The sequence below is a fragment of the Methylocystis sp. MJC1 genome (assembly GCF_026427715.1).
Taxonomy (GTDB): domain Bacteria; phylum Pseudomonadota; class Alphaproteobacteria; order Rhizobiales; family Beijerinckiaceae; genus Methylocystis.
Genome location: NZ_CP107558.1, coordinates 285,001 through 339,979 on the forward strand (window position 1 = coordinate 285,001; position 54,979 = coordinate 339,979).

Annotated in this window: 60 protein-coding genes (2 of these 60 running past the window's edge); 30 read left to right on the forward strand and 30 right to left on the reverse strand. The window is 58.1% G+C overall.

The window, feature by feature from the left end; all coding sequences use genetic code 11:
- Together OGR47_RS01385 and OGR47_RS01390 are read left to right on the forward strand one after the other, a co-directional pair.
- Positions 1-1,449, forward strand: the 3' portion of a protein-coding gene (locus OGR47_RS01385) for a glycosyltransferase family 2 protein (RefSeq protein ID WP_165056079.1). It extends 531 nt beyond the left edge of the window; the window shows 1,449 of its 1,980 coding nt (coding positions 532-1,980); the start codon falls outside the window, past its left edge; it ends in the stop codon at positions 1,447-1,449.
- Positions 1,450-1,617: 168 nt separating this feature from the next.
- Positions 1,618-2,868: a hypothetical protein gene (locus OGR47_RS01390; RefSeq protein WP_253948078.1), complete on the forward strand. Its 1,251-nt coding sequence runs from the start codon at positions 1,618-1,620 to the stop codon at positions 2,866-2,868.
- Positions 2,869-2,893: 25 nt separating this feature from the next.
- Here OGR47_RS01390 and OGR47_RS01395 read toward each other — a convergent pair whose 3' ends face one another.
- Together OGR47_RS01395 and OGR47_RS01400 are read right to left on the reverse strand one after the other, a co-directional pair.
- Positions 2,894-4,180 (reverse strand): hypothetical protein, encoded by a 1,287-nt coding sequence (locus OGR47_RS01395; protein WP_165056077.1) that lies wholly within the window; start codon positions 4,178-4,180, stop codon positions 2,894-2,896.
- Positions 4,173-4,826 (reverse strand): ABC transporter ATP-binding protein, encoded by a 654-nt coding sequence (locus OGR47_RS01400; protein WP_165056075.1) that lies wholly within the window; start codon positions 4,824-4,826, stop codon positions 4,173-4,175. The genes OGR47_RS01395 and OGR47_RS01400 overlap by 8 nt, the downstream gene beginning before the upstream one ends.
- A gap of 132 nt (positions 4,827-4,958) precedes the next feature.
- Here OGR47_RS01400 and OGR47_RS01405 point away from each other — a divergent pair, with 132 nt between their 5' ends.
- Positions 4,959-7,394, forward strand: a complete 2,436-nt coding sequence (locus tag OGR47_RS01405) for a rhamnan synthesis F family protein (RefSeq protein ID WP_165056074.1) — start codon at positions 4,959-4,961, stop codon at positions 7,392-7,394.
- Here the strand turns inward: OGR47_RS01405 and rfbD are convergent, their stop codons facing one another.
- On the reverse strand, positions 7,395-8,285 hold the full coding sequence (gene rfbD / locus OGR47_RS01410) for a dTDP-4-dehydrorhamnose reductase (protein WP_165056072.1): 891 nt from the start codon (positions 8,283-8,285) through the stop codon (positions 7,395-7,397). It lies immediately after the preceding gene.
- A 255-nt stretch (positions 8,286-8,540) separates the two neighbouring features.
- Between rfbD and OGR47_RS01415 the strand changes: the two genes are divergently transcribed.
- The 3 genes from OGR47_RS01415 (at position 8,541) to OGR47_RS01425 (ending at position 11,708) form a co-directional block, all read left to right on the forward strand.
- Complete coding sequence (locus OGR47_RS01415) at positions 8,541-8,735, forward strand: hypothetical protein (protein WP_165056071.1); 195 nt, start codon at positions 8,541-8,543, stop codon at positions 8,733-8,735.
- Between the two features lie 543 nt (positions 8,736-9,278).
- Entirely contained in the window at positions 9,279-9,530 is a 252-nt protein-coding gene (locus OGR47_RS01420; protein ID WP_165056070.1) for a hypothetical protein, read from the forward strand.
- Between the two features lie 171 nt (positions 9,531-9,701).
- Positions 9,702-11,708, forward strand: coding sequence for a methyl-accepting chemotaxis protein (locus OGR47_RS01425; protein WP_246729890.1), 2,007 nt, complete (start codon positions 9,702-9,704; stop codon positions 11,706-11,708).
- A 337-nt stretch (positions 11,709-12,045) separates the two neighbouring features.
- Here OGR47_RS01425 and OGR47_RS01430 read toward each other — a convergent pair whose 3' ends face one another.
- On the reverse strand, positions 12,046-13,704 hold the full coding sequence (locus OGR47_RS01430; RefSeq protein ID WP_416374440.1) for a methyl-accepting chemotaxis protein: 1,659 nt from the start codon (positions 13,702-13,704) through the stop codon (positions 12,046-12,048).
- 235 nt (positions 13,705-13,939) lie between these two features.
- A complete protein-coding gene (locus OGR47_RS01435) occupies positions 13,940-14,335 on the reverse strand; it encodes a hypothetical protein (protein ID WP_165056068.1) in 396 nt (131 codons plus the stop codon).
- A 604-nt stretch (positions 14,336-14,939) separates the two neighbouring features.
- On the opposite strand from OGR47_RS01435, the gene flgK reads away from it, so the two are divergent.
- Together flgK and OGR47_RS01445 are read left to right on the forward strand one after the other, a co-directional pair.
- Complete coding sequence (flgK, locus tag OGR47_RS01440; RefSeq protein ID WP_165056067.1) at positions 14,940-16,424, forward strand: flagellar hook-associated protein FlgK; 1,485 nt, start codon at positions 14,940-14,942, stop codon at positions 16,422-16,424.
- Between the two features lie 10 nt (positions 16,425-16,434).
- The gene (locus tag OGR47_RS01445; protein WP_165056066.1) at positions 16,435-17,481 is read left to right on the forward strand and encodes a flagellar hook-associated family protein; all 1,047 of its coding nucleotides are present in this window, start codon (positions 16,435-16,437) and stop codon (positions 17,479-17,481) included.
- Positions 17,482-17,569: 88 nt separating this feature from the next.
- On the opposite strand, the gene OGR47_RS01450 is transcribed toward OGR47_RS01445, so the two are convergent.
- The gene (locus tag OGR47_RS01450; protein WP_165056065.1) at positions 17,570-18,259 is read right to left on the reverse strand and encodes a response regulator transcription factor; all 690 of its coding nucleotides are present in this window, start codon (positions 18,257-18,259) and stop codon (positions 17,570-17,572) included.
- Between the two features lie 223 nt (positions 18,260-18,482).
- On the opposite strand from OGR47_RS01450, the gene flgF reads away from it, so the two are divergent.
- From flgF to tnpC, 6 genes are all read left to right on the forward strand, one after another.
- On the forward strand, positions 18,483-19,205 hold the full coding sequence (gene flgF / locus OGR47_RS01455; RefSeq protein ID WP_165056081.1) for a flagellar basal-body rod protein FlgF: 723 nt from the start codon (positions 18,483-18,485) through the stop codon (positions 19,203-19,205).
- Positions 19,206-19,214: 9 nt separating this feature from the next.
- Positions 19,215-20,549, forward strand: coding sequence for a FliI/YscN family ATPase (locus tag OGR47_RS01460; protein ID WP_165056064.1), 1,335 nt, complete (start codon positions 19,215-19,217; stop codon positions 20,547-20,549).
- 163 nt (positions 20,550-20,712) lie between these two features.
- Positions 20,713-21,321 (forward strand): hypothetical protein, encoded by a 609-nt coding sequence (locus OGR47_RS01465; protein ID WP_165056062.1) that lies wholly within the window; start codon positions 20,713-20,715, stop codon positions 21,319-21,321.
- Between the two features lie 39 nt (positions 21,322-21,360).
- The gene (tnpA, locus tag OGR47_RS21840) at positions 21,361-21,786 is read left to right on the forward strand and encodes an IS66-like element accessory protein TnpA (protein ID WP_371824408.1); all 426 of its coding nucleotides are present in this window, start codon (positions 21,361-21,363) and stop codon (positions 21,784-21,786) included.
- The gene (gene tnpB, locus OGR47_RS01475; RefSeq protein ID WP_165056354.1) at positions 21,783-22,139 is read left to right on the forward strand and encodes an IS66 family insertion sequence element accessory protein TnpB; all 357 of its coding nucleotides are present in this window, start codon (positions 21,783-21,785) and stop codon (positions 22,137-22,139) included. Before tnpA ends, tnpB begins: the two co-directional genes overlap by 4 nt.
- A 69-nt stretch (positions 22,140-22,208) precedes the next feature.
- A complete protein-coding gene (gene tnpC / locus OGR47_RS01480) occupies positions 22,209-23,744 on the forward strand; it encodes an IS66 family transposase (RefSeq protein ID WP_216697874.1) in 1,536 nt (511 codons plus the stop codon).
- A gap of 380 nt (positions 23,745-24,124) precedes the next feature.
- Here the strand turns inward: tnpC and OGR47_RS01485 are convergent, their stop codons facing one another.
- Positions 24,125-25,075, reverse strand: coding sequence for a flagellin (locus OGR47_RS01485; protein ID WP_165052816.1), 951 nt, complete (start codon positions 25,073-25,075; stop codon positions 24,125-24,127).
- Between OGR47_RS01485 and OGR47_RS01490 the strand changes: the two genes are divergently transcribed.
- The gene (locus OGR47_RS01490; RefSeq protein ID WP_165052813.1) at positions 25,065-25,202 is read left to right on the forward strand and encodes a hypothetical protein; all 138 of its coding nucleotides are present in this window, start codon (positions 25,065-25,067) and stop codon (positions 25,200-25,202) included. The genes OGR47_RS01485 and OGR47_RS01490 overlap by 11 nt on opposite strands.
- A 282-nt stretch (positions 25,203-25,484) precedes the next feature.
- Here OGR47_RS01490 and OGR47_RS01495 read toward each other — a convergent pair whose 3' ends face one another.
- Positions 25,485-26,369 (reverse strand): flagellin, encoded by an 885-nt coding sequence (locus OGR47_RS01495; protein ID WP_253948081.1) that lies wholly within the window; start codon positions 26,367-26,369, stop codon positions 25,485-25,487.
- Between the two features lie 707 nt (positions 26,370-27,076).
- On the opposite strand from OGR47_RS01495, the gene fliF reads away from it, so the two are divergent.
- The 6 genes from fliF (at position 27,077) to OGR47_RS01525 (ending at position 33,833) form a co-directional block, all read left to right on the forward strand.
- Entirely contained in the window at positions 27,077-28,726 is a 1,650-nt protein-coding gene (gene fliF, locus OGR47_RS01500) for a flagellar basal-body MS-ring/collar protein FliF (RefSeq protein WP_165052808.1), read from the forward strand.
- 92 nt (positions 28,727-28,818) lie between these two features.
- Positions 28,819-29,370 (forward strand): hypothetical protein, encoded by a 552-nt coding sequence (locus OGR47_RS01505; protein ID WP_165052805.1) that lies wholly within the window; start codon positions 28,819-28,821, stop codon positions 29,368-29,370.
- A gap of 6 nt (positions 29,371-29,376) precedes the next feature.
- Positions 29,377-30,420 (forward strand): flagellar motor protein MotB, encoded by a 1,044-nt coding sequence (locus tag OGR47_RS01510; RefSeq protein WP_165052802.1) that lies wholly within the window; start codon positions 29,377-29,379, stop codon positions 30,418-30,420.
- Between the two features lie 152 nt (positions 30,421-30,572).
- Entirely contained in the window at positions 30,573-31,559 is a 987-nt protein-coding gene (locus tag OGR47_RS01515) for a hypothetical protein (protein ID WP_165052799.1), read from the forward strand.
- Positions 31,559-33,280 (forward strand): flagellar hook-length control protein FliK, encoded by a 1,722-nt coding sequence (locus OGR47_RS01520; RefSeq protein WP_165052797.1) that lies wholly within the window; start codon positions 31,559-31,561, stop codon positions 33,278-33,280. Before OGR47_RS01515 ends, OGR47_RS01520 begins: the two co-directional genes overlap by 1 nt.
- On the forward strand, positions 33,213-33,833 hold the full coding sequence (locus OGR47_RS01525) for a transglycosylase SLT domain-containing protein (protein ID WP_371824409.1): 621 nt from the start codon (positions 33,213-33,215) through the stop codon (positions 33,831-33,833). Before OGR47_RS01520 ends, OGR47_RS01525 begins: the two co-directional genes overlap by 68 nt.
- A 24-nt stretch (positions 33,834-33,857) precedes the next feature.
- On the opposite strand, the gene OGR47_RS01530 is transcribed toward OGR47_RS01525, so the two are convergent.
- From OGR47_RS01530 to OGR47_RS01615, 18 genes are all read right to left on the reverse strand, one after another.
- Positions 33,858-34,991 (reverse strand): flagellar basal body P-ring protein FlgI, encoded by a 1,134-nt coding sequence (locus OGR47_RS01530; protein WP_165052794.1) that lies wholly within the window; start codon positions 34,989-34,991, stop codon positions 33,858-33,860.
- On the reverse strand, positions 34,988-35,464 hold the full coding sequence (flgA, locus tag OGR47_RS01535) for a flagellar basal body P-ring formation chaperone FlgA (RefSeq protein ID WP_165052792.1): 477 nt from the start codon (positions 35,462-35,464) through the stop codon (positions 34,988-34,990). Before flgA ends, OGR47_RS01530 begins: the two co-directional genes overlap by 4 nt.
- Complete coding sequence (gene flgG, locus OGR47_RS01540; RefSeq protein WP_165052788.1) at positions 35,464-36,252, reverse strand: flagellar basal-body rod protein FlgG; 789 nt, start codon at positions 36,250-36,252, stop codon at positions 35,464-35,466. Before flgG ends, flgA begins: the two co-directional genes overlap by 1 nt.
- Before the next feature lie 12 nt (positions 36,253-36,264).
- The gene (locus tag OGR47_RS01545) at positions 36,265-36,576 is read right to left on the reverse strand and encodes a flagellar hook-basal body complex protein FliE (protein WP_165052785.1); all 312 of its coding nucleotides are present in this window, start codon (positions 36,574-36,576) and stop codon (positions 36,265-36,267) included.
- Between the two features lie 3 nt (positions 36,577-36,579).
- On the reverse strand, positions 36,580-36,993 hold the full coding sequence (flgC, locus tag OGR47_RS01550) for a flagellar basal body rod protein FlgC (RefSeq protein WP_165052782.1): 414 nt from the start codon (positions 36,991-36,993) through the stop codon (positions 36,580-36,582).
- A gap of 5 nt (positions 36,994-36,998) precedes the next feature.
- Entirely contained in the window at positions 36,999-37,379 is a 381-nt protein-coding gene (locus OGR47_RS01555; protein WP_165052779.1) for a flagellar basal body protein, read from the reverse strand.
- A 158-nt stretch (positions 37,380-37,537) separates the two neighbouring features.
- A complete protein-coding gene (locus OGR47_RS01560) occupies positions 37,538-37,807 on the reverse strand; it encodes a hypothetical protein (protein WP_165052775.1) in 270 nt (89 codons plus the stop codon).
- 96 nt (positions 37,808-37,903) lie between these two features.
- A complete protein-coding gene (locus tag OGR47_RS01565; RefSeq protein WP_165052772.1) occupies positions 37,904-38,359 on the reverse strand; it encodes a flagellar basal body-associated protein FliL in 456 nt (151 codons plus the stop codon).
- Complete coding sequence (locus OGR47_RS01570) at positions 38,356-38,781, reverse strand: hypothetical protein (protein WP_165052769.1); 426 nt, start codon at positions 38,779-38,781, stop codon at positions 38,356-38,358. Before OGR47_RS01570 ends, OGR47_RS01565 begins: the two co-directional genes overlap by 4 nt.
- A 37-nt stretch (positions 38,782-38,818) precedes the next feature.
- The gene (locus tag OGR47_RS01575) at positions 38,819-39,319 is read right to left on the reverse strand and encodes a rod-binding protein (RefSeq protein ID WP_165052765.1); all 501 of its coding nucleotides are present in this window, start codon (positions 39,317-39,319) and stop codon (positions 38,819-38,821) included.
- Between the two features lie 45 nt (positions 39,320-39,364).
- Positions 39,365-39,742, reverse strand: a complete 378-nt coding sequence (locus OGR47_RS01580) for a hypothetical protein (RefSeq protein ID WP_165052762.1) — start codon at positions 39,740-39,742, stop codon at positions 39,365-39,367.
- 25 nt (positions 39,743-39,767) lie between these two features.
- Complete coding sequence (locus OGR47_RS01585) at positions 39,768-40,523, reverse strand: flagellar biosynthetic protein FliR (protein WP_165052759.1); 756 nt, start codon at positions 40,521-40,523, stop codon at positions 39,768-39,770.
- Positions 40,520-42,601: a flagellar biosynthesis protein FlhA gene (flhA, locus tag OGR47_RS01590; protein ID WP_371824410.1), complete on the reverse strand. Its 2,082-nt coding sequence runs from the start codon at positions 42,599-42,601 to the stop codon at positions 40,520-40,522. Before flhA ends, OGR47_RS01585 begins: the two co-directional genes overlap by 4 nt.
- Positions 42,602-42,646: 45 nt before the next feature.
- Positions 42,647-42,913: a flagellar biosynthesis protein FliQ gene (fliQ, locus tag OGR47_RS01595; protein WP_165052756.1), complete on the reverse strand. Its 267-nt coding sequence runs from the start codon at positions 42,911-42,913 to the stop codon at positions 42,647-42,649.
- Between the two features lie 5 nt (positions 42,914-42,918).
- A complete protein-coding gene (gene flgD, locus OGR47_RS01600) occupies positions 42,919-43,314 on the reverse strand; it encodes a flagellar hook assembly protein FlgD (protein ID WP_165052753.1) in 396 nt (131 codons plus the stop codon).
- A gap of 18 nt (positions 43,315-43,332) precedes the next feature.
- A complete protein-coding gene (gene flbT / locus OGR47_RS01605; RefSeq protein WP_165052750.1) occupies positions 43,333-43,734 on the reverse strand; it encodes a flagellar biosynthesis repressor FlbT in 402 nt (133 codons plus the stop codon).
- A 7-nt stretch (positions 43,735-43,741) separates the two neighbouring features.
- Positions 43,742-44,089, reverse strand: coding sequence for a flagellar biosynthesis regulator FlaF (gene flaF / locus OGR47_RS01610; protein ID WP_165052747.1), 348 nt, complete (start codon positions 44,087-44,089; stop codon positions 43,742-43,744).
- Positions 44,090-44,130: 41 nt separating this feature from the next.
- A complete protein-coding gene (locus OGR47_RS01615) occupies positions 44,131-45,354 on the reverse strand; it encodes a flagellar hook protein FlgE (protein ID WP_165052744.1) in 1,224 nt (407 codons plus the stop codon).
- Between the two features lie 210 nt (positions 45,355-45,564).
- On the opposite strand from OGR47_RS01615, the gene OGR47_RS01620 reads away from it, so the two are divergent.
- Positions 45,565-45,993 carry a hypothetical protein gene (locus OGR47_RS01620; protein WP_165052741.1) on the forward strand — a complete coding sequence of 143 codons (429 nt, stop codon included), beginning with the start codon at positions 45,565-45,567 and terminating at the stop codon, positions 45,991-45,993.
- Positions 45,994-46,035: 42 nt separating this feature from the next.
- Here the strand turns inward: OGR47_RS01620 and fliP are convergent, their stop codons facing one another.
- The 4 genes from fliP to OGR47_RS01640 form a co-directional block, all read right to left on the reverse strand.
- Positions 46,036-46,776, reverse strand: a complete 741-nt coding sequence (gene fliP, locus OGR47_RS01625) for a flagellar type III secretion system pore protein FliP (RefSeq protein WP_165052738.1) — start codon at positions 46,774-46,776, stop codon at positions 46,036-46,038.
- Positions 46,773-47,306 carry a flagellar basal body-associated FliL family protein gene (locus tag OGR47_RS01630; protein ID WP_165052735.1) on the reverse strand — a complete coding sequence of 178 codons (534 nt, stop codon included), beginning with the start codon at positions 47,304-47,306 and terminating at the stop codon, positions 46,773-46,775. Before OGR47_RS01630 ends, fliP begins: the two co-directional genes overlap by 4 nt.
- Positions 47,307-47,329: 23 nt before the next feature.
- Entirely contained in the window at positions 47,330-47,833 is a 504-nt protein-coding gene (locus OGR47_RS01635; RefSeq protein WP_323809332.1) for a flagellar basal body L-ring protein FlgH, read from the reverse strand.
- 212 nt (positions 47,834-48,045) lie between these two features.
- A complete protein-coding gene (locus OGR47_RS01640) occupies positions 48,046-48,582 on the reverse strand; it encodes a MotE family protein (protein WP_165052729.1) in 537 nt (178 codons plus the stop codon).
- A gap of 535 nt (positions 48,583-49,117) precedes the next feature.
- Between OGR47_RS01640 and OGR47_RS01645 the strand changes: the two genes are divergently transcribed.
- The 8 genes from OGR47_RS01645 to OGR47_RS01680 form a co-directional block, all read left to right on the forward strand.
- On the forward strand, positions 49,118-49,591 hold the full coding sequence (locus tag OGR47_RS01645; RefSeq protein WP_165052726.1) for a chemotaxis protein CheW: 474 nt from the start codon (positions 49,118-49,120) through the stop codon (positions 49,589-49,591).
- 25 nt (positions 49,592-49,616) lie between these two features.
- Complete coding sequence (locus tag OGR47_RS01650; protein ID WP_165052723.1) at positions 49,617-49,913, forward strand: STAS domain-containing protein; 297 nt, start codon at positions 49,617-49,619, stop codon at positions 49,911-49,913.
- Between the two features lie 11 nt (positions 49,914-49,924).
- On the forward strand, positions 49,925-50,290 hold the full coding sequence (locus OGR47_RS01655) for a response regulator (protein WP_165052720.1): 366 nt from the start codon (positions 49,925-49,927) through the stop codon (positions 50,288-50,290).
- 13 nt (positions 50,291-50,303) lie between these two features.
- Positions 50,304-52,460, forward strand: coding sequence for a chemotaxis protein CheA (locus OGR47_RS01660; protein ID WP_165052717.1), 2,157 nt, complete (start codon positions 50,304-50,306; stop codon positions 52,458-52,460).
- Between the two features lie 138 nt (positions 52,461-52,598).
- Positions 52,599-53,390 carry a protein-glutamate O-methyltransferase gene (locus tag OGR47_RS01665; RefSeq protein WP_323809333.1) on the forward strand — a complete coding sequence of 264 codons (792 nt, stop codon included), beginning with the start codon at positions 52,599-52,601 and terminating at the stop codon, positions 53,388-53,390.
- On the forward strand, positions 53,387-54,436 hold the full coding sequence (locus OGR47_RS01670; RefSeq protein ID WP_165052711.1) for a protein-glutamate methylesterase/protein-glutamine glutaminase: 1,050 nt from the start codon (positions 53,387-53,389) through the stop codon (positions 54,434-54,436). The genes OGR47_RS01665 and OGR47_RS01670 overlap by 4 nt, the downstream gene beginning before the upstream one ends.
- The gene (locus OGR47_RS01675; RefSeq protein WP_165052708.1) at positions 54,427-54,813 is read left to right on the forward strand and encodes a response regulator; all 387 of its coding nucleotides are present in this window, start codon (positions 54,427-54,429) and stop codon (positions 54,811-54,813) included. The genes OGR47_RS01670 and OGR47_RS01675 overlap by 10 nt, the downstream gene beginning before the upstream one ends.
- Positions 54,813-54,979, forward strand: the beginning of a protein-coding gene (locus OGR47_RS01680; RefSeq protein ID WP_165052705.1) for a chemotaxis protein CheD. It continues 379 nt past the right edge of the window; the window shows 167 of its 546 coding nt (coding positions 1-167); it begins with the start codon at positions 54,813-54,815; its stop codon lies beyond the right edge, outside the window. The genes OGR47_RS01675 and OGR47_RS01680 overlap by 1 nt, the downstream gene beginning before the upstream one ends.

The window sequence follows — 54,979 nt, forward strand, 5'->3', positions numbered from 1 at the left end:
ACCAGTAACAGGCACGCGCAGCGGCTCGGTGAGCTCACATTCTCGGTATATCTGGACGTTTCAGGGGCAAGCGGCAGTTCTATAGACAAAAGCTGCGAATCAATTGAGCGCCAATCCTACGCCAACTGGCGAGCGATTTTCCACGGCGGCCCCCTTGACCCATTGGCTGAGCGGACGCTCGCGAGCTGGCTCGGTCGATCCAGTTTCACATTGATGCAGGGAGATTGCCCTCCCGATCCCTCTCATTATCTGGCTGCCTTGCATGCGGGAGACACGCTGGCGGACAACGCCCTCGAAACCTACGCTGAGCATCTCGTTAGGCACCCCGACGAATCGATCGTTTACGCGGACGAATTTGGCCCAAAGCCTGTTTTTAAACCGGGATGGAGCCCAACGCTGCAGGCCTTTGCGCCTTACATTGGAAGGTCCGCTTTCTTTGCTGGCTCCATCGCGTCGCGTAGTGACAGCTGCCGGATATCCGAGGGAGTTGAGGCGATCCTGCATTCTGCCTTGGACACAAAATCCCAGAAAATCGGGTCGATCAAGCGCCCGCTCTTCCAACTTTCTGAATCTGCCGGCCAGCGCCTCCCACGTAGAAAAGCGCCGGAGGCAATCTACAGAGGCCAATCCCTTCGTGTTGGCGTGGTTATTCCAACTCGAGACCGAGCCGATCTGCTGCAAGTCTGTCTCGAAAGCCTCTTCGGCACGACGACCTACCCCAATTACAAGGTGCTGATTGTAGACAACGATAGTCGGGATGCTCGCACGCATGATCTGATGGCGCGAATGACGGTTGCGGAGCCTCGCTTGGCGATTCTCAAGCAGCCGGGAGAGTTCAATTTCTCTGCGCTGAGCAACGCAGGCGCGAATGCCGTGGAAAGCGATTTTCTGCTCTTCCTGAATAATGACACGAGAATCGTCACGCCCGACTGGATCGAGCGACTGCTCTATTTTGCCTCCCAGCAGGACATTGGCGCGGTGGGGGCAAAGCTTCTCTATCCGAATCAACGTGTCCAGCACGTGGGCGTGTTGCTCGGCATGGGAGGCGTTGCCGGCCATTATGGCGCCGGGCTACCCGCAGACGCGCCCGGTTGGCTGCGCCGAAATCTCGTTCCGCATGAGGTTTCGGCGGTGACTGGCGCTTGTCTGATAGTAGAGCGACATAAGTTTGAGGCGGTCGGCGGCTTTGATGCTGTTAATCTGCCAGTCGACCTGAACGACATCGATCTCTGCCTTCGTCTCGGCGAGCGCGGATGGCGGACGATTTGCAACGCAGAGACGACGCTCATACACCATCAATCCGCCAGTCGCGGCGGCGGGCTCCGGCTTCAGAAGGTTTACGCCAAGGAAAGGCGCTTTTTCACTGAGCGCTGGCGGTTCGTTATTCGCGACGATCCATATTTTCACCCCGCTCTGTCGCTATATGCTGCCGAAGCGGCTCTAGCGTGACTTGCTTGTGCCGAAGGGGATCGCCCAGTATTTTCCTCGGCCTTTCGGGATGCCGCCGGCATCCTGCTCGTGCTCGAGCTTTGTAGACATCCGCCGCTGCCTAATCTCGGCGGCGATTTCATGGAGATGACAAGGCAGATGCGCCCTAAGACCCCAAGGTTGGGATGGATGAAGGCGGCGCGCGATGTTGTGTCGTGGCGACTCCCGAGTGGCGCCCTCCCTAATCTGAGCGGCGAGATCAAAAACAAGCTCCCCACTCTTTCGCAGGGGGTGGACCTTGTGTCGGAGGCCTTCGCAAATGCGAGGGGTGGCGGCGGCTTATTGCGCCGCAGCTTCCTGGCGGTGGTCGTGCTGCCGACCATAATCTACTGGTTCTATGCGGCCCTATGGCAATCGGACCAGTATGTTTCGGAGGCGCGCTTGGCGGTTCGCGAGGCGCAAAAGAAGGAAACGCGTGGGACCGACGTCGCATCGATTATGGCCAACATTACGGGCGGGGGCGGAGGCTCTTCAAAAGACACCCAAAATTCCTACATGGTGCTGAATTATATAAAGAGCCGCGCGATCTTACTGGATCTCGGCGGGAAACCTTACCTCGAACAGAAGTTTGGCGGCTCCGATGTGGATTTTTTCTCGCGAATTTCCTCCGGCGCGAATCTCGAAGATCTCTGGAAATATTGGCTCAGCCATATGCAGGCGAGTGTTGATGGCGTCTCGGGCATACTCACTCTACGCATCGACGCCTTCCACCCGGAGGATTCTCTGGATCTGACCAAGGACGTCATCCGGCTGAGCGAAAATCTCATCAACAGGATAACTCTAAGAAACCGCAACGACGCGCTCGCGCGCGCCGAAAGCGAAGTGAACCTGTCGCGTGAGAAACTCGCGGAGGCGCGCCAGAAGGTTCTGCAATTTCGCAATCAGAATCTCCTCATAGATCCCAGCGCCAGCGCGTCTAGTCTCGGGGAGATGATCGGTAAGCTGACGCTCGATCGCATCGAGCTTTTGAACGCTCTGTCTACGACCTCGACGTCCTTATCTGCAGATGCGCCGAGCCAACGGCTTCAAAAGACGCGTCTTGCCGCGATTGATAAACAACTTGGCGACCTCAAAAAGAAATTGACGGACGACCAGGCGTCCGATGCGGTCTCGGCGCAAATTGCGGGTTACGAGCGGGTAAAGCTTGAGGAGCAATTTGCCGAGAGAATGTATTCGATCTCCGTGACGGCTTATGAACAAGCGCGGCAAGATCTCCAACGGCAGCAGCTCTATCTCGTCACTGTCGTTGCGCCGAGCCTGCCGGAATCTGCAACCTATCCAAGAGTCGTTGGCAGCACATTGCTGATGTTTGTCTCTCTACTCGTCATCTGGGCAATTGTTTCGCTGATGGTCGCGCTCTTTGATGACCAGATGATTTGATAAGGCGCGCAAGACCGCGTTTGGATTAATGCGCCATGTGGTCTCGGACGAGAAATGCGATGCCGACGAGCATCGCCCATACGAAAGCTGCCGGGAAAACGATGATCGACCACTCTAGCCAGCGCCGCGGGTAGAGGGATTTCTCGGCGAGCGTTGGGCGCAGAAATAGCGCGAGATAGGTTTGCTGCCGATCGACGTCGATGCGCGCGGATTCATAAGCGGTGGCGGCCAAGGCGTATTGCTGTTGCGCGAGAGCGAGATCAACCTGACGTTCGGACAGGATGACCGCGTGCCCCGCCATTGAGTTGCTATTCTCTTTGCTCGCGATCTGAGCCGTGTATTCCGCAATTTGCTTTTTTATGTTTTCAATGCGCGTCGTCAGCAGTTTTACCTGCGGTGAGTCTGTCGCAGACGCGCCGGACTGGAGTGCCAGGCTTCCTTCTGCAGATGCGAGACTGAGTCTGAGTTGCGTCACAATTTTGTTGACCGCCAGGGCTGCGGACGTCGCATCGAGAACGCCTTCTGCATTGCGTGCGTCTCGTAGGCTCACGGTGGCGACTTTAACACGCTCTTCGGCGCGTGTGAGCTCATAACTGGCTTTCGAAAGCGCGTCCTGCCGCAAACGCGTCGATAGCTCGTTCACGAGCTTTTCTGATAATTCCACGATATTTCGGGTGATGAGAAGAGACTCTTCCGGCGTGAAGGCGCGAACGTCGACCGAAATGATGCCGGACATGACGTCGACATTGGCGTCAACCTTCTTTTTCCAATATTTCTCTAGTTTTTCGATAGGCTCCTCAGGATCGAAGCGAGATAGGTAGTCGACCTCGGGTCGCGAGAAGATCTTTCTCAAGCCGATTTTCTTGTCGATAATCTCGATAATCGCGCGGCTCGTAATGTATTTGGCGATCGCCTGAGATTCCTGGACCTGTTTTTCATTACGACTGCTAACACCCAGCGCCGTCCAGGACGCACTATCCGCGGATTGGAGCGAGAACTTCGCTGTCGTCACATATTGCTTGCTCGCGATCAGCCCCCAGTAGAGCGAGGCGCCGACCAAGGGCGCCACCACCAGCATGATGAAGCTGATCAATAGCCCTTTCTGGAAAGCTCTCTCGCCACGGCGAGCGGCAAAGCCGCCGCCGCCTGCGATCATGCTTGTTGGCGAGCGAGACCGATTGGCGGCGCGGCGCAGGGCCCGGGAAATGGACGCTGCGATACGGACGGCGTCGTCGGGGCTTATCGCTTCGCGGGGTCCAGGTAGAGCGACCTGCCGGGCGGCGGCGCTTTTGGTCGTGGCGGGATCAGGCATTGAGCTTCTTATATAGGTCGATGGCGTCGTCGACATTGCGGAAGACATGCATCTGCCCGCCCGCCAGAACGATTCCATGGTCGCAATATTCCGTGATGGTGGACATCGAATGAGACACCATAATGATGTCGGCCTTTTTTCGCCGCCTCGAAAACTCTTCTTTGCATCGCGCGGCGAAGCGCGCGTCGCCGACGGCTGTCACCTCGTCGATCAGATAGCATTCGAAGTCGATGGCGAGCGACAAACCAAACGCGAGACGAGCCATCATACCCGACGAGTAGGTTGATACGGCCACATCCATATAAGCTCCAACCTCGGCAAAGTCTTCGACGAAGCTCATGACCTTTCGAGGGTCCTGGCCATAGACGCGCGCAATGAATTTGACGTTTTCCCTGCCGCTGATCAGCGGATGCATGACGCCCGCGAAGCCGAGGGGCCATGAAATGCGAGCGTTGCGGACGATGCGGCCGCCATTTGGCAGCTCATTTCCAGCCAGGAGTCTGATCAATGTCGATTTGCCTGCTCCGTTGACCCCGAGAACGCCATAGCTGCGCCCCGGCTTGAAATCCAGGCTGACATGGTTGAGCACGATCTTCCGATGTCCGCTCGACCTGTAATATTTAAAAACATTCTCGAGTTTGATCATGTCCGGGGCGACGGTCGAAGGGGCTAGGCCGTTCCAAGTTGGTCAATTTGGACCGCCTTTTCGACTAATCAAAGGCGGTCCGTCCCTTATCTACGCTGGCCATCGCCGCCAAAGCTAGAGTAGACAGGAGGCATGAAACAAGAAACGCCTTTTCAGGCAGTGCGCAGGCACTTACGCAACGGCTATATCATATTGACCAGCCGTGGTCTCGTTGCTCTTTACGGAGCGGCGATGCGGGAGGCGGCGAAGATTGTCGATTCCCCCGTCGGGGTTTTTCTGGCGCCCAAAGATATTCTTCGTGACGGGCCCCATTTCTTGCGCGAGCATGGCCTCAGGAGCACCATCGGCGCGGTTCTTCGGCAGACGGCCGCGACTTATGATCCGCCGCTTGGGCGCCGCCGAAACCCCATCAACGATCCCCTGCGGGAACGGGCGATCACTTATTACCATACCTATGAGCTCACCAAGCCCGATGGCGTCGTGCCCTCCCGCAGGCCCTCGAACGAAATGGATTTTTCCCTCGAGGTCCCCTTCGCCTTCGAGCCGCTTTCCCCGCGGAAAGGCGCGATCGCCGCAATCGTTCACGCCTATTATCCCGAGATTCTGTCGCTCGTTCTGGAGAGGCTGGAAAATATCCCAGGGGCGGTCGACTTGTTCGTCTCGACCAACAGTGAGGAAAAACGTCTCGCGATCGAGGAAATCTGCCGCGGTTGGCGAAAGGGAAAGGTGGACGTTCGCATCACCCCCAACAGGGGGCGAGACATTGCCGCGAAGTTTTTCGGCTTCCGTGACGTCTATGCGAATTACGGTCTATTCATCCATCTCCATACAAAGCGCTCGCCGCACGGCGGCGAGGCTCTGGCGCGCTGGTGCGATTATCTCTTGGACCATCTTCTGGGCTCGCCAGAGATCGTGCGATCGATTCTCGCGATTTTCGACGATCCGAAGATTGGCGTCGTGTTTGCGCAGCATCTTTTCGAGCTGCGCGGCATATTGAACTGGGGCTATGATTACGACCTCGCGCGCGGTCTGATGAAGCGCATGGGCGTCGAGATCGATAAGAACATGGTGCTTGAATTTCCCTCGGGCTCGATGTTCTGGGGTCGCAGCGCCGCCTTCCGCCCTCTCCTCGACCTCGATCTCGATTTCGAGGATTTTCCCGAGGAGGGCGGCCATGTGGACGGCACGCTCGCCCATGCGATAGAGCGCTGCCTGCTGATGATTGCCGAGTCGAAGGGGTTCGAATGGTACAAGGTCGCGCGCCGCGACCTCTATCCCATGCCGCAGACGCTCTTGACCGTGCAAAGCCCGGACGACCTCCCGGCGCACCGGCTGAAAGTCTTCCAGCCCTGCCTCGGCAATGTCGACAATGGGTTGCGGCCGCAGGACCGGGGGATCGTTGAGATAAAGCCGCTACTTTCCTATCCCTCGCGCAACGCTCGGCCACGGCTCAATCTGCTGACGCCCACCGTCAATCCGCAGCAGATTTTCGGGGGCGTTGCGACGGCTATGAAGCTTTTCACAGAGCTCGCCGACGTGCTCGGAGAGGATTACGATCGCCGCATCATTGCGACGGACGCCGACATAGAACCCGAAGCCTATGCGAAGCTCTCAGACTACGAGGCCGTGCCACACGCCGCAAGCCTCGACCTCGGCCGTCATCTCCTTGTCGACGCTTATGAGCGCGATGGCAGCCGGCTGGACGTGCGGGCGAACGATATTTTTGTCGCTACCGCATGGTGGACGGCGTTATTCGCGCTCGATCTCGAACGCGACCGCGCCCGGCTCTTCGGAGGCGAATTGCCGTTCGTCTATCTCATTCAGGATGACGAACCCTATTTCCAAGGGCGCAGCTCTCGCTATGCCTTGGCGGAAGCTACTTACCGGCATGGCGCGCGCACCATCGCCATCATCAATTCCGAGGAGCTTTTCTCGGTCATGCAGGGCAAATATGCCTTCGGGGAGGCCTACTGCGTCCCCTATGAAATGAACCGCGCCATTTCGGCCGCGTTGCGCCCGGCGCCGCGCGAACGTCTTATCCTCATCTACGGCCGGCCGAATGTAACTCGAAATGCGTACGAACTCGTGTGCGACGCGCTATTTCGCTGGCAGCAGCGCGACCCGATTCGGGCGAGCCGCTGGCGACTGCTCTTCCTTGGCGAGGAGTTTCCTGACACGCTCGCTTATCCTGTGCAGAACGCCACAGTCGGAGGCAAGGCGAGCTTGGAGGATTATGCAGGCTATCTGAGCCGCGCGAGCGTCGGCGTGTCGCTTATGCTCTCGCCGCATCCAAGCTATCCGCCGCTCGAGATGGCCGAGGCCGGGCTGCTCACGATCACCAATTCTTTCGAGGGCAAGAACCTGACGAGCCGCTTCGACAACATCATCTCGCTCGACCTGCTCGAACCGGCGTTCCTGGCCGACGCCATAGAGGCCGCGGTCGCTCAAATGGAGCCCCGCATCGGCGAGACGACCGGACGCGTCGCGCCGAGAGCGGTCCCGACGGAGACTGGACGGCGTTTCGATATCCCGGTCTTCGCGGAGCGGCTGCGGGCGCTGCGGATATGACTATTGCGCTGGCTGCAGGAGGCGGACAACGCAGCTTTCGAGCGATTCACGCCACGGCGGGAGGGTTATGCCGTAACGGGCGGCGAGCTTCTCATTGTCGAGCCGCGAATTCGCAGGCCGGCGCGCCGGCGTGGGGTAATCGGCGGTGGTGATTCGCTTGACGCGCACGGGCGTGCGGCCGCATTTCTCGGCGACGGCGAAGGTCGCTTCAGCCATATCGGCCCAGCTTGCCTCGCCCTGGCCGGTCAGATGGAATATCCCGCGCAACGACGCCGAATCGTCGCTGACAAGGCGGCGCGCGATGACGACAAGCGCGTCGGCTATGTCGATGGCGTTCGTCGGATTGCCGCGCTGATCCGCAACCACACTGATTTCGTCGCGCGATTCGCCAAAGCGTAGCATGGTTTTGACGAAATTCGCGCCGAAGGGGCTGTAAACCCAGGCGGTGCGCAAAATGGCATGATCGCCGTGCGTCGCGGCGATCTTCTCTTCGCCGGTAAGCTTGGTGCGCCCATAGGCGCCCGTTGGCCCAGTAGGGTCATCCTCGCGATAGGGCCGGTCGAGCATTCCGTCGAACACATAATCCGTCGAGAGATGCAGCAAGGGGACGCCAAGCTCGGCGGCGGCCTCCGCGACATGGCCCGCCCCCTCGCCATTGATTCGCATCGCGACGTCTGGTTCGCTCTCCGCCTTGTCGACTGCAGTATAAGCAGCGGCGTTGATGATCGCGTCGCAGCGCGCATGGCGCAGACCCGCGAGCACTGCTGTGCGCATCTCGAGATCGAGTTGCGGGCGTCCAAGCGCGATAATCTCGACGTCCTTCGGAGCCCGCTCGATCAAAGCGCTGACGACCTGACCCTTGAGTCCGGTAACAGCGAGACGGAGTGTCATGGTGGCGCCCCCTTAAGCTTTGATGCGCTCATAATTTTGAATTCCGACCGTAGCACCGCGCGGTTGCTCAAGGCAACGAGCGGCCCCTGGCGCGGCGCGTGTCTCCGTAGAACGACTATGAAAATCAAATTGATGGCGACTCGTATCGACTGGGCACCGCTGCCTCCGGGTCTTGCGAATCATGCTGACGAAAGGTCCGCGCAAGCTTGGTTAATTAATCGTTAATGCGCTGGGAAATTGGAAAGGAAGAGACATATGAGAAGCACGCGTAAGACTCAGGCGCTCCGCGCCGCGCGGAATCCGAGCGACGTGATTCGGTCCGCCGAGCCGCTCGACCGCAAGCAAGCCGCGATTCTCGTCCTTTTCGAGGCGATGGATTTGATCGACGATCAAGCCGCGTCGGAACTGGTGCGCTTTGCTGTGGCGCGGCTGGTTTGCGAAAGTGCCTGATCCTTGTCACGCGGATTTGCGAGGGCCCAGACTCCGCGCAATTTGGCCTGCTATGAGATGCGCGCTCACGCGGTCGGGAGCAAGCAATGCTGTCGCTTGCGCCATTTGACGCAAGCCGACTGCGGCCTCCGGCAATCTCGCGTGAAGCGCCGCCATATTCAGTCGGCAGAGCGCCCGAAAATCGTGACGGGCTCTTGCCTCCATTTCCGACCGCGGCCCATCGAACCCGGTCGCTATTTTTCCTAGGGCGCGCACCCACTGAACCTGCTCGAATCGTCCGGATGGGGCGCGTGTCTCGAAAATCTCCAAGCTGGCGTTCCAGAGCCCCGCAAAATATCCGGCGCGCTTGAGGTCCGTCTCACAACGCTGTTTCTCGACATTTTGCCGGATCTGCCCAAAAGACGGCATGCGCCTACTCCTCCAACTCGCGCCGCGAAAAATAACGGTCGAAAATCTATGCGGAGTTAAAGTCTGCTTGGGCGTAAGCCTCGCGCGAGGGCCCCTCGATAGAATCATATGTCAGATTCTCGAAGGGGTCCTTCTATGCAAACGATCGCCCAGTTGAAGCAGATACGCCAGCAGATGTTCGACGAGCTAAGCAAGATGCCCGAGTATCGGGCCGTCCAGGCGATGAAGAAGTTCATCGACGAGATGGCCGAGATCTACGGCTCCGAAGAGCCGATAGTCGAGAATAAGGGCCAGAGCGAAGCAGATCCTGCCTCGAAGGCGATTGAAAAGCGAATTGTCGAGGGCCCTGAAGGCGTGTCTCAGCGCATCCGAGCCTATTCCCCTTAAGCCCTGCGGATTGAGCGAAGACGTTAGGGAAAAATTTGAGTCCCACCGGCCGATCGGTAGGTCTCCGAATGAAGGTAACCGCGCCGTCCGCTGATCATGCCGATTCGGCTGGCGTCTCCCCGAAGCCGTTTTTTTAGTATGGCCGACGCCTTCGTGTCAGGAGGCCTTCCTATGAGAGATATGCCTACGATGGCCTCCAACGCCGCTGGCCTATTTTCGGCCTTGCGCCAATCGCTCTCCGGAACTCTTTCGCGAGCGGCGATCACGTTTTTCGTCGTGATGGCGCTGATCGACCTTTCGGCTTCTTCATATGCTTTTCTGGCGCTTCGGCAGGAAACGACCGCATCCGCCGCCCGGGAGCAAAGGGAGGCGAAAAGCGACAGGTTGTTTGCGCAGCTCGTCGAGATGTTGCAGAGCGCAAAATACGACATCGCCCAGGCGCGGTTGTCCCTCGTCGATTTTATGGCGTCCCGTCACGCTGATGGCCTCGAGAGCGCTTTCCGTGATTTTGGCGCGAACTCCAAGAAATTCTCGCTGCATGTAAAGGCGGCTTTGGAGGCCGCCCGGGCTCTCGACAGCCCCGATCTTGTCCGAGCTCTGACGCAAGCCGAGAAGAGCATCTACGCCTTTGCGGCGAAGGCGGCCGAAAGCGCAAAAACCAGCGATGCGAACGCGCCCGCTGATGGAAAGCTGAAATTCGACCAGCTCGCGCTCTCGGTGCAAATGGCGCTTGATAATACCAAGTCCGAAGTCGATGCGGTTCGCAAACGCATCGACAGCAATAAAGCGAACGCCGGCCTTGCTCTGGACGAGTTGCGTGCGCGGGCGCAGATCGCTGCGCTTATGGCGATCGGAACGATCATATTGACGGCTGCGCTTGCTTGCTTGCTGGCGCGGCGCTGGGTGACGCAGCCCTTGGATTGGATCACATTCACTTTTTCGCGGCTCGTCGAAGGTGATCTCAACTACGATGTCTACGAGGCTGGCCGAACCGACGAAATCGGCCGTCTGGGAATCGTCTATCGAAAATTCCGCCTCATCGCCAAGGAGAGGCTGCAGGCGCAACATCAGGCGCTGGAGCAGCAAGCGATCATGGAAGTGGAACGCTCGCGCAGTGACGCCGAGCGGGCCGCCGTCGCCGCTGAACAAGAATTTCTTATCGAGACGCTGGGAGCAGGGCTTTCGAAAATCGCCGATCACGACCTTTCTTTCCGATTGAGCGGCGAGGTGCCGGGGGCGTATCAACGCTTGCAGCAGGACTTCAATTCCGCGCTGGAAGCGTTGGAATCTGCGCTCATGAAGGTGCGCGACGGCGCTGGCGTCATCTCCTCCTCGACGGCGGAAGTCGCTTCGGCGGCGGACGATCTGTCGAGACGCACGGAGCAGCAAGCGGCGAGCCTGGAGGAAACCGCCGCCGCATTGCAGGAGGTCATGACCGCCGTCAGCCGCAACGCGGACGCTGCGAAACGCACGCAGGATATTGTCGCGCGCGCGAGATCGGAGGCGCAAAATAGCGGCATGATTGTCCAAGGCGCGACCGAAGCGATGGCCCGCATCGAAAAATCATCGACGGATATTGCAAGCATCATCGGGCTCATCGACGAGATTTCCTTCCAGACGAATCTGTTGGCGCTCAACGCCGGCGTCGAGGCTGCGAGAGCCGGCGAGGCCGGCCGGGGATTCGCCGTCGTCGCCTCGGAAGTGCGCGCGCTCGCGCAGCGGTCGGCGGAAGCGGCGAAAGAAATAAAAGGGCTGATCTTATCCTCGAAGGCCGAGGTCGCCGATGGAGTTGGTCTCGTCGTCTCCACTGGCGCGGCTTTGGAGCGCATCGCCTCGGAAGTGGTCTCGATCAGCTCGATGGTGTCCGAGATCGCCGCCGGCGCCGCGGAAGGCGCTGCGGCAATCCGCCAGATCAATGTCGCGGTCGGGCAGATGGATCAGGATACCCAGAAGAATGCCGCCATGGTCGAAGAAACGACGGCGGCGAGCCATAGTCTGCGACACGAGGCAGATAAATTGGCGCGCTCTGTCGGAAGTTTCCAGCTGCGGCAGCTCGAGGAGGCCCCCACGCCCCGGGAAAGAAGCAGGCGGGCGCAGCAATATGCCGTCGCCTCCGGCGCGGCGGCGCGCAAGCTTCACATCCAAGATCCCCAAGAAGCGGATTGGACTGAGTTTTAAGGCAAAAAATTTAGCGCCAAGGCGGTGCAACGCCCCGCCACTCAACGGTACCATTTCCGTTTGAACAGCTCGCACTGGGGCCTTGTCAATTCCCTTCGGGCTGAGAACCCCGAGCGGGGAATTCCAGAGCCCACAAAAAAGCGCTGGTTTTGCTCTGGCTTCCCCATCACGCTTTGCGAGCGTCGCGAATGACAGCGAACCAATCAAGCGGATCTTGTATGACTTGATGCCGCGTCTGAACCTTTTCGAAAGAGACCGAAATGACAAAAGACCAGCGCGCCGATTGTGGCGCGCTGGTCTCTCCTTATGGGCGCGTTGCGCCTTTAGATTTCGTCGGTCAGAACTCTTCCCAGCTCTCTTCCTCGTATCTGGCTTCACGTTCGGCGAGCGCTGCAGAGCCGCGCGTCTTTAACGCCGGCTTGGTGGCGGGTTTGCGCGCCGGGGCCCGGGGAGCGGCGTGCGACGCAATGGGCTTTCCAGTGTTGAATCGCCGCACGGCCGCCGCCAGCCGTTCGGTTTCCTGGCCCATGTTTTTCGTCGCCGCGGTTGTTTCCTCGACCATTGCAGCGTTATGCTGCGTCATCTGGTCCATCTGATTGATGGCTTCCGTTACCTGACTCAGCGCCAGAGCCTGCTCTCTAGTGCCATCGGCGATCGTGCCGACCACCGTCGCAACGTCGCCTACCTGAGACACGATCGCCTTCAAAGCCCGGCCTGTTTGTCCGACGAGATTGGCGCCTTGCTCGACAGCCGAATTGGACGCGGCGATCAGCCCCTTGATCTCTTTGGCGGCGTCGGCTGAGCGCTGAGCGAGGGCGCGCACTTCCGAAGCGACGACAGCAAAACCCCTGCCGGCTTCTCCTGCCCGCGCCGCCTCGACGCCGGCGTTCAAAGCGAGCAGATTCGTCTGGAAGGCAATCTCGTCTATGACGCCGATGATCTGCCCGATGTCTTTGGACGCCTTTTCGATGCGCCCCATTGCTTCGATGGCGGAGACGATGATCTCGCCGCCCTTTTCGGCGTCCGCCTTCGTCGCCGAAACGATCTCATTGGCGTTCTGCGTGCTGGAGGCGGTCGCTTTGACCGTCGTGGTCACTTCGGCGAGCGCAGCCGACGACTCTTCCAGTCCCGCGGCTTGAGATTCCGTGCGGCGCGAAAGGTCCTCGGCGGCCGCGCCAATTTCGCTCGTCGCATTTTCGATGACCGAAACGGAATCGGAAACGACGATGAAGGCTTCACGCAGTCTTTCGACAGTGTGATTGAATTCCGTTTTGATCTTTTCGAACTCGGGCGCCAGATCGGCTGTAATTCCGCTTTCGAGATTTCCGTTGGCGAGCCGCTCGAGCGCATAGCTCATCGCCGCCAGCGCCTCTGAACGGTTCTTTTCCTCTGCGGCCCGGAGCTCCTCTTGCTGGTGGCGTCTCGCTTCCAGCTCCTCGAGATAGACAGATATGGAAAGGTCCATGTCGAGAAAGGTGGCCTTTACAAGGCTCGAGAGCGCTTCGGCCATTTCGTCAGCGATATTCTGGCCGCGAAAAACGAATCTCGGCCAGCGGTCTTTTACGACCGAATGAATGAGTTGCTCCAGAACGACGGCATATCCGCCGATATACCACCGCGGCTCGAGACCCAGCCGCGCATGCGTCTTCCCGACAGCGCGCACGGCCTGGGCATAAGAGTCGCCGAATTGCGCATCGGCGATCAGGCTCCAGTGCTGTTGCTGGCGGCCTTTGGCGGAGGCCATATGCTGGTTGTCAGCAAAAAACTGCCTCGTTTCCGGCGTTGCGCGCAACTTGTCATAGAAAGTTGTCAGCGCGTGGTCGAGAGCTACGTTCAAAAGAGGCTTCAGTTCTCGCAGCCGCGCTTTGGAGCGCTCATCGATGCCAATGAACGCAAGCCGTTCATCCATCGATATTGGGGAAACGGAGGTTTGGTGGGCTGGAGACTGGGCCATAAACGCCTCTTCCGGATGAACGAGAGACCGGGCGGCGCCCATGTGAATGGGCGTGCGACGGGGGACGGAGACCGATTGCATTCGGCGGCGGAGAGGCGTCATGCCTAATGGAATAGGTAAAAACACCTAGTGGTATCCAACGAGTAAATGAAAATGAAAATTGCCGCCTGTCTGGGCGTAACCTTTGATAATTATCAGGCAAGTGCACAATTTTTATGAAGGCGCAGGTTCTTTATGCGCCTTTTCTATGCAGACCGAGAATGCCCGAGTACGATGTTCAATCTTCCTTCGAGCCAGGCGTTGGGTTTTCTGCAATCACTCCGCGAGGGGTGATGACGGTCCAGCGATTATTTTGTCTGAGGATATCTTGGACCCTACCCAGGCCTGCGACGAGCTCTCCCTTTGAGACGCGCATAAGTGAACCGTGGGGGTCTCTGATAAGTGCCCAGCCCTCCTCCGCCTCGATGAGCCTGTAATTTGGCAAATCGTTCCGTGTGGGCGCGGCGCTCTTTCCGAGTCCTCCGACCGGGCTGTAATCAATGCCGTTCTTATTCGCCACAACCAGCGCTGGATTTTCCTGATTGCGCCGAGTCGCGACGGTGGAAGGCCGAGCGAAGATCATCAGATGTTCCGCCCCCGCGAAGGTCGGAACACGATCAGGGGCGCTGATCATTTGCGCCGCGAAAGCAGTCGCGCCGACGGCGAGCGCGACTGTTCCAACCTGCAAGGCGCGCTCCGCAACGGGTGTTTGTCGCCGGGCGATCTTGGCAATCGATTTCTTTGTCGAGCGCGGAGTCTGATTGGAAGACGCGGGTCGTTGCATGGCGGCTCTCACAGCCTCGAGTTCAGGATAAAAGAATCATCTTCGAGCTTATTCGTATCGCGCCGCAGGCGCGTGTTGAATAATCGAGTTCGCCCTTTGCCGCGCCCATGCAAGCTTCGCGAAAGCTCAACAAGCGGCCCGAGACGTTCTGTAGAATGCAAGACGAATCTCTTTTTTGTGTTAAACAATGTGTTAAGAGATCGCGGCCTAAATAGGCCTGCGGAGATCGTTGTTTAGGAGCGCGCCAGCTTCACCTTCGATCACTTGCGCCGCCATGAAGGCGGCCGTCGTTCCCGATTCCGACAAGAGTTGTTCCGAGTGATGACGGATTCTCTGGGACGATAAGCGCCGCTTATTTCAAATCCGATGCGATGTTTCTTGCGCTTGCGCCTCGCCGGCAAGCGCGTGGGAGCTATCGTCTGCGCCGCCGCTCTTTTAGCGAATGGGAAAATTCATGGGCCTCTCGATCGCGGGAATGATCGCCAATACCTCGCTCGGGACGATCTCAAATGAGATCAGCATTCTCTCGCGTAACGTGTCGAACGCCAACACGCCGGGCTATGCCACGCGGGTCGCTCAGACGAGCACAGGATCAACGGGCTCGGCGGAGGTGAACGGCGTCACGCGCATCACGAACCCCGCCTTATTCAAGAGCCAGCTTCAGTCGACCTCCGGCGGGGCGCAGGCGTCCGCCGTCTATGATGGTCTCTCCACCATCGCTCAGTTGCTGAACACCGATAGCAATGGCAACAGTTCGTCGCCGTCTTCCTTTATCGGGAAGCTCTCCAGCGCCTTGCAGACCTATGACGCAGCGCCGACCGATACGACGGCGGCGACGGGCGTCGTGACCGCGGCGAAGGACTTGGCTAATTCGCTGAACCAGGCCACGGCCACGGTCCAGAGCGTGCGCCAGAATGCGGACCGACAGATTGCCGACTCGGTCACGAACATCAACTCGATTCTGGGCAAGTTCGAACAGGTCAACAATGCGATTGTCGCGGGCACAGCCAGCAAGAAGGATGTCACCGACCTCCTCGACCAGCGAGACTCTCTGCTGACTCAGCTCTCGTCTGAGATCGGCATAACGACGGTCACGCGTCCCAACAACGACATGATGATCTTCACGGACAGCGGCGTGACGCTGTTCGAGACGGCTCCGCGTTCGGTGGCGTTCCTGCCCAATCCCGCGCTTACGGCCGGGACAAATGGAAACGCCGTCTATGTCGACGGCGTGCAGGTGACGGGAAACAGCAACTTCGCCACCAGCGTGCATTCCGGCAAGCTCGCGGGTTTGACGCAACTTCGAGACACTGTCGCGCCGGCGTATCAAAACCAGCTCGACGAGATTGCGCGTGGACTTGTTTCGGCCTTTTCCGAGAGCGATCAAACCGGCGGCGGCGCGCCTGCGCTTCCCGGGCTTTTCACTTATCCTGGCGCGACAGCGGTTCCTGGCGCGGCCCTCGTTCCGGGCCTCGCCGGACAGATTCAGGTCAACGCCAACGCCGACCCCAGCCAAGGCGGCGACCCGACGCGCGTGCGCGACGGCGGAATCTCCGCTCCCGGAAATCCCGCCTATACATACAACACGTCCGGCGGCGCGCTCTATACGGGTCGTATCGAGCAGCTGATTTCTTCGCTATCTGCGAATCAGGCCTTCGATCCCAAGGCGTCTCTCAACACCAATACGTCGCTGACCGCTTTCGCGAGTTCTTCCGACGGCTGGCTTTCCGCGCAAAAGCAGCAGGCCAGCAGCGCCAATACTTACCAGAGCGCGATGCTCAGCCAGAGCACCCAGGCACTGTCGAACGCAATCGGCGTGAATCTCGATAGCCAGATGGCCAAAATGCTCGACCTTGAGAACTCGTACCAAGCCACGGCGAAGCTGATGGCGACTGTCGACTCCCTCTATACGACCCTGTTCAACGCCATCAAACCGTGAGTGCAGATCGATGATCTCATCCGTTTCCACAGCGGGTATGTCTACCGCTTTGAGCAATACGATTGTCGATTTGCAAAAGCGCCTGTCGATCGCCCAGAAAGAACTATCGACCGGACAGCACGCCGACATGAGCGTGTCGATCGGTTCTCAGCTGACGCAGGATTCTCTCCTGCATCTCAGCGTGAGCGACCTCGAAGCAATCACGGCGAGCAACAATGTGGTTTCGTCTCGCCTCGATATTACGCAGGCATCGCTGCAGAAGTTCTCGACAGACGCCCAGAGCATGCGAAACGCGCTGATACAGGCCCAAAGCGGATTCAGCAACAGGGGCGCCGTCATCCAGCAGGCGCAAACCTCGCTCAGCACGATGATGTCGAGCTTGAACGCCTCGAGCGGCGGGGTGTACGTTTTCGGCGGAGTCAAAGGCAACACGGCGCCGATTGCAGATACTTCGTCGGCCCCGCCGAGTGCGGCGAAGGCGTCCCTCGACGCTGCATTTACGAGCAATTTCGGATTTCCGCCCTCGGACCCGCGTGTTTCAACGATCACGGCGTCGCAGATGAACGCCTTTATATCCGGTCCGATGGCCGCGTTATTCTCATCGTCGAGTTGGACCGCGAATTGGTCGTCGGCATCGAGCACGCCGCTGCAAAATCGCATATCGATCACCCAAACGAGCGCTACTTCTGTCACGGCTAACGACGCGTCCTTCCGGAATATCGCGTTCGGCTATACGATGCTGACCAATCTTGGCGTGAGCAATCTGAGCAACGATACTTACCAAGCCGTCGTTTCGGCCGCGACAAACTACCTTGATCAAGGCGTATCGGGACTCACCGGGCTACAGGAACAAGTTGGTGTTATGCAGAGCGACCTGAAAAGCGCCCAGCAAAATATGGGGACTCAAAAGGACTTGTTGAACACCCAGATCGGCACGCTGGAGAATGTCGATCCCGCTCAGGCCTCAGTCACGGTCACCAACCTGATGACGCAGATTGAAACGTCTTACTCTCTGACCGCGCGCATTCAGCAGTTGAGCCTCACGAAATATTTGTGAGGCTTCCCACGGCTACTTTCAGCGGGCTTGGCGTTCTGCGGCCCCGAATGAGGACGCAACAAGCGTCCTCATTCGGGTTCACCTGCTCTTATCTGCTCGCAGCGTCTGCTTGCGACACAAGGAGATATCCAAGGAACCGCTGGGAGTCGATCGGGTCGAAGCCCAATTTTTTTCGCAGCTTTTTTCGCAGCTTGCTGATGTGGCTTTCGATCACAGTCTCTTCGACTTCCTCATCGAAGAGCCCGTAAACGGCGTTAAATACTTGGGTCTTGGTCAACCTGCGGCGCTTGTTCAAAACAAGCAGTTCGAGAACGCGTCTCTCCCGGCGGGGCAGCGGGAAGGGCTCGCCGTCAATCACCGGATCGCGACCATCGAAGAAGACCTGGATACGATCGAACGTCGCATAGTCTTGCCGAGCTTCGGCGCGCCGCCGAATAGCGTGAACGCGGGCAAGTATTTCGCGCACGTGGATCGGTTTGCGAACAACGTCGTCGACGCCGGCGCTAAACAAGCCGAGCGTTTGTTCCAAAGACAACGTGTCATTCATCGCGATCACAGGAGCCTGCGAGTGCCGGCGAATAACCCGCGGCAATTCTTCCCGATCAGGGCAATCGCCGATCAGAAACGCCTCAACCGCCTGCAAGTCTTTTTCACGCGCCGAGTCGACCCACTCCAAGAATTGCTCGAAGCCAAAACCTGCCGAGAACACACCCTCTTGACCAAAACGACTAGTATACGCACTCGTTACAATTTCCCTTTCATCCACAATGATTAACATTCGGCGTCTCCCGGCGGATGGGCCAGCATGTCGGGCAGTTCATGCGAATCGACCCCTCTACTCGATGTAGTCGTACCGCTGGAGGGTCGTCAACGGCTAAGACTTAAGTCAACGCTGGCAGTTACTGGCGTCGGGCCCCTCTCCAAAAATGCAGCTTCGCGCAAGCCGGGCTGATTATCTTCCGTGCGAATCGCCTTGTGATTACTCGAGAAGAGAATCAAGAATGCTTTCGTCTTATTATGTGTCTTTGTCGTCACAGCTCGCTCTCGACAAGCGCATGTCGACGATTGCGATGAATGTCGCCAATGCGAATACTGTCGGATTTCGTGCAGGCGGCGTCTCGTTTGAGACTACCTTATCCAAAGCGGGCCCGACGCAAACCGCTTATGCTTCCAGCGGGAAGGATTTTATCTCGACGGTGCAGGGGCCGGTGTCGAAGACCGACAATCCGCTCGATGTTGCGGTGCAGGGTTCGGGGTGGCTGGCGATTCGAACCCCTAACGGTGTCGCCTATACTCGGGACGGCCGTCTGAAGATGCTGCAAACGGGCGACGTCCAGACGATCGAGGGGTTTCCTGTCCTGGACGCCGGCAACTCGCCGATCGTCCTGGATCCGACGCAGGGCCCGCCGACGATCTCCCGCGACGGCATGATCAATCAGGGAGCCAATCAGGTTGGTGCCTTGGGCCTGTTTTCCATAGATCCCAACGCCTCTCTGACAAGAGGGCCGAATTCCAGCGTGATCCCGTCGACGCCAGCGACGCCAATTCTCGAGTTTTCCCTCAATGGCGTGGCGCAAGGCTTTATCGAGGGGGCCAATGTCAATCCGATAACGGAACTGACAAAACTGATTTCCACTTCCCGGTCGTTCGATAATGTGAGCTCCATGACCGATACGTTGGATTCCGCGCAGCAAAACGCCATCCGTACCCTCGGCGGCGCCTAAGGCGCCGGCATGCCCAAACTCGAGCACTTGCAACGCTCGGCCGAGCTTTTCGCCCGCAGCAAGCGTCAGGTCGCCATCTCCGGCGTGGTCGTGGAGGTGACGCCCACATACTTCAGAACTGCGGGACTCTCGAAATTCGTCAGGCTTGGAGATTGTGTCGCAGTAGAAACCGGTCGCGGGGAGACGCTCGCTCAGGTGGTGCGAATCGAGCAGAATGGCGTCATCGTAAAGGCCTTTGAAAATAATTCGCCTGTCGGCCTGGGGTCAAAGGTTTGCTTTGTCGGTCCGATTGAACTTTTCCCCCATGACTCATGGCGGGGCAGGGTTCTCGACGCATTCGGGCGGCCCGTCGATGGGCAGGGGCCCGTCTCAGTTGGTCTTAAGCCCTATTACTTGGACGCGCCGCCGCCGTCGGCAATGCGCCGAACCCGGATCACGAAGCCATTGCGCACAGGCGTCCGGGCGATCGACGCATTCACGCCAATTTGCGAGGGACAGAGGATCGGCATTTTCGCGGGTTCGGGCGTCGGCAAATCCACGTTGCTGGAGATGCTGTCCCGGTCAGGCGGATTTTCCGTCGCGGTGATTTGTCTTGTTGGCGAACGCGGACGCGAAGTGCGCGATTTCGTCGATACGGTGATCTCGGCTAATCCGGGCGGCGTCGTCACGATCGTTGCGACAGCGGACGAAAGTCCGATGATGCGGCGGATGGCGCCGCTGACCGCCACAACGGTTGCAGAGCATTTCCGAGACGCAGGTGCCTCCGTCGTTTTGATCGTCGACTCGGTGACACGCTATGCCCACGCCGCGCGCGAGGTTGCATTGGCGTCCGGCGAGCCGCCTGTAGCCAATGGCTATACGCCGAGCGTTTTTGCCGACCTGCCGCGCCTCCTCGAGCGCGCGGGGCCCGGCGAGGATGGCGCGGGCGCGGTGACGGGGATCTATTCCGTCCTCGTAGACGGCGACAATCATAATGATCCCATCGCCGATTGTATCCGAGGCACGCTTGACGGCCATATTGTGCTCGACCGAGAGATTGCGGAACAGGGTCGCTACCCGGCGATAAACCTGCTCAAGTCGATCTCACGCCTTGCCGATCGCGTCTGGACGCAGGACGAGCGCGAGATGGTGATGAGGCTGAAATCCATGCTTGCGAAATTTGAAGAGACGCGCGATCTGCGCATGCTCGGCGGGTATCACGCCGGCGCGGACGCCGAGCTCGATCGCGCCGTCGCCGTCTCGCCGGCAGTATATGAGGGCCTGCGACAATCCCCTAAGGATCCGCCAAGCGTCGCCGCGCTCGAAGAATTGGCGGAGCGGATCAATGGGGGGCGCCAAGGGTGAGCGACCTATCCCGCTAGCCCATGTTCGGGCCTAACCAGAGCGGCATGGGCCGCTGCCCGTAAGGTTCAGCTTCGCGAAAGCCGGGTCGTTTACATTTTCCCTGCGCAATAACCGGGATGTTTCGGGATGTCTCCCCTTGGGAGCGGCGCGATCGAGGATGTCCATGACCGCCGATGAAGCGTTCGAAATCCTGCAGTTCGAGAAGGAGCTCATCGAAAACGCCGGCCCGGCGGTGCTGCGGCTGAAGCTGATAGAAATCGGGAGCCTTTTTCTGCGTCGTCTTGCGGGAGACGATGTTCTTGAGGCAGCACGGACCGCGTCGGAGGAGCTGCGCAAGCTTATCGCCGAACGTCCCTGTGTTTCCCTCATCGATTTCAAGGCGCGCGATAAGGTTCTTGTTGCGAGTTTTGGAGTCGAATCTTCGATAAAGGCGCCGGACGCCCAAAAGAGCGCACAGCAACCTCTCGACTGCGGCCCGATTGAAACCCGGCAATACGCGGCCGAGATCGAACTCGACCAAAGGGACGCCATCGCACTCGATTGCGCCCTGAACAAGGGCTATAGCCAGGGTGACTTGCGCGAGTTCGGCTTTCTGATGAGCGGCATATTCGACTCGCCGAGCGAGCCCGCAAGATTCGTCAAGCGCGCAAACCAACTCGCTGGCCGCACAGCTTTGCTCGGCGCCGAGTTGAAGAATGGCCAAAGCGAAATTGCATTAAACTCGGTCTATAAGGTAAGCGCTGTTGCGGTCCCACCTTCCAACCGATGCTGAAAGCAGCGAGTCTGATCTCCTGATTTGGAGATAAGGCTTGTGTCCAGACTTGACCCTACGCTTGAGCCTAATGGCGGAGCGGTGCGCCGGATCGAAGTGATCACGGGCGGCGGCGAACGTCGTCGACGATGGTCGGTTGCGGAGAAGGCGCAAGCCGTCGAAGAGTCGCTTGCGCCTGGCGCGGTAGTTTCAGTTGTCGCGCGACGGCATGGGCTGGCGCCGCAGCAATTGTTTTCGTGGCGACGAAAGGCGCGACGGCAAGCGGAACTCGATGCTGTTTCATTTGCGCCGGTTGTTGTCGAGCGACGAGAGGAAGCGCCCGTCGCTCTGGGGTCGGAGAGCAGACCGGTTGCTCGCCCGCACGTGATTGAGCTCGCAATTGACGGTGCAAGCGTCTGGATCTGGCGTGACGCGCCCATGGGCATGGTCACGGCGATTATCGACGCCTTGAAGGCGAGTTCATGATCGGGCCGACAGGCGCGATCCGCGTCATGGTGGCGACGAAGCCCGTCGACTTCCGAAAGGGCGCCGAGGGCTTGGCTGCGCTGGTCCGAGAGACGATGCAGGCAGATCCTTTTGACGGCGCTGTTTATGTGTTCCGCGCGAAAAGGGCTGATCGCATCAAACTGGTGTTCTGGGACGGCACGGGCGTCTGTCTCTTTGCCAAGCGGCTGGAAGATGGCGAGTTCCGCTGGCCGAAGATCGAAGACGGGGTGATGCGGTTGTCCGCGGCGCAGTTTTCGGCGCTGCTGGAGGGGCTCGACTTTCGCCGCGTGCGCGCGGCGAAAGAGACGGCGGCGCCGACCTTGCCGGGATAAGCCGCGACACAGTGAATCAGGGCATCGAAGAACGTCGAAAGGCGGCGGAAAATATGGTCTTCTGCGACTATGGCGCAGGCGATCGAGACGCTTCCCGACGATCCAAACGAACTGAAGGCGATGCTGCTTGCCGAGCGGGCGCGCAACGAGCGTCTCGTTCAGATCATCAAGGAGATGCAGCGCCATCGCTTTGGACGGCGCGCCGAGACCCTTCCCGAAGACCAGATGCTGCTCGCGCTCGAAGAGGTCGAGCAGACGGAAGCGGGCGCCGCGGCGGAGGGGGAAGCCAAGTCCGCCGCCGAACGTGAAAAGGCGGCCAGAAAGCGCCGCACGAACCGTGGCGCGCTACCTGCCCATCTCCCGCGCATCGAAACCATCATCGACATCGAGGATAAAGCCTGTCCTTGCTGCAAGGGCGCGCTCCACCAGATCGGCGAAGATGTCTCTGAGCGGCTCGACGTCGTGCCAGCGCAGTTCCGCGTGCTGGTGACGCGTCGACCCAAATACGCTTGTCGCGCCTGCGAGGGCGCGGTCGTGCAGGCGCCGGCCCCGGCGCGGCTGATCGAAGGCGGCTTGCCGACGGAGGTGACAGTCGCACATGTGCTCGTTTCCAAATACGCCGATCATCTTCCGCTTTATCGCCAAGCACAGATCTACGCCCGGCAGGGGATCGCCCTCGACCGTTCGACGCTCGCCGACTGGGTTGGTCGCGCCGCCTGGCATTTGCGGCCCGTGCACGAGCGGCTTCTGGAACACATCAGATCGTCGACGAAAATCTTCGCTGACGAGACAAGGGCGCCGGTGCTCGACCCCGGGCGCGGGCGTACCAAGACTGGCCAACTTTGGGCTTATGCGCGTGACGACCGGCCATGGGGCGGCGCCGATCCGCCAATCGCAGTCTATGTCTATGCGCAAAACCGAAAGTCCGAGCAGCCGCTCACGCATCTTGCTGGCTTCACGGGCGTCGTGCAGGTCGACGGTTACGCCGGCTATCGCGCGCTGACGCAGAAGAACAGCGTGTCGCTCGCCTTCTGCTGGTCTCACGTCCGCCGGCGCTTCTACGAACTCGCCGCAGCAGGTCCCGCGCCGATCGCCAGCGAGGCTCTGGCGCGCATCGGCGAACTCTACGCCATCGAGAGCGACATCCGCGGCCAAAGCGCCGGCAAACGTCGGGACGCGCGGCAGGAGAAATCCCGCCCCATCCTCGACGCGCTCGAGCCATGGCTGCGTGAAAAACTCGCGCTGATCAGCCAGAAGACCAAGCTCGCCGAGGCGATCCGCTACGCGCTCTCGCGCTGGGACGGCCTGACACGCTTCATCGACGACGGGCGCATCGAGATCGACTCCAATGTCGTCGAACGTGCAATCCGTCCCATCGCCCTCAATCGGAAAAACGCTCTCTTCGCGGGTTCGGACGGAGGCGGCGAAAACTGGGCGATCGTCGCCTCGCTCATCGAGACCTGCAAGCTCAATGGCGTCGATCCGCTGGCCTACATCGCTGACGCTCTTTCTAAGATCGTCAACGGCCATCTCGCCAGTAAGCTCGACGAACTGATGCCTTGGGCCTATGCACAATCCGCCGCGGCCTTCAAAGAGGTGGCCTGAAAACAGCGGTTACTCTATAAGAAATCAGCTTGATGTTTCTTTGCATCGCCGGGGCTGCATAGCCTTGCGGCCACCGCGCGGGGCCCTTGCGCAGTAGCGCCTTGAGCTTTGAGAAGGTCTTCTCGATCGGGCTGAAGTCCTCGGAGCGTTTCCTCGGTGAGTCGCCGCTGTCGCACGCCGCTCGCGTCATCAAGGTAAGCGCGCAAGCCGTGCTGGCCGATCGCGGCCGCTACGAGACGCTATTAAATCTCCTCGGTGGTTCTTCTACCGAGCTGGCGGCAAAGGCGTGTGGACATTATGCAAAAAAAAGGGTCGTGTCCGCGAGGACGCGACCCCTTCTGACGAGGAGGCAGTTCGCTAAGGCGCCGCCTTTATCCGTCTTACTGGAACAGCTTGAGGATCATCTGGCTGTTCTGGTTGGCGATCGAGAGCGCCTGAACGCCGAGCTGCTGCTGCGTCTGGAGCGCCTGCAGGCGGGTCGACACCTCGTTCATGTCCGCATCGACGAGCGAGCTGACGCCGGCGGTGAGCGAAGACTGAAGCGATTTCAAAAAGTCGCTCTGAGCCGTCACACTCGACTGCGTCGCGCCAATATTCGTGGCGTAAGTCGTCAGAGCTTTAATCGCCTGGTCCGCGTTGGAAAGCGTGTCCTGAATTTTGGAGGTATTGACCGGAGGCGGACCAGCGGCGACGGTGCCGGAGCCAGCAGCCGTGTTGAGATCGGCCAACGTCAGGGCGGTAAAGTCGGTCGGCGCGCCGACGCCGGTCGCCTGAGCCGTCTGCAACACGCCGGTGCCGGTCGTAGCAGGCGCGGTGAAAGGCGTGATAAGAGCCGTCAGGGTAAGATTGATCGTTCCGATCGTCGAAAAGGCTGCGCCCTTGCCATCCGTGTAGGACGCGATCAGGTCGAAGCTCGTCTGCGAACCATTCAGCAGGTTAACACCGTTCATGTTCGCCGAGCTGACGATATTCTTCAGCTGCTGGCCGAATGCCTGCAAGCTCGTCAGGATCTTGCTCTGGTCGGCGTTCGGGTCCGTCGCCTGAGCGACAGCCTGCTTGATGGCGTTCACCACCGTGATCGCTTGGTTGACGGCGGACGAGGCGACTGTGAGCGCCTGGTTGCCGACGCCGAGCGCGTCGCTGATCGTCGACAGCACCGAGTTGTCGGACTTCATGGTCGTCGCGATCGACCAGGTCGACGCATTGTCTGCGGCCGACTGGACTTTCAGGCCCGTGGCGACCTCATTCTGCGCCTTCGACAGCATTTGCTGCGTCGAGCGCAGCGATTGGAGCGCTGTCAGCGAGGAAAGATTGGTGTTGATGCTCGACATGATTTTACGCCTATCACTGTTGTTGTCTGTAACGCGCGGGCCGCGCCACTATGGCGGAACCGGCGGCATTCGAGACATCCCGGCGTTCCACCGGGCCAACGGAAACGGCTTCATGCCGCAGGGTTGAACCCCGTCCGAAGCGGAAGAGGAGGGCTCTAATCGCCCCGCCTCGGCGCATTAAAAGCAGGTCTTGGTAAAGAAACGGAAAACAGATCTTAAAATGGGCGCCCGACGCTAACGCAGGGGTTCGGAGAAGGGCAAATCGGCGCAGGCGCGCCCTCGCTTTCCTTTCGTGCGGGAGCGCCATTATTGGCGACGGTCCCACTGGAAATAAAAAAGGCCACGCCCGCCAGGGCGTGACCCTTTGAAAGTGACAGCGGCGCGCCACCGGGCGCCGCCTTTATCCGTCTTACTGGAACAGCTTGAGGATCATCTGGGTATTCTGATTCGCGATCGAGAGCGCCTGAACGCCGAGCTGCTGCTGCGTCTGGAGCGCCTGCAGGCGGGTCGACACCTCGTTCATGTCCGCATCGACGAGCGAGCTGACGCCGGCGGTGAGTGAGGACTGGAGGGATTTCAAGAAGTCGCTCTGAGCCGTCACGCTCGACTCCGTTGCGCCAATGTTCGTGGCGTAAGTCGTCAGAGCTTTAATCGCTTGGTCAGCGTTGGAAAGCGTATCCTGAATTTTCGAGGTATTGACCGGAGGCGGACCAGCGGCGACGGTGCCGGAGCCAGCAGCCGTGTTGAGATCGGCCAACGTCAGGGCGGTAAAGTCGGTCGGCGCGGTGACACCGGTCGCCTGAGCCGTCTGCAACACGCCGGTGCCGGTCGTAGCAGGCGCGGTGAAAGGCGTGATAAGAGCCGTCAGGGTAAGATTGATCGTCCCGATAGACGAAAAGGCTGCGCCTTTGCCATCCGAGTAAGACGCGATCAGGTTGAAGCTCGACTGCGAGCCATTCAGCAGGTTAACGCCATTCATGTTCGCCGAGCTGACGATATTCTTCAGCTGCTGGCCGAAGGCTTGCAAGCTCGTCAGGATCTTGCTCTGGTCGGCGTTCGGGTCGGTCGCCTGAGCGACAGCCTGCTTGATGGAGTTCATCACCGTGATCGCCTGATTGACGGCGGACGAGGCGACTGAAAGCGACTGGGTGCCGACGCCGAGCGCGTCGCTGATCGTCGACAGCACCGAGTTGTCGGACTTCATGGTCGTCGCGATCGACCAGGTCGACGCATTGTCCGCGGCCGACTGGACCTTCAGGCCCGTGGCGACTTCATTCTGCGCCTTCGACAGCATTTGCTGCGTCATGCGCAGTGATTGGAGAGCAGACAGGGACGCTAGGTTGGTATTGATACTCGACATGATTTTACGCCTTTCACTGTTGTCGTCTGTGACGCGCGGCCTCGCCATTATGGCGGAACCGGCGGCATTAGAGACATCCCGGCGTTCCACCGGGCCAACGGAAACGGCTTCATGCCGCGGGACCAACTTCCCCGTCCGCAGCGGATGATCAGGTTGTATGCGCGCCAGCCCAGCTTCGCAATCATTGGCTTTTCTTTTGGATAACGGCCCGTTTACGGGTTCGTCTCTTTGTCGATCGCCAACCCGAACTTGCAGCTGATCCTCAAGCTATTCCAGTAATCGCTTCAGCGAACAATGAAATACATGGTTGCCGGAGAGGCTCGGCCGGCCTTTTGTTTATACTTTGTTAAGCCCTGCTTAACGGTCTGTTAATCTCTACCTTAAAGCGGGCAGCCTCGCACAAGGCTTGATTAGAAATATCTTCACAACGGGCCGGGCCGCGCATCTGCAACCCTCGCGCCCTCGGAAAGGCCGGCATGTCCAGCACTTTGACTAATTCTTCGTCCTTCTTAGCGCTTCAAATACATCCCTTGGCGAGGCCCAAGGGGAGATCGCCAATCAAAACGCTCAGCTGATCATGAAGCTGTTCCTGTAACGCAATCTGATCGTTCATCCCGCCCCGGAAGCAGAAGTTTGCCTCGATGGATCAAGTTTCGCTCGTCTTGGATAATCTAAAGAGCCTCGGAAGCAAGAAGCTGGCGGCTCTCGCGTTGGTGTTCGGCTTGATCGTCAGCGTCGTGTTGGCCGGGACCTATTATCTCTCGCGGCCGAGCGAAGAGACCCTTTACGCCGGCCTCGATCGCGACGACGTGAGCAGAATTGGCGCGGCTTTGAAGGAAATGGGCGTCACATTTGACGTCAATCCTGAGGGTACCGCCATTCTGGTCCCTTATGGACAGACGGCCCGTGCGCGCATGCTGTTGGCCGAGCGTGGCCTGCCGCAGAGCGCCAACGCCGGTTATGAACTGTTCGACAAGGTTGGCGCGCTCGGCCTGACCTCATTCATGCAGGAAGTCACTCGCGTGCGAGCGATCGAGGGCGAGCTCGCCCGAACCATCCAATTGATGCGGGGGATTAAAGCGGCGCGAGTCCACATCGTCATGCCTGACGAAGGCTCGTTTCGCCGAGCGAAACAACCCCCTTCTGCATCGGTGGTAATTCGAACGGAAGGTCCCGACGATTCTGGCGCGGCGCAAGCGATTCGTCATCTGGTGGCGTCTGCGATGCCGGGCATGACGATTGATCAGGTGACTGTGCTCAACACCGACGGAATGATCCTCTCCGCGACAGACGGCGATCCGTCAGAAGCCGTTCCGACCAAGACATTGGCGCTCGAAAAGAGCGTCGCAAAAGACATACAGGACAATGTGCGACGCACATTGACTCCCTATCTGCGCCTGCCGAACTTTCAAGTGAGCGTGCGTGCGCGGGTGAATACCGATCGGCGTCAGACTAACGAGACGATCTACGACCCGGAGTCGAAAGTCGAACGTTCAACGCGCACGGTGAAGGAGTCGGCGCTTTCACAGAACGCCAGCAATTCGTCGCCCACGACCGTAGAGCGAAATGTGCCGCAGGAACGGACACAAAGCGGGGACGGGAAGCAATCCAACGACGAAAATAGAAAGAGCGAGGAGCTTACCAATTTTGAGGTTTCAACCAAGACCGTTACGACGGTCAGCGGCGGTTACACGATCGAAAATCTAGCGATAGCGGTTTTGATCAACCGCGCAGCCCTTGCGGAGGCAGGCAAGCCGGCGCCAAGCAAGGATTTGATCGAGCGTCAGGTCAAAGAAATCGAACAGATTGTTGCTTCTGCGGCTGGAATCAAGAGAGATCGGGGAGACGTCCTGAAGGTTTCCGCCGTCGAATTTACCTTCAACGAACACGAAATGACCCCGGTTGAGTCGCCTGGAGTGCTCGATAGCCTGAGCCATTATTTCGGCACGATGATCAACGCGGCGACAATGCTGGCAATCACAGCCGCCCTCGTGATCTTTGGTCTTATGCCGGCGACGCGCGCATTGCTCGCCGATGCACCGCAAGTCGATCGTGCTCAGGCTCCTCCATTATTGGGAATTGAAACCGAGGTTGGAGCCGACGATGATGGTTTGCTTCCACAGATGAGCGCGCCCACTCTGGCGCTGGACTCTGATCTGGACTCATTCGCTGCAATTGCGGGTCTGGGGCGCGTTTCGTCTCGTCAAAAGCTGGAGCAGCTGATCGAAATAGATGAAATGCAGGCTGCCTCGGTCCTGAAACGGTGGATGCGATCGGACGAAGCGGCATGATACAGCTCCGCCCAATCGGGTCTTATCTTACAAAGTTCGACAGTGGGAAAGCGGAAATCGATTCGATTCCCGCGATAGCAGAAACTGCGCCCATGTTCGACCTGGACGCACACATGCCGTCCAGCGAAGACCTCCTTGCCGAAGAGAGGGAAAAGGCGAGGGAGGAGGTGAGGGCTGAACTAGAACGCGATTACGAAGTGAAGCTCGAAGATGAACGGCAGGCGTTCGAGAAAGAGCGTGAAGCTTTTGACCAAAGGTTGGAAGCTCTCCGAGCCACATGGATGGAGGAAGAAGGAGCGCGAATCGCTCAGGTCATCCACCAGGATATCGAGTCCTGCTTCGAGAACATTCGTGGCGCCCTTGCACACATATTGACGCCATTCCTGACGCAAAACGCACTTACGCGCTCTTTGGACGATTTTATCGAGGCCGTGCGTTCAGCCGCTCTCGATCAAACAAATCCACTGGTCGAACTGCAAGGCCCTCCCGATCTGCTCGAGGTGGCGAGAGAACGTCTGTCCCAGGAACAGATATCATTGCGCACGATCGAGACGAATAGCCTCGACATCGCGGCAAGAATAAACAGCACGCTCATTGAGACGCGTATGGAAGAATGGGTCCGGCGTCTGCGCAATGGAGAATAATGGACAATGAGCCACGACGACTCGAATGAAGTGATTATTGTCCGCAGGCGACATGACGATGGGGACGAAGACCATCACGGCGGCGTTTGGAAGCTTGCCTTCGCCGATTTCATGACCGCCATGATGGCGTTTTTTCTCGTGATGTGGCTGATCAACTCGACCACGAAGGAGACGAAAGCGGCGATTGTGCAATATTTTAACCCAGTGCAGCTCGTTGACTCGAAACCAGCCAGAAAAGGCCTTCAGGATCCCAAGGAAGGCGGCCAGGGCGCGACCATGCAGCGTACTGCCACCGATAAAGCGGCGCATCAGGGCACGCCGAGCCAGGATGCAGTCGAGGCGGACGCCGCTTCTTTGCATAAAGATCCGATAAAGGCGCTCGATGCGATTGCCAAGTTGGATCCTCCTCGCGTAGCGGCGGCCGGGTCTCCCGGCAATACGATGCCGGACCCTTTCGATCGCATGGATCAACGCGCCATGCCAGATGAGGCCGCCGCGAGCGCGCCTAAATCGAGTTCGCAAAAAAAGAGCGACGCGCAGGAACGCTCCATTCAATCCTCGGCCGCTAACCCAACAAAGGCTGACGCTAGCACCGCAATTGGGAGCGCTGTTGAAACTGCAATCAAGGCTGAGGCTCAGGGATCGCGCAGCGTCCCGAAATTGGAGGTGAAAGGCGTCGAAGATGGCGTGCTGATCAGCCTGACAGACGACGCCAATTTCTCGATGTTCGATGTTGGTTCGATCCGACCGAAACCGCAGCTCGTGCGCATTTTGCAGAAAATCGGCGGGCTTCTGACGAAGCAACCTGGCAATGTCGAAATCGCCGGCCATACAGATGGACGAACCTATAAGGCGGGAGCCTACGATAACTGGCGGCTTTCTTCCGATCGCGCCAATATGGTTCTCTACATGCTCGTGCGTGGGGGGCTGCCCGCGTCGCGCGTGACAAGGATTTCCGGATTTGCCGATCGACGCTTGAAGACGCCCGAAGCACCCCTCGCTCCGAACAACCGCCGTATCGAGATTCTTGTTCGTGGGGATCGCAGTTGAGGCTTAGCCGGCTCCTCGCATCGCTGTCGATGGTTGCGCTTGGTTGCTCGACAATCCAGGCGCACGCCTGCGACCTCGTCGGTAGCGTATGGGAGTTGATAGAGTCGCAGGATCGCGCCGTCGCCGGCGATGCCCCTCGTCAAGCGAAGATAATGCCGCGAATCGACGGCTGCGTATCATCCCTTTCGACAGAGGACTGGAAACAACAAAGAAATTACCGCGCTGCGGTCATTTATGTTTTGGCTGGGGGAGGATCGACCCGGTTTAGGCGGCTCTTGCAGGACCACATCATCGAGGAAAAAGATCCCCCGCTTCTCACGGCAAGTCTGGCCTTTGCAGATCGCGATCGGGAAAATGCCATTAAACTGATGTCTCCGATCGACGTACGAATCTATACTTCGATCCTAGCCGGACATTTAGCGCTTGTCCGGGGAGGCTTGCTGATCGGCGTCGACAACAAAGAAGCGGCAAAATCGCTTGCGTACGCACGGCTGATGATGCCGGGGTCCCAAGTAGAGGAAGCTGCGCTGCGCCGTGAGATAGCGATTACCGATCCGAGAACCGAGACGGAGCGTTACATCCTTCTCGCGAGGCGCTACCAATTCAATTATCCTCGTTCGCCTTTCGCGACGAAATATTGGCAAAATCTTACGTCGACTCTTTCCAAGATGGACCTCGCTATGGAGGGCGGGCGTGCGGCCGAGTTCGAAGAACTATTCAAAGCTGCGCCTGCAAGCTTCGGATTCGAGTTTCATGCGACGCTTGCGCGTATGAGCATTCAGATGTCTCGTCCGGAAATCTTGAAGGCGCAAACACAGGCCGCCGAGGGCTTTGCGGAAAGCGCGCAGGCCAAAGAGCGTGTGAAGCTCTATCAGGCGGCGCTGCATGTGATGGTTGGCGATTTGGTTGCAAGTGACTCAGATCTGAAAAATATCGACGCCTCCGCCTTGAACAAAGAAGAAGTCATGATCTTGAAGACGCTTCGGAGTGTTGGCGCGAGGCTTGAAGTTGGGGACGAGCCGCAGCCAGCCCAGGCGGCGACATCGGCGCCGGACCGAGATCCCGATATGCCGCTTTTCCAGAGCTTGGAGCGGTCACTCGATGATTCCGGAAAACTCCTGGAAAGGGCGGGTCGCTAATGAATTCGTTGAGCACGCAAGGGACGACCCTTTTGGAAAACGGCGTTGTTTCGACAATGAACCGGCGTGAGTCTTCAGACCCGAATGGAGCGCGGGCTTCGACCTTTTCGGAGCAATTCAGCACGCTCCACAGCAAAGCAAGTGCGCAAAAGGCGGAGGCGCCTTCACATGATAGCGCGCGGGGTGACAAGGATACCGACAACCAGGCGTCGAACAACCAAAATGCTCCTCGCCCGATCGTCGAAAGCCTGACCGTGCTGCGGCTGTCCCGGATGCAAAAGGCGGTTCAAAACAACCAACCGGCAAAAAAGAACAAATTGGATGAGTCGGCCGCTTCTGGAACCACCGGGGGAGACGTCGCCAATTCGGCTATGAGCACGCTAAGCCCCGAGCAAATCTCATTGCTAGTCCAGGGATTAGCGGGGGCCAGCGCAATTATGAGTTCTGGCGACGCAGGCGCTCAAAGCGGTTCCGATACAACGACGCCGAGCATCGAACCTGCAAATCCAACGGCCCAGGGCCTGCTTGCAACTCTTTTCCCAGAGGCGGCAACTCAAGCTTTGTCTGGCAAATCATCGTTTCTAGATGCAGCGGCGCCAGCTGAAGGCGCTGCTACAAAAGACACCGCCAAATCGGCGTCGGACGCTGCTGAAGCGTCAACGCTTATAGCGCCCGATCCGGCGAATATTTCTATTCTTGAGCCTTCAATCCAAGTTTCACCGACTTTGGACACTACTGCGCCTAAGCGTATGACGCTTGACTCATTTCTCGCTCAGTTACCAGCGGCTCTGACCCAAGCGATCTCTGAGAAAACGGCCTTTTCGAAAGGTGCCCACCCAGCCGCAATGAACACTGTCGATGGATCGAAACCTTCGGCGTTGGTCTCGACGACCAGCTCTCTCCTCATTGCTTCGAGCCCGGTTCCACTAGGTTCGGACGTTATGAAGACGAACGTTTCCGCCGCGCCGACAAAATTGACGCTGATGTCGTTCGCCACTCATCTCCCAGCTGCGCAACTGCCTGCTCTAGCTATGGAGGGTGCCGCCGCCGGAGACGCAAGTTCGATGAATGCGCCCCCTTCTTTCTCTCATACGAACGCAGAAATCCAGGACCCCAAGGAGAAATCTCTCTCCGCAGCTAATGACGCCTTCGTTCAGCAACTCGAATTGCAGGGCGGGGCCACCGCGGCGGCGCCGATTAGTTCGCCCAGCTCAGGAGGCAGCTCTGGGAGTGTCACCCAAACGACCGCTCCTGCGCCGAGCAATGCGATAAGTGACAATGCGAAGGACAGTCCGTCAAAGATTCTGACGTTTCACCTCGAGCCGGAAGACCTCGGCGCCGTCACGGTCAGAATGCAGCTCACGAAGACGCGCGTTTCCTTGAGGATCGACGTGAATTCGCCGGCTGTGCAAAAAACGCTGACTCAGTCCCGGGACCAACTTTCACAGGCGTTAAGCGTTTCCGGTCATTCGGTCGACGATATAGCGATCAGGGTCAGCCCCGCTCCGGTTCCATCGGCTACCGTTAACGATGCGCCCCAGAATGAGTCTCAGGCGTCGTTCGATCAACGAGGGGAAGGGGGATCATTTGGCGGGAACGATAGCACAGGAAACAATCGGGATGGCCAGACCTTTTCCCGCTCGCCGAGAAAAGATGGTTCCCAAGAGCAAGGCGGGACGCGCAGCGGCGGCAATCCTGGCGCTTCTGGCGTTTATCTCTGATGCGCGATCTGACGTTCGATCCGGGACGCCCAGCAATGTGTGTGAGCGCGAGATGCTGCGCGCCGCCCAAGAGCATAACGTACCGGTCGCAGTGCTTTATGCTGTCGCATTAACGGAGACCGGCCAAAGAGGCGACCTGCACGAATATGCGATGAACGTGGGGGGGCGACCGGTTTTTAGCCCGTCTTTACCCGAAGCGATCACGATATTTGAAGGCGCCCGCGCTCGTGGCGTCAAACTGATAGATATCGGCTGCATGCAGGTCAATCATCACTATCATGGCCGCATGTTCCCGTCTGTCGAGGCGATGTTCGATCCGCGTCAGAATGTCGATTATGCGGCGACGTTTCTTCGTAATTTATACCGAAGTGAAAAGACCTGGACGAGCGCGGTTGCGCGGTACCACGCGGGGCCAGGCAATGCGCCAGCTCAGAAAAGCTATGTGTGTGCGGTTATTGGAAACATGATTGCGAGTGGTTTCGGCTCTTGGACCGAGCAATCGAAAGCCTTTTGTGCGATGGTGCGCAGCGAAATGGCGTCACGGCGTCCTTGACGCCGTGAAGAAGCGCTTTTCAAATCATTGAACCACGATTTCAGCCTGCATGGCGCCAGCGTTTTTGATCGCCTGGAGGATAGAAATAATGTCTGTCGGCTTGAGGCCGATCTGATTGAGCCCCTTCACGAGCGTCTTGAGATTTGGCCCGGTGAGAGTCGCGACCTGACCTGCTGGCTCGGAGGCGGTAACCGAGGTCTGCGATGTTACGACGGTTTGACCGTTGGAGAATGGCGCGGGCTGGGACACTTGCGGCATCTCTGTCACGCGAAGCGTGAGGCCGCCGTGAGTCACAGCCACAGGCGATATCTGAACGTCTGCGCCGATAACGACAGTGCCGGTGCGTTCGTTGATCACGACCTTGGCGGGCGTGCTCGGAGACACGTGAATATCACCGATCTCTGCAAGGAAACGCGTTGCGTGGACACCCGGCGGAAGGTGAAGCGCGACTGTTCGATTGTCGCGTTCTACGGCCGCAGCGGAATGATAGCGGCGACGCGTAAATTTGTTGATCGCATCAGTGATCTGGACACTGGTGGCGAAGTCGGGATTGTGGAGTTCGAGCGCAAGTGTGCCATCTCCCGAACTAGGCCGTGGCGGCTCCTTCTCGATAGTCGCGCCATTCGCGATTCGCCCCACCGTGGCGACGCCATGGGTAAGCGTTTCGTTTTGACCTGAAACAGCGAAGCCAGAGACGGCGAGTGGTCCCTGCGCGATCGCATAAACGGCGCCATCGACACCGGTCAAGGGCGTAAGAATCAGTGTCCCGCCCATAAGGGACGTCGCATCGCCAAGCGATGACACTGTAATGTCCAGAGTTGTGCCCCAAGCAGCGAAGGGCGGCATTGACGCTGTCACCATGACCGAGGCAAGGTTTCTGGTGCGCATCAAATTTGTTTGAGGTGGACCGCCGGCGGCATTTGGGCCGACATTGAGATTGACGCCCATGCGGCTGAGCATCGACGACAGGGATTGCTCGGTGAACGGCGTATTTCTTAGCGTATCGCCGGTGCCCTGCAGGCCGACGACGAGGCCGTAGCCAACCAGCTGATAGTCTCGCAGCCCGTATGTCGAGGTGATGTCCTTAATTCGCACGCCGGCGAGCGAGGTCTCCGACGTGACCAGCAATACGCCCAGCACGAGCCAATGACGCTTCATCCTTCACTGACCTTTACAGTTCCATCGGGCTGAATGACGCCGACGACAACCAAGTTGCTATCCTGGTTGCGGACCCGAATGAGGTCGCCCGCCGCACCAGCTTGCAACGCCATTCCCAAAGCAGTGATCGTCAACCCGTCCTCGGAAAATACGATCTTGACTTGCGTCCCTATCGTGATCAGGCGCGGGTTATCCACGGCGATCGCCAGAATCGGCTGACCGGGCAATAAAGTCCGGCGCGCAATTTTGCCGACAAGATCCTTTCTCGACACGACGATGCCGCGGCGAGCGCTCGCGTCCGGGGCAGCCTCCATGTCGTCCAAAACGCTGTCGTCGAGGCGGTCGCCTGGATAGATCGTTACGCGGGGCGTGGGGATGCTCGTCTCCGAAGCCAAAGATGACGTCGCGTAAAGCTGCGCGCATGAAGCAGCCAAGGCAGCTGCAAGCACGATTTGTCGAGGCCCCGGCGCCATCAGCGGATACCTTTCGTGACCGTGCCAGCCATGTCATCGACAGTCTGGATGACCTTGGAGTTAAGCTCGAAAGCGCGCTGCGCGGAGATCATGCTGACGAGCTCTTTTACCGGATCGACGTTCGAGCTCTCGAGGTAACCCTGAGCGATCAAGCCATAGCCCGGATCGCCCGGCACGCCCACAACCGGAGTGCCCGACGCAGTCGTTTCGCGAAAGAGATTGCCGCCGAGCGCCTCGAGCCCCGCGTCATTTGGGAAGGTTGCCGTGGTGAGCTGGCCCAATTGCTGAGGCGCGGTTTGGCCGGCAATGACCGCTGTGACAAGGCCGGATTGCGACACCGAGACGCTTACGGCGTTATTCGGCACAGTGATCGTCGGAGAGAGTAAATACCCGTCGACAGTCACAAGCTGGCTGTTGGCGTTCGTGCTCAACGAGCCAGAACGAGAGTAAAGAATTTCATTGTTTGGGCCGGTAATTTGAAACCAGCCTGCGCCGTTGATGGCGAGATCGTAGCTGTTGCCCGTCTGCGAAAGTGGGCCTTGGATCTCGAGGCTGCGAATCGCGGCAAGTCGAACGCCGAGGCCCGTCTGCGAGCCTTGCGGCACGATTGCATCACGACCCCGGTTCGATACGCCCTGCAACCTTTCCGTTTGATAAAGCAGATCGGTGAATTCCGCGCGAGACCGCTTGAAGGCGGTCGTATTGATGTTAGCGATATTGTTCGAGATGACCTCGATGTTTTGTTGCTGCGCGCTCATTCCAGTCGCCGCAATAGCAAGGGCCCGCATTTGGAAAACTCCTCAGATCGCCATTTTGCTGATTTCTTGATAGGCGTTCACGACCTTGTCCCGAACGGCGATCATTGTCTGGAGCGAGCGCTCGGCAGCCATTACCGCGTCCACTACTTGCAGCATCGAAGCCTGACCGTGAACACCGGCGATCGCCGCTGATTCGCCACTCTTGATAGTATCAGCTCCTTCGTTAGCCAATTGTTTCAGAACGTCGCCGAAAGACACTTCTGATGATGCAATCTTCGTCGATTGCGCGAAGGGCGCCGAACGTTCGATCGGTGCTGTTGCGTAAGATAGGCTGAGGGCAGAAATCTCGCTCACGAATTATCCCTTCAAGAGATCGATCGTCATCGAAAGAAGATCGCGGGTTTGTTTCATCGTCTGTAGGTCGGCTTCATAGGCGCGATTCGCTTCTCGCATGTCAGCCATTTCGACGATCATATTGACGTTCGGCAGCGTGACATTGCCGTTTGGGTCAGCCGCCGGATTGCCCGGATCGTATTCGACGTTGAAAGGCGATCGATCGACGCCGACCGCGCCCGAGCGCACGAGGGCGACACCGGAGGCGCGATCGAGTTCGCTGCTGAATGTGAGGGTTTTGCGCCGATATGGTTCTGCGCCGGAAGTCTTTCCGGTCGACATGACGTTGGCTAGATTTTCCGAAACGACGCGTAGACGGGCCGACTGTGCGGCAAGACCTGATCCGGCGACTTTGAGAGAGGCAAAAAGCGGATCCATGGATCTTACCCTTTAAGGCTCGAAAGCCACATGCCGTGGAACGTTTTGAGGACGTTCGTATCCATCGAGAAGTTGTTGCGAACGTCGCCGGCTTTGATCAGCTCCGCTTCAAGGGAGACGTCATTGCCGGAGTGTGAGACTTCCCACGCTTCTCCGCCTCTGGCTGATACGGATTCCCCCGATGGCGTGATCGACTGATGGGATGTGCTCGTTGTCGCCATTCTGAGGCCAGCGCTCTTGTCGAGCACCTTGGCGAAATCCGAGAGGTCCTGGGTCTTATAGCCGGGCGTGTTGGCGTGCGCGATGTTTTGCGAAACAATCGATTGCCTGGCTGAGAGCCACCCCCTCTGGAGGCTCAACAGGCCGAAGAGATGAACAGGCTCCATATTGCTCCCTTCCTTTCGTTAAAGGAAGCTAACCGGGATCGCTTGCGTCGGACTGAACGACAAGAACTGACCGTGGTGAGGTCGTGCACAAATGAATGCGCCGATCGACTTTCATCGACCGGCGCCGGGCAAATGTCTTTGGGAGGTCGGCTTATCGCTCAGGCAACCTTAGTGCCGGGCACAAAGGGCGTCACGCGAGGTTGAGCATCAGACTGCTGCTCATTCAAGACACGGCTCTCAATGGCGGCGGCAAGCTTTTGCTGAAGCGTGGTTGCGACGTTTTCACTCGACACGCGCTGGACGCCGTGGATTTCGTTCATCTCCTGGATAAAACGATCGATGGCCTTGAGGGCGCGATATTGCGGGAGATTACCCAGGTCAGCCATCATTTGATCATGCATGGCTTTCAATTGCGTCATCGTCTGCATCAAGCGGCTCCTTCATTGGGTAATGAAGAGTTAACCAGCGTAACTATCGCGAGGCTTGCCGAGGCGATTGGGCATGAGGACCGTGCACCCGCGAAGCTAATGGGGAATCTCGTCTTTAGGAACAAAGGTGAGATTCTTGACCAGAGTTTCCTTTATCCGCTTCTTCCCTAGACGCGTATTCACATTCGCAGTGATTTGCTTTGTCAGCGAATCGATGTCCATCTTCTCCAACTTTGCGAAATCGATCTTCGTGTCCGAGTAAATGAGGCGGAACGCCTCATCCATTAGAAATCCCTCGGGATCAACATCGCCGCTCCCGTGGCCCTCGCCTGCCTCCATAACAAACATGAATTCGACCGACACATATCCTTTGAGCACGCCATTGGTGATGACGGGCACCGAAATCGGCTTTACTTTTTTGAGTTCGGTCTTAACGGGAAGATCGGAAACGGCCGGCGTGGCGGCTCGATGCTCCTGCCAATAGGCGCCGCCATATGTTGACGCCAGGGCAACGACGCCGCACCAGAGGCCCACCACCAACGTGCGGATCATCCAAGCCTCTCATTGGCCCGGAGGGATGCGTGACGGCAATAGGTGCCGTCGGATTCTTCAGCACGAATGGTGTTGATTATCAGTCTCGAAATCTCAGATGCAGCCTGGAGATGCTGCTTCAAGACTTCGCCATTCTGCGCCAGGCGTTCGTTCAGGCGTTGGAGCGCCGTGACTAACTGTGGCGAAACGGTTGTGACGCTTCGCGAGACAATCGTGAATTCGAGCAGCGCATGATTTTTTTTTGAGTTGAAGCTTTCGAATTCTACTTTATCTCCAGCCAATAGCGCTTTTGTCTCCGCGCTGGCCAAGGCGTCCATTCGATCGATCCATCGCATCAGGGCGGCCTCGGCTTCTGCCGAAGGTGAGTTTTCCGGAAGTAATAGCCAGCGGCCGGCGCCGGGTTGAGCTAAAGAATCACTCACGAGTTTACGTCGCCCCTCTCGATAGGAAATCGTCGAATTAGGAAGTTTTCGATGGCGCGATTGGCTGCGCGGAGGAGGGGGGCGCGATTTTCGTTTCCAGCATCTTGTTCAAGCCAATTACCCCAGAAGCTGCGAATTTTGCCGAGAGTTGCTCGGCCATCATCGAGCGCCAAACGCCGCCGGCCACGCCGGATCCGTAGTTTTCGTCGTCTTTTGGCAGGAGCGCCTCGAAAAATGTTTGCAGCACCAGAGCTTCGAACTTCTTCGCCGCATCCGCCGCCGGATTGGAAGCTGCAGGGACGACGGTCGCTCCGCTTGTTGGCGTCTGGTAAGCTGCGCGGAGCCCCACTCCGGCCGCGCGCCAGTTCGAAGGGCGCGACACGCTTGCCTTGACGGCGCTTTCTCCGGAGAGCGAAGCAAAGGATACCGCTGGCGTGTTGGCGGCTGCTTCAAGGCGGCGCAGAGCAACTTGCTGGCGCCGCGGGTCCGCCGCTTTCGCTACGTCGACGATAAGATCCGTCGCTGGAAAGATAGACATTGCATGTCTCCGGAATTTTCAAAGAGATATGTTAATTCGCGTGACTTACTCGGCGCTGACGTCGCGAGGCGCGGAAAAGCGTTCCAAAATCGCAGATCTTTCCCGATCGGCGTCCTTGCGCGTTATTTTGTCGTCAATTCGATCCGCGTATTTATCAATTCGTTTGATCTGCTGTTTGAGGACCAAGGTTGCATCGAGGCGGCTGGCCAATTCTGATTGTAGCTCCTGTCGCCGTCGCGAGGCTTGGCGTAAACGATCTAAGACCAGCGATGAGAACGCCAGCGCGGTCGTGTCGTCGCGATCCAACATTTGCTGAAGGTCGCGTATCTGGCCGTCCGTTTCATCCAATCGCTTCTCGATCGAGGCGCAGTTCGCCGTTTCGACCAACAACCGGCGCTCCTGCAGAGAAAGCAATCTGGCCATTCTGCGTTGTTTATCCCGCAAAGTTTCACCCTCTGGCCAGCCAGGCGGCATATTCCATCGCCAACTCGCCCAATGCGTCCGAGCTAAAGGCGTATAGGAAAGCGAGTCCTCCGAAAATCAGAGCTGGCGTTGCTGCAAAATAGACCGGCACAAGCGGGGTCATCTTATTCAGAAAGGCGACCGCCACATTGCTGAGGAGGCCAAAAATCAGGAACGGGCTTGTGATGCGAAAAACGACAAGATAGGCCTCTTCCAGAGCCTTCAACACCTCGCGTAGCATGCTTTCAGATGATTGTAATGCGAACGGAGCAACGTGGTCATAAGAAGTTCCGATGCCGCGAAGCAGCTCCAGGTGCAGGTCCATGGCAAAAATGAGCGTTGTTAGTCCAGTGGTTACCAACGCAGTCAGCGCAGGCGTCGGTTCGGATTCGTTGATCGGCGCGCCGAGGGCGTTTCCGAGACCGATCGAAAGCGTGACCCCCGTGAACATGGTCTCCACCGCAAACAGGAACATGCGACACGTCAAGCCGATCAGGACCCCTATGATTGTCTCCGACACACTTGCTACAGCCGCAGTGACGAGCGGGGCCGCCGAAATCGGTTCGGCGAGCCTCGGCCATAGGTAAACGGCTAGGGGCGCGGAAACCGCGATCGCGATATAGAGCCTGACTCGCACTGGCGCGCGCTCGCTGCCGAGCCCGGGGAGCAGCATAATGCATCCTGCCACTCGGCAGAACACCACGAACCACGCTTCGAGAATCAAATCGAGCGGCGCACTCAAGAGATTGTCCCCAGTGAACGCAGCTGTACGCCACATGCAATCTCGAGGTGCGACAGCACCGGCTGCGCGGGGTAGAGCCGGCCGACGATCAATCGCACGAAGGGTCGAGCGTCAGGCGTGGTAACAATCGCAAATATTTCACCTTGATCGGAGTATTTTTGAATTGCCGCAATTGAGTCCTGGCTGAACCGTTCGATTTGCGCCGGATCGGCGTCGAGGCCAATAATCTCGCCTTTTGCATCGCGCTTGAGATGTTCATGGAAGAACAAGTCCCACCTGCTCCCGAGCCTCAGGACGCTCAACACGCCATCGACTGCAAGCTCGCCGCATATCTGCGAGGCGATCCGCACGCGAACGTGCTCGACGATGGCTTCTGGCCTACGCGCAAAGGGCGCGACTTCGGCGATGGCTTCCAAGATCATCTCGAGATTGCGTATCGAGACACGCTCCGCGAGAAGAAGCTTGAGAACGCTTTGCAGGGCTGAGTTCGAAACGAAGTTTGGGACGATTTCGTCGAGAAGCTTTCGATATTCCGGATCGAGCTTGTCGAATAGCTGGCGTACGTCCTTATACGAAAGCAGCTGCGAAAGCTGATTCCTGAGAATCTCGCCGAGGTGCGTCAAGAGGACGGACATCGGATCGATCGGATTGAAATTTTGACGTCGAGCTTCTTCAACGAGAGCGTCGGCGATCCAAATTGCCTTGATTCCAAACGCCGGGTCCCGAGCTTCTTCTCCGGGAAGATCGGGCATACGCCCATTTCCCACGACGATCATATGCTGCCCAAGACGGAGTTCGTCCGAAACGACCGTGGTGCCGTGAATTCTGATCTGATATCCCTTTGGCTTTACTTGAAGATCATCCGCCATTCTGATGTCGGGAATAATGAAGCCGTAGAGCTTCGCAAAGTTGCGTCGCATCTTTCCGACGCGATGGGTGAGCTCTTCCTGGGAGACGAGAAAGCGTGTCCAGAGCTGCTTCCCAAGTAGAAGCTCGACTCCCGCTGGTCGCAGCGCTTCTGCAAGAGAGGTCTTATTTTCCTGAAGAGCCCGTTTTTCCTCTTCGGCGCGCCGCATCTGAGTATCGGCTTCACGCTGCTTTGTCTCGCCACTTACCTTCCGCGCAACAAAGGCCATTGTCAGGCCCAACACGCCAAAGGGCGCCATTGGGAGACCAGGCATCAGGGCCAGCACGAACATCAAAATCGAGGCGACGAAAATCGCTTTTGGATAGCCACCGAGCTGGCGTACGATATTCTGCTCGGCGGAACCGCGCGTGCCGCCCTTCGAAACAAGAAGGCCCGCCGCCAGGGAGACGATCAAAGCCGGAATTTGAGACACAAGCCCGTCGCCAACCGAGAGCTTGGTGTAGACGTCGGCGGCGTTCGCCAATGACATTCCGTGTCGGGTTACGCCGATGACGATTCCGCCGAAGATGTTGACCGCAAGAATTATCAGGCCGGCGATCGCGTCGCCGCGAACGAATTTGGAAGCGCCATCCATAGAGCCGAAAAAGGCGCTTTCTTCCTCGAGCTCTCTGCGCCGATCTTGAGCTTGCCTGTCGTCTATGAGCCCTGCAGAAAGATCTGCGTCGATCGCCATCTGCTTGCCCGGAATAGCGTCCAGGGTAAAACGTGCACCGACTTCGGCGATGCGCGTCGCGCCTTTTGTGATTACCAGAAAATTGACGATTACGATGATCGAAAAGACGGTAAGGCCGATGACAAAATCGCCGCTCATCACAAGCCGCGAAAATCCGCTGATGATATAGCCGGCGGCGGCAGTGCCTTCGGAGCCGTGCGAAAGGATCAGCCGCGTCGTGGCGATATTCAAGCTCAACCGCAGAATCGTGGCCACGAGTAGGATCGTCGGGAAGGACGAGAATTCCAATGGCTTCTGGATCCAGAGGCTGACCATTAGAATGAGAACGGAAAGGCCGATGGAAAATGCGAGGCCGAGGTCAATCGCGACCGGCGGCATAGGGAGGAAAAATATGCAAAGGATAGAAATGATGGCTATTGCGAAGCCAATGTCAGTCGGCCGGCGAGTCAATGCGCCTGCTTCCGCCATTCTCATCATGGCTCTTTATCCTGTCTCTTCATGAGCGGATTTGTAGAGGCTTTTTCAATAGCCGGTTTCAATTCGGGCGTACAAGGTCTCAGTAAATCCTTTGATCTTCCCGCCGATAAATGGCGACGCGAGGCTGAGAACAACCAGCATCGCAAGCATTTTTGGCACGAAGGTCAGAGTCATTTCCTGAACTTGTGTGAGCGCCTGAATCAATGAGGCCACGACGCCCACGAGCAGAGCCGTCCCTACCAAGGGGCCGGTGATGAGCAGCACGGTCACGATAGACCGTTGGAGCATTTCGAGAGCGTCGGCTTCGTTCATGGTCTTCAGCTGATCGATACGCCTGCCCCAATTGCCACTGTCGCTCCACTCGTGAGCGTCGCGACGAGGCCTGAACTGCCGATCGACATCGATTTGATGGTGCCTTTTACGCTTCCGTCCGCGCTGGTAACGGTTTTGCCGATCGCGTTCGCTGCTTGATCGAGCCGGGATGACTCGAGCAGCGATGTCAAAAGTTGGTTGCCTTGAACGGATTGCTCAACGGAAGCAAAGGTAGCAAGCTGCGTAACGGTCTGCGTGGGATCCATCGGCTTGGTAGGATCCTGGTTCCGCAGCTGGGTGACCAGCAATTGAAGGAAGGCGTTGTAATTGTCGAGACCGCTCGTGCTCGCCGTTTGGGTGGTCGCGGGGGTTTTTGAATTGTTAACCGGGTTGACTTGCATGTTTAGCTCTCTTTTTTGCTAGGCGGCGCAGCCGGTCTTTGAATCCGTCGGGATCTCCGCCTCGAGTGGAAAGAGCCCGCGAAGTATTTTTAACGCATCAAAATAGCGCTTGCCTTCGATGAGTTTGGCCACGGACGAGAGACCCTCTACGATGCGAGGATCAGGAATTGTCTTCGAGCATGTCGCCAGAATATCTCGTGAGAGATATAGGGCGGCGTCGATGTCATTCGGCGAGATGAGCATGAGTTGCACGGCGAAATAGAGCTGCTTCAACGGTGTTGTAGCGTCAGCGGCCTGCATCACGTGATTTTCCAGAAGAAAGGTCACGTCGTTGAGCAGCTCGATGCACACCTTGCGGTCGACTCTAAACACAGCTCCATTGATGTAGATCTTCTCGCCACGCTTCAGAGAGATATTCATATGGCCCTCATTGCAGCCCGTCGGCAATCGTGCGGTTGATTTCGATCACGCCGTCGAAATTGGCTGACTCACCCGAGTCGATTTTGTCGAGTTCGCGCAGGACCCATAAACCGACGGAGATCAGCGAGGCTCGGAGGGCGACGGGAAGGCGGTTTTCGTCGTTGCTGAGATCGAAAAGGAAAGTGGTCCAGAGCGAGCGCACGAAGTGAGTCGCCTCGAATGATTCGGCGGTCTTGACGCCACGAATGCGGGCCATCGACAGCAGCTTGATGCCTTTCTCAAGCAGCTCCTTCTCGCGTTGGCGCGCAGCTGTATATGAATCATTCGCGATTTCGTTGTAGTGTCTCTGATACATCCTGCTCACCGAAGATTCGGGCGTTGGCTAGGCTTAAGGCGTTATTTCAGGTTGGTGAGAACCTGCATGATATCGGAGGCGACCTGGAAAACCTGGCTGTTCGCGGTGAACGAGCGCTGCGCCACGATCATCGACGATAGTTGCGAGGCAAGGTCGACGGTTGAGCCTTCCAAGCTCGAACCTAGAATGGAGCCATAGCCGTTCGAGCCGGCGGCGCCGATAAAAAGCTGACCCGATTCCGCGTTGGCGGAATAAACGTTGCCAGTTTCGCTTGTAAGATTATCGGGGCTCGCGACTTTACCCAAGGGAATATCGTAGGCCGAAATGGATTGCCCATTAGCGAGCTGATAGCTCAAGGCCCCAGCTTTATCGACGCTGATTCCGCTGATGGTTGAAGCAGCATATCCGTCGACGACGCTGTCGGTGGGTGTATAGCCGCCTCCGAGTTGCGTCATCTTTGAAAGATTTAGCGACATGGCGCCGCCGCCGGGCACGTTGAGCGTTATGGAGGTAGGGCTTGTTAGGGTTCCATCTGTTGCGCTGAAGTTGAGCGTTTGCGTGGTTAAAGGGCCGGTCGCATATGGGAAACTGCCGCCGGCGGCGGCGTCCGCGTGGTTGTAAGCGGTCATCTCCCATGTGTTGGAGGCTGTCTTGGCGTAATAGAGATCGAGAACGACAGCATTGCCGAGGTTGTCGTAGACGGTCAGAGACGATTTGCCGGCGAATTGGGCGCCGGCCGTGTTGGTGGAAGGAAGGTTGGCGGCGGCGACAACACTGGAGTTGTAGGGCAAATTTGCCCCAAACGTACCTTGTGTCGTCGGGCTTGCATACATCCGGTTCATGTCGACCTTGATGGTCGACAAGGGGCCCGACATGCCGAGCTTCGAGTCGTAGCCCATCAAATAAAATCCGGCGGAGTTGACCAATCGCCCTTGTGCGTCGGGGAGAAAATTTCCTGCTCGCGTAAGGAAGGTTTGGCCCGCGTCGTTGGAGACGAGAAAAAAGCCATTGCCGGAGATAGCGAGATCGGTGGCCGTGCCAGTGCTCAACGGGGAGCCCTGAAGCGAGACTTCATTGCGTGTGATCGTCGTCACGCCGCCGCCGACAGAATCATAGCCATTCAATACGGTCATAAAATCCGTTCGAGCGTCTTTGTATCCGGCCGTGTTCGAGTTAGCGATATTTTTGGAAATTGCCGCGAGCCAATCCGATTGAGCGGACATTCCCATAACGGACGTATTGAAAAGACCGGACCCTGAGCTCATTGCACTATGCTCCGCTAGGACAGATTGAATCTGCTCAACTGCAATTTGTAGAGCGCGTAGCTTACGCGAGACTGCGGAAGTGGCATCTGTGGAGAGCGGACACCAGGGTTGGGAACGACAAAGTTAATGAATTGCAAATTGATGGGAGGTATTTTGGGTGCTGATCTTCGTCACGATTGCCTCCATCAGAGGCTGCGAGAGCTTATGGTCATGACTAAAAACGATCCCACTATTCTCGACGCGCAGAAGGTGGATGAAAAGAAGTTCCGTCGCATGTCTTTTCTGCGAGACCGGCATGCCCTGACCTATACCGTCAGGTCCGTGAAATCGGAGCGTCGACAGGAGAAGAGACTCACGGTCCGATTGCAGTCCGGCAAAATCTTGGACGTCGAGGGGCGCTTTCTTGCCGACTTTCTCTTCGTCAATCGTGGTTCCGGCGGCGTGCGCATTTCGCTTGCACGCCATTCGAAGTTACCGAGGAGAATCTGGCTATATGAGGATCTCAACCAAATTTGTTGGGGCGCCGAGGTGGTGTGGCAAAATGGAGGCGTTGCGGGCTGTCGCTATCGAGCTTCGGACGTCGCGTTGGATGAGCGCTTGCTGCGCCGGTTCAAAGCCAAATATTATGCCCTGAGGTGAGAACTCCCAAACATGTTTGCGAGTCCTGCCCCCGCTGAGTGATTATATCGGATAAGAACGCACGAGGCTCCCAACGAGTAGGTGCCAACCATCCATAAGGACGAAAAACAAGACTTTCAGGGGCAGTGATATCGTGGTCGGCGGCAGCATCATCATGCCCATCGACATTGTTACGATCGATATGATCAGATCAATGACGAGAAAAGGCAGAACAATGAGAAAGCCGATCTCGAAACCCCTCCTGAGCTCGGAAATCATGAAGGCAGGTATCAGAACATAAAGATCTGGTTCGACGGACGCATCGATTGCGACCTTGTTCTTCGTGAGATCTTCAAAAAGGCGGATATCCTTGTCGCGTACATTCGCCACCATGAAAGATCGAAACGGCTTGATGATCTTGTCGACGGCTTCCGGTTCGGCGATTTTGTTTTCCAATAAAGGCTTCAGTCCTGCATTCCAGGATTCTTCGAACGTCGGATGCATGACATAAAAGGTCATGAAGAGAGCGAGGCTGATCATGACGAGATTCGCCGGGGTGCTTTGTAGCCCAAGCCCCGCACGCAAGAATGAAAGTGCGATGGAAAAGCGCGTAAAGCTCGTGACCGTGACGAGGAGGCCTGGCGCGACGGACAAAACCGTCAACGCGGCAACCAATTGAATGATGCGGCCGGAGGCAGATGCGCTACCGGCCGGAATTAATGTATTGAGATCGAAGTTCTGATTTGCGCCCCAGGCGGCAGTGGGGATAAGCGCGAGCAGGAAGATGATCAAAGCGCGCTTCATTGCACCACCAGAGATTGAATGATGAGTTCTTGAACAGCGCCCTCCGAGCGAATGGACGCGCGCTCTGAAAGTTCGTCGCTGAGCCGCCGCAAGCCGGAGCTGCCTTCTATCGACCGAAGCGAGAGGCTTCGCAGATATGCGACGATGTCTGCTGTCAGCTCGCTTACGAGGATTTCGGGATGGGTGAGTGTGTCGGGATCATAAACAATCGCGACTTGCAGCCTGATCCAACTCGAGTTGCCATCCCCCAGATTCGTAACGATCGGCGTAAGTTCCTTCAGTGCGGTCTTCCCCGCCTTGCGCGCGCTCGTGCGTGGAGGTTCTTCATGACCGTGAACTGAAGCGCCATGCTTGCTGTCATCCGCCGGAGCCTCAATGGGCGCCGGTTCGGCAGGCTTAGCGGCTTGTGGCGCCCGAGCAAGCATCATCCCGAGGAAGACCCCGGCAATCGCAATTACAACGGTCATAGCAAGCGTCGTCGCTATGACGGTCCTGTCGTTCGATCCGGCATTGTCTTTGAGCTCGCTCATGAACCTCAAGCCTTAGCGGGTTACTAGAAAGGCCAAGCGAGATCGTAAAGCTGCTGTCCGAGTGCCGGCTGCTGAACCTCCATCAAACGTCCACGTCCGCCATAGGAGATGCGCGCCTCGGCGATTTTGTCGTAGGAAATCGTATTGTCCTTTGAGATGTCGCGCGGTCTGGCTATGCCGCCGATGGTCAGGACTCGCATTTCGTAATTGATTCGAAATTCCTGTGATCCCTGCACGACCAGATTGCCGTTGGGCAGAACGGCTGTCACCATTGCAGCCACGGAAAGCTTTATCTGCTCCCGTCTGTTGATCGAGCCCTGGCCTTGCGTGGAGGTCGTCGAGTCGATTTCGTTATCGAAGTTCCCAGTGGCGTTCACCGGCGCGCCGCCAAGGAAGCCGGGCAGGAACGCCGCCAAATATTGCCATTTGGTGTGAACCTTGGAATCGCGAGAGCGATCAGTGGAATTGCCGACGATCGCTTTGTCGTCCATCAAGATATTGATGGTAACGAGATCTCCGACGGTCATTGCGCGTACGTCGCGGAACATATTTATGCGAGCGTCATCGAAACGCATTCCCCGACTGGGGGGAGGCAGCCTAGTGGCGCCAACGGGAAGGTCATCGTCGAAAGGGGTGAGGCCGCTGCCAATCGCCGTCATATGTGGTTCGCGACCAATATCGCGCGGATCAGTGGCGCAGCCGCAGAGGAATAGAGCAAGTAACAGGGATATTTTCTTTGTCATTGCAACTTTCCTGACGACTTTGCCGAACTGTACGCGACGAGTTTTTTGATGAGGCCTGCTCCCCGGGATGCGGTCATTTCTGAGAGTATTTGACTTGAGGCTTTCGGACTCAGGCGGCTGAGTAAGGCGACGGCGACGTCATCGTCGAGCAGCGCGAACTGCGCAGCGGCCGAGTCGGGCTTCATTTTCGTGTAAACCGTGACAAGGGTTTCGTCGGCCCTTTTCACCAGCGTTTCATATTTTTCTACAACAGCCTCGAGCTCGCGTTTCTTCGCCTCGAGCTCGTCTCCGCGGCGTCTGATCAGGGATTCGAGGTCGCGCAGGCGGGCTTCTTGCACGGCCGCCTTGGCGGCGGTCGCGGCCTTTGCGACGCTCGAGCAGTATTCTTGTCCGTCCGATTGATCCCGCGCGGCCATGAGCCTTTCCACGGGTTGGCCTTCGGCCGCGCGGGGCTGCTCGACGTTGGCGCTGGATGCGCAGAGCAGGGCGAGTAGGCACATCGACGGTAGCGCTCGCATGGCGGCAGGAAACATGAACGTAGATCCGTTCCGGGTAGCGCTGTGGGCGCAGGTGTATCCATTGTTTAGGAAGCGCAACTTGCGCGAAGCTTTCGGCGGCGTGCGGACTTCGGCGGTGAACGGAGGGGCATAAGAAATTTTTAAGCGGATTGTATTAGTTAATATGGGATGGGGAGACCCCGAACGCGAAGCGGCGGGGTTGATCAGCATGACGCCGGCCCCCAGTCCTCCGGTCTATTCCGGAATGTCCCTCTCGAAAAATCCCTCAGCGTCACGGTAGGAAGATTGGGCAAGCGAACGTGCTTGCTCTTTGTCAATAATACTGTGCGTCGGAGAGCTTCTGCTAGCCAATGCCCGATCATGGGCAGTTTTTACTGTGCGAGCGGAAGGCGTCTCATGGGCGGGGAATGATTGGGAAGGCGGCGCAGGCCGGCGGCGCAATGCGGTTAGGGTTAGAACTGCAATCGCACTGCGTGGTCATCGATCGGGCGCTTAGACAAATCGGGCGTTCGAACAACACGAATTGGAAGGTTGTGAGGAGTTTCGACTTATGAAAAACCCCGCCGAACTAACGAACGCTCAGCAGCCCTCCGAATATATTGCCTTCCATGTTGGCGAGCAGACGTTCTGCATTGATATTATCGCAGTGCGGGAGATCCGGGGCTGGTCTCCGGCGACGCCACTGCCTCAGGTTCCATCCTACATCCGCGGCGTCATCAATCTCAGAGGTGCCGTTCTTCCTGTGATCGATCTTGCGGCCAGACTTGGCTTGCCGGTGAGCGAGCCGACGCCGAGGCATGCGATCATCGTGTTGCAGCACGAAGGCGCTGTTGTCGGCCTGCTCGTCGACGCGGTCTCCAATATTCTTATGTTATCGCCGTCGGCTATCCAGCCGGCGCCGGAGGTCGGCGCCGACCCGACCCGTCTCTTCATAAAAGGTATTGTGGCCACTGACGACGAGGTGATCAGCATTCTCATCATCAAGAATCTCCTTCCGGAGTCGAACGAGGCCATCGCGGCTTAAGATGTAAGATCGGAGCATTCCTGACATGAGCGACATCTCAAACGAGACTAATGGATTGTTCACGACCCTGAGTCTCCCTCGAACGCTCGACCTTCGCGCGGCGGCGCCCCTCGCCGCCGATTTTGGCCGTTTTCGTGGCCGACCCCTCGTCATTGACGCGTCGGAAGTCGACAAGATCGGTGCGCAATGCGCCCAGGTTCTCGTCTCCGCGCAGCAGACATGGGCGCGTGACGGAGTCGCTCTCACGCTTTCGAACCCCTCGAGCGCGTTCACTGGCGCCCTCGAGATACTCGGCATTCCGACCAGGAAGATCGGCGAATAGGAATAGCGAAGATGACGAAAACCATATTGACTGTCGATGACTCTCGAACGATGCGTGAAATGTTACGCATCGCACTTGCGGACGCGGGTTATAATGTCGTTCAGGCGGAGGACGGCGTTCACGGGTTGGAAGTGCTCGAGACCGTAAGTCCTGACGCGATTATCACCGACATCAACATGCCGCGAATGGATGGCTTTGGATTTATTGAGAACGTGCGTGTTCACGAGACGCATCGTGCCCTACCCATTCTTGTCCTGACGACCGAAAGCGACGATCAAAAGAAAGATCGCGCGCGCCGCGCCGGCGCGACCGGATGGATTGTGAAGCCGTTCAACCCAGTGAAGCTCGTCGACGCAATCCGTCGCGTTACTGCCTGATAGGGGATGATCCATGGATCCGATGGCGGCGATCAGGCAAACGTTCTTCCAAGAATGCGATGAGCAGCTCGCGGAGCTCGAAAGCGGCCTCATCAGGATAGATGAGGGCGATCGGGACCCTGAGACGGTCAACGCCGTGTTTCGCGCCGTGCATTCAATCAAGGGCGGCGCTAGCGCCTTCGGCTTTGACGATCTCGTCGAGTTCGTGCACGTTTTTGAAACGACGCTCGATCTCCTGCGATCGAATCGGATCGAGGCGACACAGCAGGTCGCCGCCTGCTTTCTGAGAGCGTCGGACGTCCTTGCGGACCTCGTCAGTGGCGCCCGTGAGGGTTCCGACGTCAACCCTGATAAGGTCGCTCCGGCAAAAGCAGAGCTTCAGTCGCTCTGCGAAGGGGCAGGAAGCGAAGGCGATGCGGCCTCAGAGGCAGATTTCGTTGATCTCGCATTCGAGCCAGTCGCAATTTCCCTCGATTCCATTTTTGGAGACTTTGAAGAGAGCGAGCAGAAGCCTCACCGCTACGTCATAAACTTCAAACCGCGTCCGGCGCTTTACGCCAAAGGGAACGAGGCGCTGCTGTTGTTGCGCGAGCTGGGAGAGTTGGGGGCCCTCCGTGTAACCTGCAATACCGACGACACGCCCTTTCTCGATGAGCTCGACCCCGAAGGGGCCTATTTCTCTTGGACGGCCGAACTCGAGACAAAGGAAGACGCGCGCGCGGATATCCAAGCTGTCTTCGAATTCGTCGAGTTCGATTGCGACCTCTCGATCAAGGAAGAAGACGACCCGCCGCCCGGCAGCGTGATCGAGAGCATGGAGGAGCCGGCGGTTTACGAGGAAGAGCCCAAGCTCCCTATTGCGAGTAATGACGAGCAACCGGCCCTCGCAGTTCCAGAAGCTACCCCGCAGCCTCAGCCGCAGGCATCGGCAGGGCCTCGGAAGACCGAGCCGTCGTCGCCCGCGCCGCAGCCTACAATTCGCGTCGATTTGGAGAGAGTCGACCGCTTGATCAATTTGGTTGGTGAGTTGGTGATAAACCAGGCGGTTTTATCTCAACGCGTCTCTGAGGCGGGTCTTTCGCGCGCCTCTTCGGTGATGATTGCGCTGGATGAGCTGGAGCAATTGACTCGCGATATTCAAGACAGCGTGATGGCGATCCGCGCCCAACCCGTGAAGCCGATTTTTCAGCGGATGTCCCGCGTCGTGCGTGAAGTGGCGGCGATCACGAAGAAATCGGTGCGTCTCATCACCGATGGAGAATCGACCGAAGTAGACAAAACGGTAGTCGAGCGACTTACCGATCCTTTGACGCACATGATTCGCAATGCGGTCGATCACGGGATCGAGTCGGCAGAGCAGAGAATCGCCGTAGGTAAACCCGAAGAGGGAACGCTGAAACTGTCGGCGATGCACAGGTCGGGGCGCGTCGTCATTGAGGTGTCCGACGATGGCGCGGGCATCAACCGGCAAAGGGTGCGGCAGATCGCGGTATCCAAGAATCTCATCTCACCCGACGCCCTGCTGACGGATGAGGAGATTGACAATCTGATTTTTGCGCCAGGGTTCTCCACGACCGAGACCGCGTCAGCGATTTCTGGGCGCGGAGTTGGGATGGATGTGGTGAAAAGGGCCGTTCAAGCGCTTGGCGGGCGCATATCTATCGCGTCGCGCCCTGGTCTGGGATCGACCTTTTCCTTGAGCCTGCCGCTCACATTGGCGGTTCTTGACGGGATGGTCGTGACGATCGGCGATCAGACCTTCGTGGTTCCGTTGACGGCTATTGTTGAAACGATGCAGCCTAAGAAGGAAAGCGTTCATCTCATTGGGTCGGGCACGCGTCTGATTCGGAGCCGGGACGCGTTCATTCCGCTGGTCGATGTTGGAGCAGTGCTTCACAACCGCCCGAGCCTCGCCGATCCCACGGCGCAGGTGGCCTTGTTGGCGGAATCGGAATCGGGCGGAAGATGCGCCCTCCTGGTGGATGAGATCCAAGGCCAGCGCCAAGTCGTCATCAAGAGCCTTGAAGCGAACTATGGACGCGTCTTTGGCATTGCGGCGGGCACGATCCTCGGAGACGGCAGGGTGGCGCTCATCATTGACGTCGACGGCATCATCAACAGTCTGCGCGCCGACAGCGATGCCGTGGAAAGCCTTCATGCGGCGGAATGACGACGCGTCATTTCACGTCTCTGCTTCGCTACGCTAAGGGCGGTTTCGATGAGCGCTTCGATTCCTGAAAGACAGATTCAGATTTCCGGTTCTGGTTCCTTTCCGTTTACGGACCGGGACTTCCGTGAGATCTGTTCCATGTTGCATGAGGATGCCGGAATTTTCCTTACCGACGCCAAGGCGCCGCTCGTGTATTCGCGTCTGGCGAAGCGTTTGCGCGCGCTCGGGCTGGAAAGTTTTCGCGACTATTGCGAATTGGTGAAAAGCCGTGACGGCCTCGACGAGCGTCAGAAAATGCTTGCTGCGCTGACGACGAACGTCACCAAGTTTTTCCGTGAGCCCCATCACTTCGAAAGCCTGAAAAAGCTTGTGTCTGAACGGGCCGGCGCCGTGCGCAAAGGCGCGCGCCTGCGTCTCTGGTCGGCGGCCTGTTCGAATGGGCAGGAACCGTTTTCAATGGCGATGACGGTCTTGTCGGTCATGCCGGACGCGGCTGATTATGACGTGCGTATTCTGGCCACAGATATCGACCCGAACATGATCGCCGCTGGTAAGGCGGGCGTTTACGACTCAGAGGCGATGAGCGCCGTTCCTTCATCGATGCGGTCGCGCTGGTTTGCGCCCTTGGAGGAAGGGCAAAAAGGCCCGTGGGTCGCGTCGGAAGAGCTTTCCTCGCTGATCGCTTTTCGTGAGCTGAATCTGGTTGGCTCCTGGCCCTTCAAGGGGCCGTTCGATGCGATTTTCTGCCGGAACGTCGTAATCTATTTCGAGGAGGCCACCCAGATGAAGATCTGGCAGAGATTCATTCCGATGATGGCGCGCCATGCGCGCCTTTATATCGGGCACTCGGAGCGCGTGAATGGACCCGCGTCCGCATCGCTCGTCGTCGATGGCGTGACGACCTATAAGTTGCGGGGAGACCAAGCATGACCTGCCGCGTGCTTGTCGTCGATGATTCGCGTAGCATGAGAGCGCTGATTGCTGAGACGCTGCGCCGCGATCCTCGCATCGAAGTTGTGGGTGAGGCGGCCGATCCCCTCGCCGCGAGAGACGCGATCAAGGAACTCAACCCAGACGTCATTACCCTCGACATCGAGATGCCCAAGATGAATGGGCTGGAGTTTCTCGAGCGACTCATGAGGTTGCGCCCGACGCGCGTGGTTGTCATTTCGAGCCTGACCGAGCGTGGAGCCGCGACGACAATTCGGGCTATGGAAATCGGCGCGATGGAGTGCATCGCCAAGCCATCGCCAAAAGACAGGGCTTCCTTCGACGATCTTGCGCAAAAGGTTGTGCAGATCGGCGCGGCGCCGAAGCCAATGGGTCCTCCTGTCCGATCTCGAGTCGAGGATGTCGTCGCAAGCGATAAGTCGTTCACTCCGGACGGACGGATCGTGACCATCGGATCTTCGATGGGCGGGGTCGACGCGCTCTTTACGGTTTTGTCCGCGCTTCCCGCCAATTGCCCGCCGACTGTCGTCGTGCAGCACATGCCTGCGCTATTTACGCAGAGTTTCGCTGCGCGTTTGGATCGTGCGTGCAAGCCGTCGGTCGCAGAAGCGAAAGACGGGGAACCGCTGGAGGTTGGCCGTGTGTTGATCGCGCCAGGCGGATCGGCGCATCTCGAGCTCGTAAAGCGTGGTCGAACCCTTTGCAGGCTGGTCGAGGGGGACACGGTGAGCGGGCATCGTCCGTCGGTCGATGTGCTCTTCAGATCCGCCGCCAAGGTCAGCGGACCAAACACGCTCGGGGTGATACTTACAGGAATGGGACGCGACGGCGCGGAAGGATTGCTGGAGCTAAGAAACACCGGCGCGAGCACCATCGGCCAGGATGAGGCGACGTGTATTGTTTACGGCATGCCCAGAGCGGCATATGAAATAGGCGCAGTTGAAACGCAGCTGCCGCTTCACAAGATCGGTCCGCGGATTGTCGCGGTAACAAATGCGGCAAAAGCGAGGGTGTCATGTCCATAGCCAGCCAAATCAAAGTACTCGTCGTGGACGATACGAACACCAGCAGGATGCTCATCCGTGACGGGCTTGAAGAATTGGGCATCCGCAACATTTTGCTGGCGAAAGATGGAGAGCAGGCGCTTCAGATGATGATGTCGACCCCGGCGCATCTGATTATCTCGGACGTCAATATGCCAAAGCTTGACGGTTTGGGGTTGCTCAAGGCGATCCGAGAGTATGGGCCGACGAAGAAGGTTCCGGTCATCATGTTGACTGGTCGCTCCGACCGCGCCGTTCTCGAGAGCGCCATCAAATTGGGCGTGAACAACTACCTCACCAAGCCTTTCACAGTCGCGACGCTGAAGAAGGCGCTCGAAGCCATCATCGGTAAATTTTAATGCGCCACGCCATTCAGCGCCCCGGCAAGCGGATTCACGTCATTCAGGGCGAATACCAAGTCGTTGATGATCCTGAGGTCGTGTTGACGACTGTTCTGGGGTCATGCGTCGCCGCCTGTCTGCGGGACCCCGAGGCGCGCGTCGGCGGCATGAACCACTTCTTGCT

Excerpts from the sequence above, each read along its gene's own strand:
- OGR47_RS01510 (WP_165052802.1), top strand. The coding sequence starts at position 29,377 with ATGAGCCACGACGACTCGAATGAAGTGATTATTGTCCGCAGGCGACAT.
- OGR47_RS01635 (WP_323809332.1), bottom strand. The coding sequence starts at position 47,833 with ATGACCGTCGGAGATCTCGTTACCATCAATATCTTGATGGACGACAAA.
- flgC (WP_165052782.1), bottom strand. The coding sequence starts at position 36,993 with ATGGATCCGCTTTTTGCCTCTCTCAAAGTCGCCGGATCAGGTCTTGCC.
- flgA (WP_165052792.1), bottom strand. The coding sequence starts at position 35,464 with ATGGCGCCGGGGCCTCGACAAATCGTGCTTGCAGCTGCCTTGGCTGCT.
- OGR47_RS01495 (WP_253948081.1), bottom strand. The coding sequence starts at position 26,369 with ATGCTGTCGAAGGCGCAGAATGAAGTCGCCACGGGCCTGAAGGTCCAG.
- flgF (WP_165056081.1), top strand. The coding sequence starts at position 18,483 with ATGCTTTCGTCTTATTATGTGTCTTTGTCGTCACAGCTCGCTCTCGAC.
- OGR47_RS01450 (WP_165056065.1), bottom strand. The coding sequence starts at position 18,259 with ATGTTAATCATTGTGGATGAAAGGGAAATTGTAACGAGTGCGTATACT.
- OGR47_RS01580 (WP_165052762.1), bottom strand. The coding sequence starts at position 39,742 with ATGGCCAGATTGCTTTCTCTGCAGGAGCGCCGGTTGTTGGTCGAAACG.
- OGR47_RS01490 (WP_165052813.1), top strand. The coding sequence starts at position 25,065 with ATGCTCGACATGATTTTACGCCTATCACTGTTGTTGTCTGTAACGCGC.
- flaF (WP_165052747.1), bottom strand. The coding sequence starts at position 44,089 with ATGTATCAGAGACACTACAACGAAATCGCGAATGATTCATATACAGCT.
- OGR47_RS01435 (WP_165056068.1), bottom strand. The coding sequence starts at position 14,335 with ATGATCAGCGCCCCTGATCGTGTTCCGACCTTCGCGGGGGCGGAACAT.
- flgG (WP_165052788.1), bottom strand. The coding sequence starts at position 36,252 with ATGCGGGCCCTTGCTATTGCGGCGACTGGAATGAGCGCGCAGCAACAA.
- OGR47_RS01445 (WP_165056066.1), top strand. The coding sequence starts at position 16,435 with ATGATCTCATCCGTTTCCACAGCGGGTATGTCTACCGCTTTGAGCAAT.
- OGR47_RS01530 (WP_165052794.1), bottom strand. The coding sequence starts at position 34,991 with ATGAAGCGTCATTGGCTCGTGCTGGGCGTATTGCTGGTCACGTCGGAG.
- OGR47_RS01505 (WP_165052805.1), top strand. The coding sequence starts at position 28,819 with ATGTTCGACCTGGACGCACACATGCCGTCCAGCGAAGACCTCCTTGCC.
- flgD (WP_165052753.1), bottom strand. The coding sequence starts at position 43,314 with ATGCAAGTCAACCCGGTTAACAATTCAAAAACCCCCGCGACCACCCAA.
- OGR47_RS01675 (WP_165052708.1), top strand. The coding sequence starts at position 54,427 with ATGTCCATAGCCAGCCAAATCAAAGTACTCGTCGTGGACGATACGAAC.
- OGR47_RS01655 (WP_165052720.1), top strand. The coding sequence starts at position 49,925 with ATGACGAAAACCATATTGACTGTCGATGACTCTCGAACGATGCGTGAA.
- tnpC (WP_216697874.1), top strand. The coding sequence starts at position 22,209 with ATGGCGCAGGCGATCGAGACGCTTCCCGACGATCCAAACGAACTGAAG.
- OGR47_RS01405 (WP_165056074.1), top strand. The coding sequence starts at position 4,959 with ATGAAACAAGAAACGCCTTTTCAGGCAGTGCGCAGGCACTTACGCAAC.
- OGR47_RS01515 (WP_165052799.1), top strand. The coding sequence starts at position 30,573 with ATGCCGCGAATCGACGGCTGCGTATCATCCCTTTCGACAGAGGACTGG.
- OGR47_RS01565 (WP_165052772.1), bottom strand. The coding sequence starts at position 38,359 with ATGATCCGCACGTTGGTGGTGGGCCTCTGGTGCGGCGTCGTTGCCCTG.
- OGR47_RS01465 (WP_165056062.1), top strand. The coding sequence starts at position 20,713 with ATGACCGCCGATGAAGCGTTCGAAATCCTGCAGTTCGAGAAGGAGCTC.
- OGR47_RS01415 (WP_165056071.1), top strand. The coding sequence starts at position 8,541 with ATGAGAAGCACGCGTAAGACTCAGGCGCTCCGCGCCGCGCGGAATCCG.
- OGR47_RS01395 (WP_165056077.1), bottom strand. The coding sequence starts at position 4,180 with ATGCCTGATCCCGCCACGACCAAAAGCGCCGCCGCCCGGCAGGTCGCT.
- OGR47_RS01485 (WP_165052816.1), bottom strand. The coding sequence starts at position 25,075 with ATGTCGAGCATCAACACCAATCTTTCCTCGCTGACAGCGCTCCAATCG.
- flbT (WP_165052750.1), bottom strand. The coding sequence starts at position 43,734 with ATGAATATCTCTCTGAAGCGTGGCGAGAAGATCTACATCAATGGAGCT.
- OGR47_RS01650 (WP_165052723.1), top strand. The coding sequence starts at position 49,617 with ATGAGCGACATCTCAAACGAGACTAATGGATTGTTCACGACCCTGAGT.
- OGR47_RS01390 (WP_253948078.1), top strand. The coding sequence starts at position 1,618 with ATGAAGGCGGCGCGCGATGTTGTGTCGTGGCGACTCCCGAGTGGCGCC.
- OGR47_RS01615 (WP_165052744.1), bottom strand. The coding sequence starts at position 45,354 with ATGAGCTCAGGGTCCGGTCTTTTCAATACGTCCGTTATGGGAATGTCC.
- OGR47_RS01425 (WP_246729890.1), top strand. The coding sequence starts at position 9,702 with ATGAGAGATATGCCTACGATGGCCTCCAACGCCGCTGGCCTATTTTCG.
- fliQ (WP_165052756.1), bottom strand. The coding sequence starts at position 42,913 with ATGAACGAAGCCGACGCTCTCGAAATGCTCCAACGGTCTATCGTGACC.
- OGR47_RS01420 (WP_165056070.1), top strand. The coding sequence starts at position 9,279 with ATGCAAACGATCGCCCAGTTGAAGCAGATACGCCAGCAGATGTTCGAC.
- OGR47_RS01520 (WP_165052797.1), top strand. The coding sequence starts at position 31,559 with ATGAATTCGTTGAGCACGCAAGGGACGACCCTTTTGGAAAACGGCGTT.
- flgK (WP_165056067.1), top strand. The coding sequence starts at position 14,940 with ATGGGCCTCTCGATCGCGGGAATGATCGCCAATACCTCGCTCGGGACG.
- tnpB (WP_165056354.1), top strand. The coding sequence starts at position 21,783 with ATGATCGGGCCGACAGGCGCGATCCGCGTCATGGTGGCGACGAAGCCC.
- fliP (WP_165052738.1), bottom strand. The coding sequence starts at position 46,776 with ATGAAGCGCGCTTTGATCATCTTCCTGCTCGCGCTTATCCCCACTGCC.
- rfbD (WP_165056072.1), bottom strand. The coding sequence starts at position 8,285 with ATGACACTCCGTCTCGCTGTTACCGGACTCAAGGGTCAGGTCGTCAGC.
- OGR47_RS01630 (WP_165052735.1), bottom strand. The coding sequence starts at position 47,306 with ATGAGCGAGCTCAAAGACAATGCCGGATCGAACGACAGGACCGTCATA.
- fliF (WP_165052808.1), top strand. The coding sequence starts at position 27,077 with ATGGATCAAGTTTCGCTCGTCTTGGATAATCTAAAGAGCCTCGGAAGC.
- OGR47_RS01555 (WP_165052779.1), bottom strand. The coding sequence starts at position 37,379 with ATGGAGCCTGTTCATCTCTTCGGCCTGTTGAGCCTCCAGAGGGGGTGG.
- OGR47_RS01620 (WP_165052741.1), top strand. The coding sequence starts at position 45,565 with ATGACTAAAAACGATCCCACTATTCTCGACGCGCAGAAGGTGGATGAA.
- OGR47_RS01460 (WP_165056064.1), top strand. The coding sequence starts at position 19,215 with ATGCCCAAACTCGAGCACTTGCAACGCTCGGCCGAGCTTTTCGCCCGC.
- OGR47_RS01665 (WP_323809333.1), top strand. The coding sequence starts at position 52,599 with ATGTTGCATGAGGATGCCGGAATTTTCCTTACCGACGCCAAGGCGCCG.
- OGR47_RS01645 (WP_165052726.1), top strand. The coding sequence starts at position 49,118 with ATGAAAAACCCCGCCGAACTAACGAACGCTCAGCAGCCCTCCGAATAT.
- OGR47_RS01525 (WP_371824409.1), top strand. The coding sequence starts at position 33,213 with ATGGTTCCCAAGAGCAAGGCGGGACGCGCAGCGGCGGCAATCCTGGCG.
- OGR47_RS01640 (WP_165052729.1), bottom strand. The coding sequence starts at position 48,582 with ATGTTTCCTGCCGCCATGCGAGCGCTACCGTCGATGTGCCTACTCGCC.
- OGR47_RS01560 (WP_165052775.1), bottom strand. The coding sequence starts at position 37,807 with ATGCAGACGATGACGCAATTGAAAGCCATGCATGATCAAATGATGGCT.
- flhA (WP_371824410.1), bottom strand. The coding sequence starts at position 42,601 with ATGATGAGAATGGCGGAAGCAGGCGCATTGACTCGCCGGCCGACTGAC.
- OGR47_RS01660 (WP_165052717.1), top strand. The coding sequence starts at position 50,304 with ATGGATCCGATGGCGGCGATCAGGCAAACGTTCTTCCAAGAATGCGAT.
- OGR47_RS01430 (WP_416374440.1), bottom strand. The coding sequence starts at position 13,704 with ATGGGCGCCGCCCGGTCTCTCGTTCATCCGGAAGAGGCGTTTATGGCC.
- OGR47_RS01400 (WP_165056075.1), bottom strand. The coding sequence starts at position 4,826 with ATGATCAAACTCGAGAATGTTTTTAAATATTACAGGTCGAGCGGACAT.
- OGR47_RS01670 (WP_165052711.1), top strand. The coding sequence starts at position 53,387 with ATGACCTGCCGCGTGCTTGTCGTCGATGATTCGCGTAGCATGAGAGCG.
- OGR47_RS01575 (WP_165052765.1), bottom strand. The coding sequence starts at position 39,319 with ATGTCTATCTTTCCAGCGACGGATCTTATCGTCGACGTAGCGAAAGCG.